This window comes from Sulfuricurvum sp. (assembly GCF_028710345.1).
Classification (GTDB): Bacteria; Campylobacterota; Campylobacteria; order Campylobacterales; family Sulfurimonadaceae; genus Sulfuricurvum.
Genome location: NZ_JAQTUH010000007.1, coordinates 1 through 57,671, shown reverse-complemented (window position 1 = coordinate 57,671; position 57,671 = coordinate 1). Strand labels below are relative to the sequence as shown.

Sequence of the window (57,671 nt, the reverse complement as noted above, 5' to 3'; positions counted from 1 at the left end):
TCTGCCGGACCATTATAAAACTGTTTAAGCTCTGGTTTAAATGATTTAAAATAGTCTTGAAATTTATCCGAACCTAAAACTCCAACGGCCCAGATAGTATCATCCGATGCTACTTCCAATACAACTGAAGCGAGCGGTTGCGTTGCTGCACCACCTAAAACTTTAGCACCGGCAGCAGCATCGTAAGCAGAGAGGTGAGACGAACAAACAATAACACCACTTTTTTCATATGCCATTGTTTTTTTAGCTAATGGCACATAAGCGATAAAACTATCAGCTGGGGTAGGATGTGTCAACTGATGTGCACAAATTGCACTGTATGCTACAACTGTACGCTCTTTACCTACTCCACTTTTCCAAATATACTTTTCCCCATTTTCAGAACTTAGATCAACATCTTTATTAGTAGAGTTTGGAAGATTAATCAACATACAAGGAGTTGAAGCATACGGGTAGTTAAAAATATAGGTTACCTCTTTTTCGAGTGTAGTAGCTTTGATAGGCTTTCCTGCTCCATCTACTAATTGAGCTTTCTCATACGCTTGATATAACGTACCATCAGCCGCATAAAGGGTCCCTTTAATCAATGAAGGATTGACTGCAATAACTGTTGCTCCAGCAATGACTTTTAAAAAATTTCTTCTATCCATGATAATTTCCGTGTGAATGATTTCGTGATGTGTAGTTTAGCAGGTTTTTTGTAAATTTTAACGTCATTCCCACTCGGGAGAGTAGGAACGAAAAAGGCTGAATGACGATGGACATACTTAGATTTAACTAAACAAATCTCTCATAGCACCTTTGTACCAATCGTGCGTTGCTTTTCCTAGACCAGTTGAGCGAAATTTGTCGTTAACTGTATCCCCTTTTGGAACAGACCCTTTACTTCCGATAACCGGACCGTCAACCATAAATTCATGATTAACCATGATAGCTTCTTCAGGATTGCCATTTACCATTGAGTAACATACGTTTGCACTTTTATACGGAAGAGCTGAGGCAACACTGTACGATTTACCATGAAGGACGTGAGCGATCTCTTTTGCACACTCTTTACCTGACCAAATAGCTGATTGACCACTTGGTGGAATTTTATGACCAACAACATCACCAACTGCATATACAGACGTATCTGTAGCTGTTTGAAATGAAACCGGTTTTTCAGCACTTGTTGCCATTTTAACTTTTTTGAATCCATCAGCAGTAGTAGCAACACCTGACATTTCAATGACCGGATTAGACATATTGTGTGGAATGAAATTGAAAATACCGTATTTTTGTGTTTTGGTTGTTTTAACACCTTCTGTATCATCTTTACTAGCAAAAACTGTTTGAACGTAAGTAATCTCTTTCTTAGCAAAATCAACATCTACAATTTTACAGTTATCCATGTGCTCAACAACACCGGCATAGAGATCTTTCCAAGTTTCTTTAAATGCTGCCCCTTTTGCTACTTCAGCAGTTTCATTCAAGATAATTACCTTACCTTTAATCCCCTCTTTTTTCATGTAGTTAGCAATCATACTTGCACGCTCAAACGGTGCAGGAGGACAACGGTATTTACCTGCCGGTACAGTAATAACTACATCACCATCTTCCATGTTTTTAACCATACGATCCAATGCGATATGCTCGCCACCCGGAACCAATGCAGCTGGAGTTAAACGTTTAGCTTTTGCAATTTTTGCCGCATCCCATGTTGGAAATTGTCCTTTGTAATTGTAATCAATACCTGGAGCCAAAACCAAGATGTCGTACACTACTGAACCTTTAGAGGTATACACGATTTTGTTTACGCGATCGATCCCTGTAACGACTGCCGTCAACATACCATAACCATTTGCCTCAACTGCTTGAGAATAGTCATGTGTTAATGTACCAAGGTTAACACCTTGGATTCCACCAAGATTACAGTTTGAGAATGGGCATGACATAAAACTATCATTTTTTTCAATAATCGCAACATCAAATTTAGGATCAATCTTTTTGAGTTCTTTGGCAACTGTCAAACCACCGAAACCACCACCAATAACAACTACTTGATGCTTACCGAGCATAACACTAGCAGGTGCTGCTGCTTTCGCGGGAAGTGGATCAAATGCTTTAGTACTACATCCGCTGACTGCGGCAGCTGCAGCACTAAGTCCTGCAAACTTAAATAAATCACGTCTTGAAATGTTCATGTTGGGTCTTCTCCTGTTTCTTTTAAAGTAAGAGCATACTAGTCTTGATAAGCTTAAAGATTTATAAGAATATATAAAATGAGTTTAAAAACACCAAATAAGAGTTTATTATAAAAAAGTATGTGATAAAAATGTTATTACCTTCCTGTAGCACCTATTTTAGCACTACTTTTACTATTATAATGGTATGATATGCAAACCATAATTCTAAAGGATATTACTCACATGAAAACTGAAGATTGTCAAAGTTTAGAAGAACTCCGTAGATATATTGACCAATTAGATGACCAAATTGTTGAGCTTATTGCTACACGAAATGCTTATGTTAAACAAGCGGCAAAGTTTAAACAATCTATCGACGAGATCAAAGGAGATGAGCGGATGGAAGCGGTGATGGATCGTGTCCGTAATCGTGCCATGGAATTTGGAGTATCCCCAAATTTATTAACAAAACTTTATAAAATTATGATTGATGAGATGGTGGAAGCAGAGATAGCAGAATTTAGGAATGCGAAGTCACTTTAAAACTTCGTCACTTCCCCTCGGCAAATCGCCATCACAACTTTCCCTTTCAACGTTTCATTTTTATACAATGAGTGGTGATGCTCTACTCGGGTAGTATTACGTGGATCAAAAAGGATTAAATCAGCACTATTTCCTACTGCGATTATCCCTTTATCTGCCCCAATCTGTTCTGATGGAGTACGTGATGCTACCTCTACTAATTTTGACATATTGATGATATCTGTTTCTATAAGATAGGTATAGAGTAATGGTAAATACTCTGCAATCGATGTTGTCCCCACATGGGCATCGTAAAAGGTGATATCTTTATAAATATCGGAGTTTGGTTGATGCAATGATGTGAGTGAGTGAATATCCCCTCGGCGTAGTGCATCGACCAGTTCTAACCGTTTGGCTTCATTGACGAGCGGAGGATTGATTTTGGCATCGGTATCGAATCCTATGCACGCCGTATCATTTTTAAACAGATGGTGGATAGAGACTTCACACATTACATCGATACCAAATTTACGCGCTTCGCTAATCAGCTCAACGGAACGAGGCTCGGTAATACTTTTAAAGACAATTTTAATCCCGAAATGACGCGCTATCTCAATCATGGAAGCGACGTGGACAATCTCGGAGAGGGGAGATATCCCCGGTAATCCCAGTTTGGTTGCGACAGAGCCATCCGCCATCACACCGCTCTCTACAAAACTTTTTTCCTCAGCTTTATAAAAAAGCGATTTATTCGCCATTTTCACATACTGGGCAATCCGAGTAATCAGGTTATAATCGGCTATTGTCGATGTATGGACAGCAACACACCCTTTTGTGAGCATAATCGCAATATTACTTAACGTACCCGATTCATTCAAAGCACTCACTGTGGATTCAATCAAAGCTCCGTTTTTAAGGTTGCGGTGTTGTTGAACGAATTCTAATGTAATTACATTATCAATACGCGGTGTTGTATCACTGGCGAGTACAACCGTACTTACCCCGCCACTGAGAGCGCGGCGTGAAAGTTTTTCGAGGTTAGTACGGCTAAGTTGTGAATCTTTAAGTCTGACATCGGTATCAACAAGCCCCGGAAGAAGATAACACCCCGAACCATCAATCATTACATCATCATGAAGCGATTGCCCTATTTCAACAATCACCCCATTCTCAATTCGAACATCACTTTTAATCTCTGAATGTGCATCACAAATGAGTGCATTCGTAATAACCATGGTTACTCCTGTGTTGTTATATTAGTATTAGCACTAAAACGAATGCATCCGTTTTAGTGGCAAGGACTAAAGTCCTTTGCAATCCCCTAAAGCTTCAAAACGTTGTTTTGAGAATATTAGAGGTATCTATACACCCTTTTTTGTAAAAGCGTGTAAGGTCAGTTATAATAACGCCATTGTAATCTATGAAGGTTTAAAAAGGGAACTTGTGCGTTTTTTTATTCTCGTTTTTAGTTATACACTTTGGTTATTTGCTGTACCCTCACCGTATGAGATGGGAAAAAAACTCTATTTTTCCAAAGGGTGTAACGGATGCCACGGTATTAATGCCGGTGGGACAAATCTCTACCCTCCCCTCGCCTATCGCCGCAAAGCTTTCTTAGAGTACAAACTAAAACGACTCCGTTCGAAACAAGGAGATACCCAATTGGCTCAAATGATGATCCCTTTTGCTATGGCATTAAACGATACACAAATCGATCAACTCACCACCTTTTTAAGTGAGTTTCATGAGCAAAGCAAAAAGAAATATGCTCCCGATGATTCTAATACCGGAGATGGCAGTTCATGAAACTCTTAATCTCCGCACTCGAACACTCCGCCAATGTCCATTTACGCTATCTTCTCAAAGAGTTAGGAGATGATGTTCAACTCAACGGTATTTTTGATGCCTCTTTAGGGGAAAGTATCATCGATTTGCGTTCAACCGCTATTATGGGGTTTGTCGATGCACTTACCAAACTCCCCTTTTTCTTCAGACTCAAAGATCAGATGGTGGAGTTAGCAGAAGATGCAGACAAAGTGTTGTTGATTGATTCTTCAGGATTTAATCTCCCCTTGGCCAAAGCCATCCGTAAACGTTATCCTGACAAAGAAATCATCTATTACATCCTCCCCCAAGCATGGGCATGGAAGAAAAAACGGATTCCTGTACTCGAAAAAACAATCACTCGGCTCTGCTCTATCCTCCCGTTTGAACCAAGCTACTATTCTCCTACTGCTCCTATTGAATACGTCGGACATCCATTACTCGATGAGATAACGGTACACAAAACATCTCTCGCACCAAGTGGAATCATCACCTTTATGCCCGGAAGCCGTCCGGGAGAGATACGAAAACTGATGGGAATTTTTAGAGAGGTGCGGGAGAAAATTGAATGTACCGCGATGCTTGTCATCCCTCCCCATTTTAGTGAAGAAAAAATCGAAGAGCTCTATGGAGACATCAGTGCATTTACCATCACGCACGATGCCCACGCCACCCTCTCGCAATCTGATTTTGCCTTTATCTGTAGCGGAACGGCAACTCTCGAAGCATCACTCATCCGTACCCCCTTCGCCCTCGTCTACATCGCTAAAAAACTCGATTACATGATCGGACGAGCACTAATTAAACTCGAATACGCTGGCTTGGGAAATCTCCTTTTTATGCACGAATACCACCGTCCTCTCCACCCTGAATTTATTCAAGATGCAGTAACGGCAGAAAATCTGTATAATTGCTATATTCAAATGGATAGAGAACAATTTTTTAACGATTCGGCACTGTTGCATACGCTTCTAAAATCAGGAAGTGCACAACGGGTCGCTCACTTACTCAAGGAAACACATGATTAGACTTTTTACTTGGTCAAAAACCACTATTAAACGCTATACCAACGACAAAATCATCCCATACGTTTTTACGTTGTCGGATGATCCGATGCTTTTTCGTGATCTGCTCAAAACCAATAAAATGTACCAAGACGGATTAAAACTCGAAGGCAATATTCCGGGATTTCGTTTTAGCGTCGGAAGAAGCTATGTTGTCTTTATCATCATTTGGCATCTAATCATGCTCCCTCCGGCGGCTATCTTTCACCATCCGTTAACCAAAATCGATTGTCACCTTTTAATCATTATGGCAGTGTTATTTACAGGGATGTTTTTTGCAATGTATGCAATTTTTAAAGAGTACCTCATCGATGCCGTTGCCCATAAAATCTTGCAACGGGGATGGGAAAACCATTTTCCCCATTTTGATTACGATTTACATGCTAAAGAGGTAGCCAAGATTTATGCAGAAGCTTTGGATAAAGAGATACCGCACAAAGAGATGCAGTTGTATATTTTAGAAAAATTGGTGGAAAAAAAGTAATTTTCAACTTTAAAAGGCATAGTTCACATCGAAATATGCCTTATTGTCCTGATTTTCAGCTTCCAAACTTTTCGTAATACTCACAGACGTTTTGACTGCTTTATTGATTTTATGTTTATGTACCAATTTGATTTTTTTATTTTCACCTACCGTTGGATCGCTATCTCGCATTAAAATGTACGATGCATTGATCGCAGTGTCACCCCCATTAGTATAGTTTATCCCTGTAGTATAGCTATAAGGATTACGGTAAATACTATTATCAGTTGAGGGGCTATCCAATAATGAATAACTCCCCTCCGCAAAAACATTGTAAAAAGTATTCATTGGATAGAGAGCTTTGAGGATACTTGTATATTGCGTAGGATCACTCTGAGCACTGGTTGTTTTAACGGGAATCGTAATGTTTTCCATGGCATTGAGGGCTAATGAATCCCCCAGTTTTTTCCGATAGAGTAGCGATAATTTTGTATTTCCGATAGGGGGAGTGTTATCGAATCTATTTTTTATGTAAGAGCCTTGCAACTTTGCAGAAAACTCTTCTAATGAGTATTGTGCACCCATGGAAAGTGTTTCAGTAGTCTCATTTTTTTTTAAACCGTAGCTCATACTCGCCTCACCGCCGAACAATTCCGGTAAACCTGCATCATGTGTGTAGTTGAGTGTTTTATTATCGCATTTGCTCTGATTATAAGCCCATGCAGGATAAGATTTATCGCAGGGTACATAATCCCCTCCCATCAATGCAGTAGCCGATACCATTACTAAAAAACTACACCAACGCATTTCTAAACACCTATCAATCAATTGCATGTCGAAATGTACCAAAAGTATAGTAAATACTCTTACTATTTGCAATATTTAGAGGTTTTGGGTAATCACACGAGCCAAATCGCTATCCATATTGAGCAAATGGTTACGCAACCAATCTCCCAAACGCTCTTTAACATACCCTTTGGCAAATATCAGTTTACCGCTTGAAGCTTTCTCTCTGAAATAGTTCATCTCATCCAATGCTTTTTGGTGTTCTTGTTTATGTTCTGCTTTGTTGGGATAAACGATGAGTTCCATATCTGCCTCTTCTTCGGCAAAATGGTTTTGTGTGTGGAGAATAACGGCATCAAAAGCTACTAGAAACTCACTATCAGGAGTATTTTTGAGGGTTTCATAGAGGGTATAAAACTCTTCGTGTCGCTGATCGATAGAGTCCACACCCACTTTTAGAGCATCCGGTAACTGTGACATAGAGAGCCTTTTTTTAACTCTGTATTCAATTACCGTTCTACTACCAAATTAAAGTTTATCAGCAGCTCGATGAGCCTCTTTTTTTACTTGTTTTTCTGACTTTTTCTCTACTTTTTCAACTTTTACCACATTTTTTTCAACTTGTGTTTTTTTACCAGGGCCTTCTGTAGGAGTGGGTTTAACAGCATCTGCTGCATAGAGTGTTACAAGTGAACATAGAACAGTAGTAAGAATAACTTTTTTCATTTTAGATCCTTAGTGTTTTTATATATTGCAATATATTAAAACACTATATCACTAATAATATTGTAAATTCTAAATAAAATCATTTATATTTTAAATATGGTTTATAAAGAGGTGTTTTTCGAAATTAAGTGTATTATTAGAAGTGTAATAGATTTTTCCTCACTGTTAAAGTGAGGATATTATAGCAAAAGAGGAGAATTTATTTTTTATATTTACCCAATATTCCCATAAAATTCGGGATATTCGCCGCACCGTCATAACGACCGATTTTTTTGCCGTTAGCGTCAAGGAAATGAAACGTCGGGGTTCCGATATATCCAAGGCCATCTGGAAGAAAATCTTTATGGATATCGATATGGACGGGAATATACGATTTAACGATAGCATCGGCTACTACTTTCTCTTCAAAGACAACACCATCCATATATTCACAAGCAGGACAATTCTCACGTGAGAGCATCACCATCACATTTTTATGCTCTTTTTTCGCTTGAGCCAATGCAGAATCATACGATGATGCCCATTGTATCTCTGCAAATGCACACGAAACTAATAGTGCTAATCCTAAAACTATTTTTCTCATTTGATCCCCTCGATGTGTTTTAAAAATTCACTCGCTTCTTTAAATCCAATAATGGTTGCTTCTTTATTTTGCACCCCTTTATCATCAAAAAACAAAATAGCAGGAGGTCCGAAAATGCCGTATTTTTCACTAATCGCTTTGGACACTTCATCGTTAGCCGTTACATCGACTTGGACTAAAACATACTTATCCATAGCTGTTTTTACCGCTTCGACGCTGAATGTTTTCTCTTCGTACTCTTTACAAGCAGTGCACCAAGCGGCAGAAAAATCAACTAAGATTTTTGTACCTTTGTTCTTACTCACAATGGCATCCAGTTCTTCTATTGAGGTGATTTTCTCAAATTTTTTATGTTGACTCGGAACAATCGTGGATGCTTGTACTTGTGTTACAAACGGATCCAAAGGGTGCAAAAGTTCTTTTGCTCCTGCCATTCCCCCTACTAATAGAGCAAAACCATATAACAAAATCATAATACCCAAAGCTTTTACATTGGCACGTGAACTCCATGATGGATGGATACCTAACGGTTCGAGTGCGTTCATATTGACCGCCACAAAAACCGCTAATCCACCCCATAACAATAACGTCGTATTTTCATCCAACACGCGACCCATCATCCAAATAGCAATCCCCAGCAACATGACACCAAACACCGCTTTGATGACATCCATCCACATCCCCGGTTTCGGCATAAATTTACCCGATGTCGTCCCAACTACCAATAATGGAACACCCATACCGATAGAGAGTGAAAAGAGTGCAATTCCTCCGAGCAATGCATCACCCGTTTGACCGATATAGATTAATGCACCCGCCAAAGGAGCTGCCACACACGGACCTACGATTAATGCCGACAAAAAGCCCATAATCGCAATTCCGATGACACCACTGCGTTGACCACTAAGCTTAGAGATACGTGATTGGATGAAGTTGGGAATTTGGAGTTCATACACATCAAACATTGATAATGATAGTAGTACAAAAATGAGAGCAAATGCGGTAATAATCCACGGTGTTTGAAACGCAACTTGAAGATTTGCTCCGAAAAGCCCCGCCAACACCCCTGCGATAGTATAGGCAACCGCCATCGACAACACATAGACGAGTGAGAGCAAAAATGCTTTTTTTGCCCCCATTCCTTTGCCTTGGGCTAGAATAACCGAAGAGATAATCGGTATCATCGGGAATACACACGGAGTGAGTGAAAGGAGAATACCAAACCCGAAAAAGCTCACAATAATTACCCAAAGACTCCCCCCCTTGATAACATCAGCGATTTTATCGGTTTCAGATTCAGCCTTAGGTGCTTGAACCTCTTTTTTTACCTCTTGAGAAAGAGCAGGAGCATTAATGTTGGTCACTGGTGTTAATTTATCGGCATTAATGGGTATTTCCAAAACAATTTGCTGTGGTTCGTAACACAACCCTGCAAGCGAGCACCCTTGAAACGAGAGTTTAACTCGAAGTTTTTTTTCTCCGCTTACCTCCCCTTTTTTCCCTAAATCGATTCTAATGAGCGGAGATTCTTCGTAGACACTTTCACCCTCATGATCGACGGTTTTCGTCGTATTGGAAACTTTTGTAAACTCAATACCATCTTTTGGATCGGCATCTTCGATTTTGAGTTTATCTTTATAGAGATAGATTTTATCCCCTAACTCAATCTTAATCGAAACGGTATCATCATCAACCACTGAAATTTTGGGTTTAAACGCCTCTTCAGGCTGTAAAAATCCAAATCCATAGAGTGATAACGAAAAAATAAGCAAAAATAAAAAACGCATTCTAAACCTTTGAACTGATAATAATCACTTATTTTACCGTATTAAAAGATAACTTTTCTTTTTTAGAAACATTGTTAATATTTTTCAGTTTCCCTATAGCCTCAAATGCTACACTATGCGATTCATAAATTTTGGAGTTTTTTATGTCCAACCGTCTCGCCTTTGAGGATTCACCCTATCTGCAACAACACCGTGATAATCCCATCGATTGGTATCCATGGGGTGATGAAGCGTTTGAAAAAGCTTTGTCTGAACATAAATCTATATTTATAAGTATCGGTTACAGCAGTTGCCATTGGTGTCATGTGATGGAGCATGAGGTGTTTGAAAATACTAAGATTGCCGAATTTGTCAATCAACACTTCGTTTGTATCAAAGTAGACCGAGAAGAGCGTCCCGACATCGACAAACATTTTCAAGAACTCCACAACCTCCTCAACCGACGCTCTGGGGGCTGGCCACTCTCTATTTTCGCTACCCCGCAAAATAAACCCTTTTATGCCGCCACCTATATACCGCCCTATAATCAAAATCAGATGATGGGATTTAGTGAACTCACCGCCATTATCGCCGAAAAAGTAGCCCAAAACGATGAAAAACTGTTTCAAAATGCCAATGAAATCATGAGCTTTATGAAACCGAACAATGCCCCAACCCAAGCCACCCAACTGAACGAAAAAATCATTCTCCAATTTAGTAAACAAGCTGAGCACAACTTTGATAGCGTCAATGGCGGATTTTCAAAATCACCCAAATTTCCCCACGCCTCTACCCTTAAAACTTTGTTGACACTGGAAGCATTAGAGACTAATCCACTGTATCACACAATCGTTACCCATACACTAAATTCGATGGGTCGCGGGGGGATGTATGACCTCATCGATGGGGGATTTTGCCGTTACAGTACCGACGAGTCTTGGCTCGTTCCCCATTTCGAGAAGATGAGTTACGATAATGCCCTACTGTGTGAGATTTATGCCCGTGCCTCATTAGCCTACAATGAACCCCTCTTTGCTCAATGTGCCCAAGAGATTGCCGATTTTATGATAAATTTCATGATGGAAAACAATCTCTTTTACAGTGCGAGTGATGCCGATACCGAGGGTCATGAGGGGAAATATTTTATATACACCTATAATGAGATACTCCAAGCTCTCACTTTAGCCCACGTAGAAGATATTACAGAGGCTTTGAGCGTGTTGGGAGTGACGCACGAGGGGAATTTCGAGGGGTATAGTATTATTACCCTACCGAGCTTAGAACGTCCGATATGGTTTGCTGATTTTGTCACACAGTGTCAAAAAATGCGTCAAACTAGAGTGTACCCCTTCATCGACCGTAAAATCAATACGGCATGGAATGCGATGATGATTAAATCGCTCTTTATTTTAGGCAAATCCAACCCACTTTATCATCAACACGCACTGGATTCACTCAATGCATTACTGGAAACGATGATGATTGATAATACCCTCTATCACACTACACTCATCCATAAAAGTCCTAAAATCGGTGCTTTTTTAGAAGATTATGCCTATCTTAGTAACACACTAATCGAAGCGTATGAGTGTACGTTCGATGAGATATACCTCATTCGAGCACAACAACTAGCCAACAAAGCATTAGAGCTTTTTTACCAAGAGGGGGCATGGTATTTCAGCCGTGGAGATTTCCCGACGATTGCCGAGATGGATGATGGCTCATACCCCAGTGCTATGGCATTTATGATTGATTCCCTCCTCAGTCTTGGGAGTTTAGTGGATGGTAAATATCGCCATTTTGCCTTTAAAAGTCTCGAATATGTCTCTCTGAAACTGATGAAAACCCCGATTTACTATCCCAAACTCACCGAACAGTGCATCCGCTATCTCAAAGGTGATCGGATTATCAAAGCGTCAAAAGCACTTCTAAGCGAGTGCGAAGGGTTTAACTATCCTTTCATACTGCTCAAAAGTGATGAGAGCGTTGAGGAGTATTTGATTTGTGGCGAGAATAGTTGTTTTGCCAATACTTCTGATGTTCATGAATTAGAAGGATTACTTCGTAATAGCCTATGAGTATCCATTTCATTTTCGATTTACTCTCGTACAGTGTTGCTTTTTTGATCTCATGGAAATGGATACGTCCCGCCACCCCTGCCATTGCGGATGAAACACTCCGCTACGGCTATTACACGGCATTGATCATCGGTTTTTTTATCGGTGCTTTTGGATTTGGTACACTCAATACCTACTATTCATTGCATCAAATCATTATCGGAAAATCGGTATTAGGTGCGATATTCGGCGGTGTAGTATCAGCAGAACTCTTTAAAAAATTTGCCCATATCCGTGGTTCTACGGGGGCATATTTTGTCCCCTCCCTCTCTATCGGTATTGCAATAGGTCGGATTGGGTGTTACCTCTCAGGGATTCAGGATTATACCTATGGTATCGAGACAACAACTATTTTCGCCCATGATTTTGGGGATGGAATAATGCGTCATCCCGTACAGCTCTACGAGAGTGTATCGATGGGGCTATTTTTTCTTTACACTGTTTGGGTTTACAAAAACAACAAAAAAACATTTGAACACACTATTTTTTATCAATTCATTGGGTATTATTCTCTACAACGTTTTGTTTGGGAATTTTTAAAGCCGTATGAAACTCTCATTTTTGGGCTTACACTGTTTCAAATACTTTGTCTGATTCTTATGGTTTATGCATTTATCTATCTTCAACATAAAAAAGGGAAATTATGAAAAAAATATTTTGGGCAGTTTTATCCAGTGCGGTGATGAGTTTTATGTTGACGGGATGTATGACCACGAAGCTATGGCAAGATGACAAAGGAATAACATCATCAAAGTATCAGGACACAATTACGGCGTTTATGATGACTGAGGATGGAAAAAATATTATTTTTGCTAGCTCTCAATATCACTATATTATGAAAAGTGATGCGGCATTGGTATTTTTACTTTCGCATAAAAGTGAAATACCCGTTCACTATCAATTTTCTAAAGATAGTTATTCTGTTTTCACGAATAATCAAATACAAGCCGTATTTAGTGCATCATTCAATAGTAATGATATAGCACCATCACTTCTTCAAGATTTCAATGATCACCGTTATGGACGTACCAATACAAAAACTAATCAAGTTGACATAGATTTTCATTTGAGTGGAAATCGATATCAAAGTGATCCGAAAATTAATGCCTTAATGACATCTTTACAGCAACCAATTGAATTTACTTTTACAGAATTTCATCCTCGTTCATCGGGTGAAAAAATAGCAAGTACGTTAGGTAAAATCGCTGTGACACCTATCACAGTGGCAGCTGATGGTGTATTAATTGTTTTTGGAGCCGCTGTTATAGTTGTACGAGTTGAAGCTGAAAGATATGGAAGATATGGAACATATCATTAAAATGTCACATTATTCTGAAATGTATAATATTAAGGATTAAGTATGAAAAAAATATTTTTGGCAGTATTCGTCATTGCGTTGGTTAGCTTTATGTCTATGGGGTGCATGACTACTCGGTTATGGCAAGATCCTATCACACATAAGCCCTATTCAGAAAAAATCGATGCGTTTTTACTCAATCCACAAAATGGTCAAACAGTATTTTTGGGAGAGAAATACCACTATATTTTTGATGCTAATGCTCAATTGGACTTTTTACTTAAACATCGAGAAGATATTTCTTTGACATTTAATCTTAAAAATGGTGCATTTTATCAAACGAATGAAGATAATGCTACTGCACATTTTAGTGTCTCAATTGACACAAAGAATATCAATCAAGAACTCTTAGAATGGCTAAAAATCAACCATATTTCTGTAAATTCCAATACATCGCTCTCTATGATAACTATCAATCTAAAAGGTAAACGTTACCTTGCTGATCCAAAAGTAAACCAACACGCTCAAAAATTCTCAAAATCAATAGAGATACAAATAAATGATGTCAAAAAAGAAAATCGCTCAGTTGTCATCAAGATACTGGCAACACCTTTGGCGGTTGCAGCTGATGGTGTAATGTTTGTTGCTGGAATGACGATTTTAATCCCTCTTGCTATTGCTGAAAGTATTCACTAAACTATGGCACACTATTCCCAAACCTATGATTTGTATCTAAATTCAACACAAAGTTTCTGCCATACTTGCGGAAACCTTACCAAACTCGTTGATACTCATATCGTCACCAAAGATAACGAAGTATTTTTACGCAAATTTTGTCCTAAATGCGGTGAATCGATGGTGAAGATTTCGAGTGATTATGAGTATTTTAAAACGTGTGATAGTTACCTCAAAGCACCCGATCTCCCCGAATCGTCCAATACTCAAGTATTACGCGGTTGCCCGTTTGACTGCGGTGTGTGTCCTCAACACCAAAATCATCCCTGCCTTGCCCTCTTTAACATCACCGATGAGTGCAATATGAAGTGCAATATCTGTTATTTCTCCTCCTATCCGGGGGCAGGGAATCATCGAAGCATGGAACAAATCGAGCAGATGCTTTCCACACTCCTCAAGGTAGAAAGCCAGCCCGATCTGATCCAAGTGACAGGAGGAGAGCCGACCACCCATCCAGAGATTATGGAAATATTACGGTATCTTAAAAAATCCCCCGTCCGTCATTTGATGCTCAATACAAACGGAATACGACTCTCTGAAGAAGAATCGTTTGTTAAAGAACTCAAATCCCTTGGGGGTGGGTTTGAAGTCTATTTACAGTTTGATTCGATGGATGAGAAAGCCCTACGTGACATTCGTGCCAGAGATATGCGTTCTATTCGACTCAAAGCATTGGAACTGTTAGAAAAATACAGTATCTCGACAACATTGGTTTGTGTTATCAAAAAAGGGGTAAATGATCATGAAATCCCTGATATTGTCGACTTTTCACGCCGTTATCGCTGTGTGCGGGGTGTCGTATTTCAACCCGTTCAAGAGGCGGGACGGATCGAAGCGGCGGATGATTTTCGCCTCACCCTCTCTGAGATACGCTCCCGTATTATCGACGACCCACGCAATCCATTTAGCAGTGAAGACATGATCCCTTTACCGTGTGATCCCCATAAAATAGGGGTTGGATATGCAGCAAAACAGATGAAGGACGGATATGCCGATCTCTTTCCCGTCACGGGAAAAATTCCTAAAGAGATCGTGACATCGCATACAGGAACAGTGGCATTTGAGCAAGATCGCGCTTTTGTCAAAACGATCATCGAGACGGTTAGCCTCGATACGGCGATGGGAGAAGGGATTCTCAAAGACAAAATCAAACAAAAACTTTTTTGTTGTTGGCCGTCATTTTTAGCACCCTCAGATATGGGATATGAAAATGTTTATCGTATTGTTATCATGGAGTTTTCAGACATCTATAATTTTGATTCGACTAATATTAAACGGGAATGTAACTTTATGATTGAACCAAATCGTGCTATCCCGTTTTCCACTTATAACATGGGGATCAAATTCACTCAATAAATTTAAACAAAAAAATACATTTTAAGTAACATTTTAATAATATCAACGCTATAATCAAAAAAAAGGGGAAAAAATGGGCGCAAAAACCTCTATGCTCAAAGATGAAGTAGTTGACACAGCCAACCTTGATGAAATAGTACATGAAGATCGTCGAAAAACAGACTTTGAAAATGCGGTTGAAAGAGAAAAACATTCCAAAAAAGAGGAACGTTTCCCCGTTTGGGTCAAAAAATCGGTTCTTGATTACGAAAAAGAACTCAAAGAACTCCAAATCGAACTTTTAAAACTCCAAAATCATGTCAAGGATAAAGGGCTAAAAGTACTTATGATTTTCGAAGGTCGTGATGCGGCTGGAAAAGGGGGGACAATCAAACGGATTACCGAACACCTCAATCCACGCGGTGCCCGTATCGTAGCACTCGAAAAACCCTCAGACGTTGAAAAAACACAATGGTATTTTCAACGCTATACCGAATACCTCCCCAGTGCGGGTGAAATGGTCCTCTTTGATCGAAGTTGGTACAATCGCGGTGGTGTTGAGCCGGTTATGGGATTTTGTACTCCGCATGAGCATCAAGAGTTTTTAGATCATGTCAGCGAATTTGAAAAAATGTTGGTAAATTCTGGTATCATCCTCTTTAAATTTTATTTCTCCGTCTCTAAAAAAGAGCAAGCACGACGCTTTAAAGCACGCAAGACCGATCCTCTAAAACAATTTAAACTCTCCCCTGTCGATGCCAAATCACAAGAGATGTGGGATCAATACACTACGGCAAAACTCACCATGCTCAAAGCTTCCCATACAGGAACATCACCATGGGTTATTATCCGTTCCGACAATAAGAAAAAAGCTCGAATCAACTGTATCAAACATATCTTATCCAGTATCCAGTACCCCTCTAAAAATCAACCCGATCTCAAAACATCGAAAAAAATATTAGCGTGGGGAGATGAAGAGATAAAACTTATCGAAAGCACTATTCAACCTCACATAAACGGTGATATCAAAAAAGGATAACCCCCCAGAGTGATTAAGTTAAACACTATTATTGCTGATTTTTGGGGTGGAACGGCCGCAATGCTCGTCGCCCTCCCCTCTGCTATTGCCTTTGGGGTTACTATTTATGCCACAATAGGTGGACATTATGGAGCGTATGGTGCGGTAGCGGGGATACTTGGGGTTGCGGCAATTGGAATTATTGCCTCCCTTTTTGGGGGAACGAATCGTCTGATTTCGGCTCCAAGTGCTCCAGCAGCAGCTGTTTTATCTGCCTTTGCCCTCACCTATATCTCTAAAGATTTCGGACCCGATACTGTTTTTGCCATGCTCATGGTTGTTGCACTCCTAGCCGGTATATTTCAAGTCCTTTTTGGTCTCATAGGTCTAGGCAAACTCATTAAATATATGCCTTTTCCCGTTGTCAGTGGTTATCTTAGCGGTGTTGGTCTTTATATCATTGCATCCCAAACACCCAAATTTTTAGGTCTCCCGCAAGGTACTCATATTCTCGAAGCATTAAAAAATCCAACAACATGGCAATGGGAGAGTATGACCGTCGGATTCGTCACCATACTCACGATGTTTTATGCCGATAAAATCGTTCGCATCATCCCCGCTGTTATTTTGGCACTTATTATAGGAGTTTTAACCTATGGTTTACTGGGAATTGCAGATCCTCTACTCTTTGTCCCTAACAATCCTCTAGTCATCGGTGAACTGGGAGGAAGTAATGGAATTAATTTCCTCCAAATGTTCATCGGACGTTTTAACTCACTTGCCACTTTTTCCCTTAATGACCTCTCTCTACTCCTTTTTCCAGCATTAACGCTCGCGGCACTCCTCTCTATTGATACTCTCAAAACCTGCGTCATAATAGATTCAATGACACACTCATTCCATAATTCAAACAGAGAGCTCATCGCTCAAGGTTCTGGGAATATAACCTCATCATTGATTGGGGGGATGAGTGGTTCAGGTACAATGGGGGCAACAATGGTTAACCTCTCTAGCGGTGCACAAACTTCTCTCTCAGGGGTGATAGAGGGGGTAATGGCAATCCTCGCCTTTTTGCTTCTTGGGACGTTTATAGCGTGGATTCCCGTCGCTGCATTAGCAGGAATACTCATCGTTATCGGTTTACGGATGATTGATCGCCATAGTATTAAACTTCTCAAAACTTCAAAAACTGCCCTCGATTTTTTCATCATAGTCGTTGTTGCCCTCACCGCACTTACAGTGAGCCTTATCGCTGCTGCCGGTGTGGGGTTGGTGCTAGCAATTGTGTTATACATTATCCAACAAATAGGTGTCTCGGTTATCTATCGCCAACAAGATGGAAGTGAAATGAAAAGCAAAATTATCCGCTCCAATGAAGATGAATTATATCTTACAGAGCGGAGCAATGAATACTCTCTCTATGAGCTTCACGGCAGTCTCTTTTTTGGTACGGCTAATCAACTATATACAATGCTTCAAGAGGATTTACGACACAAAAAATATATTATCTTGGATATGAAGCGAGTACAAACCGTCGATTTAACCGCAGCCCATATTCTTCTGCAAATCAAAGATATTTTACACGATGCAGGAGGATATCTTATCCTCTCACGTCTACCTCATAAACTCCCAAGCGGTGATGATATGGAGAGTTATTTCAACCATGTCGGACTCTTAAAACATCTCAGTCCTATCAAAGTTTTTGATGATTTAGATGATGCTCTAGAGTGGGTCGAAGAAAAACTCTTAGCCGAAGAAGATAATCGAAATACAAAAGAGAGTCTCCTTTCTCTTGGAGATTTCAACCTCTTTAAAGGTCGTAAAGCCGATACGTTGGCTGAACTTGAAATGCTCCTTGTTAACGAATCGTATAAAAAAGGGGAGACAATCTACACGATTGGAGAATCAACAGGAGAGATATTTTTAATTCGTCGAGGTTCGGTGCGGATAATGCTCCCTTTTAATGAGCAAAAACATATTCATCTTAATACTTTGACCCAAGGGAGCTTTTTTGGAGAATTTTCATTTTTAGAAGGCACTCCGCACTACACCGATACCATTGCAGCAAGTGATACCGAACTGTACATGATTTCAAGAGAAACGTATGATCTCTTCTCAACGCAACACAAAAAAGCGGCACTCCATTTTATGGAAAGCCTAGCAACAGTCCTCGCAGAAAGACTCAAAGTAACACGTAATGAACTTGCCGTAGAAAATGATGTTTAGAGAAATTTCAAAATTTCCATTTCGATATTCTCTTTTTCAATAACACTCGATTGAGTTATCGGTTTTGTAAACAACCCTTTAATCATTGATGGAATCGGTGTATTGGCTGTTTTTGAGATTGACTCAAGTGCATCGATATCGCGTGCATCCAATTCACCACTCAAAGCATTCGCAATCGTCGGAGAAAATTTTGTCCACTCTGCCGTCGAATAAACAATAGTTTTTAGTTTTTTCGTTGCACAACAGTCATACGCTTTAAAACACGTCGCAGTATGCGGATCCATCAAATAGCCACTATCAAATGCCTCTTTGATATACGCTTTGCCCTCTGCACCATTACAATAATCGGCGGAAAAGAGTGAATGTAACTTCATTGCTTCATCATCGCTGAGGGCATAAAAACGTTCCGCTTCCAAACCAGCCATCAACTCTTTAGTTCGCTCACTCCCAAAAAGATCGAATAAAATACGCTCAACATTACTAGAGATCAAAATATCCATCGCCGGAGAAGTCGTTGAGACTACTTTATCATTACGTAGATCATAACGACCGGTATTAATAAGGCGTGTAAGGACATTATTTTCATTCGATGCAATAATGATCTTCTCAACTGGAAGCCCCATTTTCATCGCGTAATACCCACCGAGCGCATTTCCAAAATTTCCGCTCGGGACATCGAGATACACTTTTTCACCCATTACAATCACGTTTTGACGAATGAGTTCGAGATAACTATGGATATGGTAAATGATTTGAAAAATAATCCGTCCGAAATTGACTGAATTTGCCGCAGAAAGGGAGATATTTTTCGATTTAAGTGTTGATTTAAACGTAGCCGAACCTAAAAGCTTTTTCAACGCACTTTGCGCATCATCAAAGTCACCGTGAATCCCGATCACTTTGAGGTTTTGCGCATCTTCCGTCACCATTTGAAGACGTTGAACATCCGACGTTCCCCCATCGGGATAGAGACACGCTACACGAACATTCGCTCTGTTTTTAAAGGTCTCCAACGCCGCAGGTCCCGTGTCTCCACTCGTTGCCGCTAAAATCAAATACTCTTCGCCCCGTTTTTGAGCGATGGATGAGAGAACCACACCGAAAGGCTGTAATGCCATATCTTTAAACGCGCGGGTCGGTCCATGATAAAGTTCGCTCACATACAAATCATCACGCACTTTGACGACTGGAACGGGGTTGGTCGGATCGTCAAATTTATCATAGAGTGAGAGGGCTTCATCGATTACGGAGCCGTCGATATCGATGGCAAGCGTTGTCAGTAAATCTTTCGCCAGCTCTTTATAACTGGAGTTCAAATGTTTAGAGAGGAACGCTTCACCAAGATTTGGTAATTCGCTCGGAACATACAATCCCCCAAACGATGCGATGGGGCTTAAAATCGCCTCTGAAAAGGTAACCTGCTGTGGATGGATTCCGTCATTTCCGCGTGTTTCTATAAATTTCATTGGTTCACTTTATACAATTTTTGTGATTATAACAAAGAGGCTCTCATGTAACCCTTAGAAGGAAGCAACAAAATATAAAATGAGATATTCAAAATGCATTTCAGGTAGTTTTTGTTTTTTTACACTAAAATACACCATCTTTTAAGACGGAATATATATGGCGACCATCTACGATCTCAAACCCGCTTTCCAAAATCTTCTTCGTCCTATAGTCCAAAATTTGGCACGCTTAGGGGCAACTCCGAATCAAATCACCTATGCGGCACTCGTTCTCTCTTTTATCGCGGGGGGTGCCGTTGCCCTCACCCACGGTGCACTCTGGACACTGCTATCTATCCCTGCGGTGATGTTTGTGAGAATGGCGCTCAACGCAATCGATGGGATGCTCGCCAAAGAGCACGATATGAAAAGCGATGCGGGGGCAATGCTGAATGAGATGAGCGATGTCCTCTCCGATGCGGCGCTTTATCTCCCTTTTGCCCTAATCGGCGGTGTCTCGGCACTTTGGGTTGTGCTATTTGTTATTATGGCTATCCTCACTGAGATGGCAGGAGTACTCGGAGCACTCATCGGGGGAGTGAGACGCTATGATGGCCCGATGGGGAAAAGCGATCGTGCTTTTGTGATCGGTTCCCTCTCGCTGGCTCTTGGGCTGGGAGTTTTGCCTGATGGGTGGTTTGATGCCATTATGATCGTCGCCACAGTGATGGGAGCGTGGACGGTACTTCGACGCTCTGTGCGGGGGTTAAAATCATGATAGAGACAATCACCACACTTTTTTCGGGTAAAAGCGGCATTGTTTTGCTGATTATTTTAGGGATATTGGCGTTTGCCACATTGATCGTATCGGTGCTGTTTCGTACCAAAACCTCCCAAGAGCTCAAAGATCGAGTCTACTCTTGGTGGATCATTATCGGTGCATTTATACTCGGGGCGATGCTCAACAACACCGTAGCAATGTTCTTTTTCGCCCTCATCAGCTATCTCGCCCTCAAAGAGTATTTCACCCTCATCCCCACCCGTCGAACCGATCGTCGGATCATCTTTTACGCCTACCTCTCCATCGTGTTTCAGTATTGGTTCGCGGGGGCGCAGTGGTATGGGATGTTTATCATTTGGATACCCGTCTATCTCTTTTTGCTCCTCCCGTTTCGTCAGGTACTCATCGGGGAGACGCAGGGATTTTTAGAGAACACGAGCCGCGTGCAGTGGGGGCTGATGATGTTCGTCTTTGGTCTCAGCCACCTCGCCTATATGATGACGCTTCCTGCTGTGGCGGGGCATGATGTCGGAGGCAAAGAGTTGGTGCTCTATCTCGTCGTCCTCACCGAACTCAATGATGTATTACAGTATCTCTGGGGCAAGGCTCTGGGCCGCCATAAAATCGTCCCGAAAGTTAGCCCCAACAAAACAGTCGAGGGATTTTTAGGGGCGTTCGTCACTCTCAGCGCCCTTGCGGTAGCGTTTTCGTTTCTCACCCCTTTTACGACGCTTCAAGCACTCGCGGCGGGGATGCTCATCAGCGGTGCGGGGTTCGTCGGCGATGTCGTCATCTCGATGGTCAAACGGGACATCGGGGTAAAAGATTCGGGGCATCTGCTGCCGGGGCATGGGGGGATACTTGATCGTGTCGATAGTCTCACCTATACTGCGCCGCTCTTTTTCCATTTCACCTACTATCTCTACTATTAGGATAATGAGATGCTAAAATGGCTCTTTTTCGCCCTCATCGTCCGTCCTACGGTACTGCTGATTTTCGGAGTGCATGTACGAGGGCGCGAACATCTAAGTATCGATAAACCCTGCATCATCGTCGCCAACCACAACAGCCATCTCGATACACTGGTGCTCATGAGCCTCTTTCCTTTGCGTAAAATTCACCGTATCCGCCCCGTCGCGGCGGCGGACTATTTTATGAAAAACCGCCTCATCGCGTGGCTCTCGACCCAGTTCATCGGGATTATCCCGCTGAGCCGAAAGGTAGAGAGATCGCACACCCATCCTCTCGAATCGGTGCGCCAAGCCCTCGAAGCGGGGGACAGTATCATCCTCTTTCCCGAAGGGAGTCGCGGAGAAGCGGAGCAGATGAGCAAATTCAAATCGGGGGTCGCCCATTTGGCAAAAATGGCTCCCCATATCAGTGTTGTCCCCATCTATCTCGGCGGTGCGGGAAAAGTGCTCCCCAAAGGGGAAGCGTTACTCGTCCCCTTTATCATCGATGTTCATATCAATGAGCCGATGATGATCGGCGAGGAAGATACCCAAGCGTTTACGGAGCGCTTGGAAGAGGTTATTAAAAAGGCAGGGGAGAGGGATATATGATATTTTTTAGAGTATTAGGAAGAACATTTTCAAGTTTAATATTGGCATGGAAGCGAGACAAAAATGCTATTTCACGAAGGAAGATTTAATGAAAAAAATATGGAATAAAGTTATCCTGAATAAAGTTTTGCTAATTTTGGCTTTCGTTACAATATTAGCAACTACAGCTTTTTTAACATTGACATATCCAACTTCATATACGCTGAAAAGTTGCTTCCTGCTGTTTGGAATAATTGCATTTATGGCACAAGAGAAGTCTTGGTTCTTGGTATCAAAAGTTAGTTTTTTGATATTTATTATGACTTTTCTTGTTATATCGATTATGCCAATAAGCTTCATAACATCATTTATTTTTTTCAATTTTATATTCGATGATGGCGAGAGTGAGCCATATATCCAAATTGTTTTAAGCAGTTTCGTAAGTATTGTTCTTGCGCTTGCTTCGCTAGTATCACTACCTAAGTATTTTATTCGAAATCCAATGATTGAACGCTTTGCATTGGGTATATTTATACTAATTTGTGTTGCTTCATTTGTGCTTGGCAAGTCTTTTTAAAAAATAGAGAATTGGATGAACTGACGTTGGAAAAGATGCTAATTTATATAATTACTAAGAATAAATTCAGCAAATCACCCGTAATATGTCAATATGTTTAAGTTTTTAGGAATGTAGTTATGAAAACCATCGATATCCATACCCACCTCCTCAGCAGTGATGTTGCGTTTGATCGTTTTTACGACAAATTGGCATTGCGTTTTTTCGCCAAAAAATTCGGGATGAATCCCAAAGCGCTCGTGAACAATCCCTACGGCGCATACACCCGCGCGTTGGTCGAATCGGTCAGAGGTTCACAACACGTTGAGAAAATCGTCCTCTTCGGTGTCGATGCACGGGTTGATGAGGAGGGAGCAATTCTTCACAAAGACATCACCGTGTGTGCAACCAACGAAGACGTGGCGGCACTCTACCGAGGGAACGAGGATGTCATCATCCCCTTTTTCTCTATCAACCCCAAACGCCCCGATGCGCTCGATCTCATCGACCGCTACGCCGATGCGGGATTTGCGGGGGCGAAGTTTTTGCAAAACTACTGGGGGGTCGATACCCGCGAAGCGCGTTATCGTCCTTATTTCGACAAACTCGCACAGCGCGGTCTGCCGCTGATCGTCCATGTGGGGAGTGAGAGCAGTGTTCACTCTTTTAAATCGTGCGAGAGTATCGAGATGTTGGATCAACCGCTCGAAGCGGGCGTTCAGGTGATCTGCGCCCACATGGCACTCACCTATGAGCCGCGCCAAATATTCAAAGCCCTCTCCAAAAATCCGAAACATTTTAACGACGAGTATTACATCCTCATCGATATGCTCAAGCGTTATCCGAATCTCTACGCCGACATCAGCGCCCTCCTCACCCCCGTGAGAGCGAAAGTCCTGCGCCATCTGAGCCTACAAAGCGACATCCATCACAAGCTCCTCTTCGGTACCGATTTCCCCGTACCCTTTAGCACGATGCTCAACAGCTACGATCTCCCCTATCGCAAACGCTTTGCCCTCTCGCGAGAAGCGAACCCGTTTGATCGCTATGCCAAAGCGATTTTAGAGTATTTCCCAGCAGAGAGTCCCATCTATACCAACTACACCAAATTACTAGGATCTGAAGTATGAAAACCAATTACACAGATGCCCTTCCAAGCGAGTGGAAACCGATGTCCGATATTTTTACCGCGTTGGGGGATGAGCACCGTCAACGGATGTTGATGCTTTTCGAACCCGATGAGCGGCTCACTGCCGGACAGATTTCAGATGCTTCGACGCTGGCACGTACTACGGTATCTCACCATTTGAAGATTTTACGTCAGGCAAATGTACTGCTCAGTGAAAAAAAAGGGAAAGAGGTGTGGTTTTGGATCAATAAACCTCTACTGGAGCAAACGTTTGGAAATGTACTATGTTATTTACAAGGAAATACTCAATGATTAAAGCAATTTTATATGTAATCGTCCGTCTTTTATTTCGGGTAAAAGTGGTCGGTGAGTTTCAGCGCGAAGAGAACCACACCGTAATCATCGCTAATCATCAGTCATTTTTGGATGGTTTGATTTTGGGGTTAGTACTTCCTATTAAACCGGTCTTTGTGGTTAATACTGAGATTGCCAAACGCCCGCTCGTTCGGATGTTTTTATCATTAAGTGAATATCTCGTCGTCGATCCCGCTAATCCGATGGCAATCAAACAAATCATCCGTCTCGTCGAAAGCGGTCGTCCTGTAGTTATCTTCCCTGAGGGGCGGATCACGACTACGGGAAGTTTGATGAAGATTTATGAGGGTTCGGCGTTTGTCACGGTTAAGACTGAAGCGACGATCCACCCCGTGATTATCGAGGGGGCGACGTTTAGTACCTTATCGCGTATGGGAAGCGATCATCCGACCCGCTGGTTTCCTCAAATCACCCTTACCTACTGCACCCCGACACGACTGAGTATCAGTGAAGGTGGAAGTGGACATGCGCGACGAACCAAGGCGGGTGAAGCGATGCGAACTCTGTTGCAAAAATCACTTTTCGAATCTCGCCGACCGAATGATCTCTACGGAGCATTTCTGGATGCCGTGAAGGTGTACGGTGCCTCACGAGAAATTATCGAAGACACTAAACAGATCGAATACACCTATCGTCAACTCCTCACCATGACGCTCGGTCTCGGACGGCTATTGATCCCTCATACCAAAAACGGGGAAGCGGTTGGGGTATTGATGCCGACAGCGGTTCCTACACTGGCTCTGATTTTAGGGCTTAGTGCGTTTGGGCGAACCCCTGCAATGCTCAACTTTACCGCAGGAAGTGATGGACTACAAAGCGCGTGTGAGGGGGCAATGATCCAAACCATCATCACCTCTAAAGCGTTTGTCGAACAAGCCAAACTTGACGCAAAACTGGGTGCCTTGAAAAACGTCCGACTCCTCTACCTCGAAGATCTCAAAGGGGAGATGGGGCTAATGGATAAGCTCTGGTTGATGGGATATGCGCGATTTTTCCCTAACGCTGTTCGGGTTAAATCCGATCCCGCGTCACCGTGTGTCATCCTCTTTACCTCAGGCTCTGAGGGAAAACCCAAAGGGGTTGTCCTCTCTCACGAGGCGATTTTGGCGAACATTTCTCAAATCCGTGCCATCGTCGATTTCTCGACTGAGGATAAGTTTCTCAATGCACTACCGATCTTTCACTCCTTCGGACTGACCGCAGGGACACTGTTGCCAATTTTAGGCGGGATACGCCTCTTTTTGTACCCATCGCCTCTACACTATCGGATTATCCCTGAGATCGCGTATGACCGATCATGTACAATATTATTCGCGACGGGCACATTTTTAAATCATTATGCGGCGCACGCTCATCCTTATGATTTTTACCGTTTGCGTTACGTCGCGGCGGGGGCAGAAAAACTCTCGGAGAGTGTACGCAATCTGTGGTTCGAAAAATTCGGGATACGGATTTTTGAAGGATACGGTGCGACCGAAACAGCTCCCGTTATCGCTGTCAATACTCCGATGGCATACCGAAGTGGAAGCGTAGGGCAGATACTCCCTGGGATCGAGGCGAAACTGATTCCCGTTCCGGGGATCGATGCGGGGGGAATTTTGCACGTCAAAGGTGCCAATGTGATGAGCGGCTATCTACGCTCTGAGCGTCCCGGATTTTTAGAAAAACCAACCTCTGAGGCGGGTGATGGGTGGTACGATACGGGAGACATCGTTACCATCGATGAGGAGGGGTTTGTCCGCATAGAAGGACGGGTAAAACGGTTTGCCAAAATCGCAGGAGAGATGATTTCGCTCGAATCGGTTGAAAAGCTCGCTATAACCACCTCTCCCACACACTTTCATGCAGTTTCATCACAACCTGATGAGAGCCGAGGAGAAGCGATCGTCCTCTTTACCACCGATAAAGAGATGAAGCGCGAGAATCTGCAACAGAGTGCCCGCGCGGGTGGGTACCCTGAAATTGCTGTCCCTAAAAAAATCGTTTATATCGATGCCATTCCCCTCCTCGGCACCGGAAAAACCGATTACGTCACCCTCAAATCGATGGCGGCAGAGGCATGAGTACACCGTTTTACCTCTTTCGCACGAGCCGTTTTGCCCCCCTTTTCGGCACCCAGTTTTTAGGGGCATTCAACGATAATCTCTATAAAAATACCCTCGCGGTACTCCTCACTTTTCAAGCCGCCGAGTGGACATCGATATCCTCAGCCCTCCTCGCTCCGCTCATCGGAGCAGTGTTTATCGCTCCGTTTTTTCTCTTTTCAGGATTATCTGGGGAGATTGCCGATCGGCTCGATAAAGCACGTCTTGCTCGGATCGTCAAAGTGTGGGAGATCATGATGATGATCGTCGCCGTGGCGGGATTTGCTACCCACACATTTGCGACACTTTTACTCGTCGTGTTTGGGATGGGGATGCACTCGACCCTCTTTGGTCCTATCAAATACTCCATTATTCCCCAACATATGAGAGAAAACGAGCTGATCGGGGCGAATGCCCTCATCGAGTCGGGGACGTTCGGGGCAATTTTACTCGGGACGATTGCTGGGGGTGCGCTCGCCGCGATTCCCAACGGTGGAGTGATCGCTTCATCAGGTGCGTTGATTGTCGCCGTGGTTGGCTATCTCTTTAGCCGCTATATCCCCTCCGCTCCACCTCCGAACCGTGCAGAACCGTTTGCCTTCGGCTTTTGGAAACATACGATGGATGCGATTGCTCTAGCGTATCGAGATCGTCTTGTCTTTTTAGCTATTTTGGCAATATCGTGGTTTTGGCTCTATGGGGCGTTGCTCCTCTCGCAGTTTCCCTCATTGGTGAAAGATCTTTTGATGGGGAGTGAGGAGACGGTAACACTGATCCTCGCCCTCTTTACTCTGGGGATCGGTGTCGGATCGGCATTGTGTGAGCGGTTGAGTCACCACCATGTGCGCTACGGTATTGTCGTTGCCGGAGGGATCGGGATGGCGGTTGCAGGGGTGGATTTTGCATGGGGGATCGGAACGTTTGTGCCCTCTGGTGCATTGTCGCAAAATTTCCATTTTTGGCGGATCGTCGCCGATGTGACACTGCTGGGAATTTTCGGCGGGTTGTACAGCGTTCCGCTGTATGCACTGGTGCAGGAGCGTAGCGCACCTGAGGCACGTTCACGTATCATCGCTGCTAATAACATCTTAAATGCACTGTTTATGGTTTTGGGAGCAGTAATGACAATGGCAATCCTCTCCGCAGGATATAACATCGCATGGCTTTTTGGGATTGTAGCACTGGGGACGGCAGTAGTAGGGTATATCATCTATAATGTGAGGAGAGAGAGATGAAAAAGATTTTAGTAGGATTTAGCTGTGCATGGCTAATGATAGTGTCTCCTGCTTCGAGTAGCGATACTACACAAGCGGATTTAGCACAACTGGTTAATTCTGCCCGTCATAATGACGCGGTAGCGGTCGAAAAACTCATACAACGTTCTGTATTACTGAGGGAAAAAGTTCCTCCATTTGTGGCAGAAGCAGACAAAGTAATCAAGGCTCGAAACGGTGCTGTAAGTTCATCGATTTCAGCGACGATAGCCGGTTCGATCCATGAGGCAGATTCAATCCGAACATCACTTTTCCCCTATGCATTACGCTATCGCCATATTCTTTACCGCACTGATGGCTCCATCGACGACCGTGACCGTATCGAATCAATCCTCATTTCGATGGCGGCAGCACTGACCCTCTATGATAATGCCAGTTTTATGGAAAAACACATAGGAGATAAAAAAGCAATCCGCGAAAAGCTCAATGAAGCTTATCCTGAATATGGCGTAGAAGAAAATTTTTACAAAGATTCTCTAATGCGTTCTAACGCCATTGCCTACCGTCCGACCATGCTCGATGCTATCCGATTTTTCGAGGATAACCGCAAATCTATCGCCTATTATGTTGCCAATGGTGATAAGTCTATACGTACACTTTATGAATACATCGACCGCTCACCGATGCGGGTAACACTCGGAGGCGATAATGCATTTAAAGAGATCGCCGATCAGGTCAGTGCACTCGTCTCTCGCACAGTAGAACTACCATTTTCTGCGGTCGATAAATTGAAGTTCAATTTCTCTAAAGGATTAGGAAATACGATGGGGATGGTGCGATGGCGAAGCGGTAAACTCCGTAATGATAAAGAATTTCTAAAAGAGTTCTCTACCAACCTGAAGCCGGGAGACATCCTCCTCGAAAAGACACCTTTTGCCCTCACCGATAAAACGATCCCAGGACATTTCGGTCACGCGGCGATTTACATCGGTACGTATGAGCAGCTTCGTGAACTGGGTGCACTCAATACCCCATTCGTCCGCAAACATCTCGATCAGATTCGTGAGGGGAAAGTAATCCTCGAAGCGTTACGTGAGGGAGTAGTGCTTAACAGTGTAGAGCACTTTATGAACATCGATGATGTAGCAGTTTTACGCCCGAACAGACTCGAAGCCGATGCGATGCGTACATCACTCGATTTGGCGATGAGCCATTTCGGAAAAAAATACGATTTTGATTTCAACGTCAACACTACGGAGACAATTGTCTGTTCCGAACTCGTCTACGCTGCCTATCCTCAGATCGATTTTATGACGAAAAAAGTGCTCACCAGTTTTACCATCTCACCCGATGATATCGCCATACTCGCTTCAGGAGATAGCAACGCTCCCTTAGAGTTGACATTTTTTGCCCATGATGGGAAAAAGGTGTATGTAAAAGGGGCAAAAGCTGATGGGGCAAAACTCTATCGTACCCTAGTGGGGATCGAAACAAAATATCGCTAAGGACTACAGCGTAATTTGTGTCCCAACGCCTTCAGAAGTGAAGAGTTCGAGCAAAATCGCGTGTTCGATCCGTCCGTCGATAATATGGGCTTTTTTTACCCCCATATCGACCGCTTCGAGACATGAGTCCACTTTGGGAACCATCCCGCCACTAATCGTTCCATCAGCTTTGAGCGCTTCAACTTCCGCTTCGCTGAGGGTTGAAAAAAGCTCTTTATCGTTATTTAATACACCCGGAGTGTCGGTCATAAAGATCACTTTACACGCTCCTATAGCTGCCGCGACTGCTGAAGCGGCAAGATCGGCGTTGATATTGTATCCTGGATGACCGACGATAGGATCAGAACCGATAGGGGCGATGACGGGGATAAACCCTTCGCGCAACAAATTATGGATTACATCCGCTTTCACACTCTCGACGCGCCCCGTAAGCCCGAATTTTGCTTCGTCTTTGGGTTTTGCACGCAAAAAATGGGCATCTTTACCGCTAATACCGATTGCTTTGGCACCGTAGGAGTTGAGCAATGAGGTGATCTCTTTATTAATCTCACCACTGAGAACCATCTCGACGATTCGCATCACTTCGGGGGTGCTGACCCGTTCACCATCGATAAACTCGGTCGGGATTTTGAGATCACTCAAAAGCTGAGAAATACGGCTTCCACCACCGTGTACGATTACCACTTTTACCCCGACGAGGTGAAGCAATACGATATCTTGGGCAAATTTGGCTTTAAGTTCATCGGAAGTTTGAGCCGAACCACCGTATTTGATGACCACGATTTCATCACGAAACTCTTTGATGAACGGCATCGCGTCCATCAGGGTTTTGACGGTATCAATCTTTTTTTGCATAAACATATTCCTTTACAGTCGTTATTAATGTCTCATCAAGCTCTAAGCTGAGTTCCAAAATAGAATAATTAAATTTAAACGATGACATTTTAACCAAGTCTTTACGAGTTACCAAGAGGCTTGTCGCATTATGTCGCTTTAGAATCTCTCCCAGTTCATGTTCGCTAAAAAAATGATGATCTTCAAAATAAACTTTCTCTACTACATCGGGCAGATAGGGATCAAGCCTCTCAGGTCGAGCAATCGCCGTAACCAAAACCATAGTCTCAGTCGGATTGGTAATACTCACATGACGTTTAAAAGACTCCTCTTCTCGCACAATCACAACATTTTTACGGCTCCATAATTTTTCACGATACGGACCACTTGGAAGACAAAAAGTATTAGGAGTTTTTACATGGATAATGAGGTTTAGCTTTTTAATCGAATGTTTGCCGTATCCATCATCGAGCAATACCATATCACATCCCATCGAGAGAGCTTCCGCAATTGCCCTCTCACGCTTTTCCGAGACAATGACCACAGCATGGGGGAGAGATTGCGCATAAAGCATCGCTTCATCCCCCGATTGAACTACATCACAAAGAATCGTCCGATCTTTAACAACAACCATCCCACGACTTTGACGACCGTAGCCCCGTAATACAATAGCCGGACGTTTAAAATGGCGAGAGAGTTCCATCACCAACGGTGTTTTACCACTTCCACCTACCGTGAGGTTCCCAACACTCACGACAGGAATTCCAAAATTTTTCGCTCTGCTACGCAAATAACGGATATAAGCGATTAGACAATAAAGTAACGTGAAAGGTAAGAGTAAAAAAGAGAGAATTTTTTGAATGCGAGTGGGGTGATAAAGATACTGTTCACCCCAAAGAATCGCTAAACGTTTCAAACGCGTGTCGATGCCACATCCAAAATTGCATCACAAATCTCTTCCACATCCTCATCACTGAGCGCACCATGACATGGGATAGAAAGGACTTGAGAATAATTGCGTAACGCAACCGGAAAATCATTAATACGAAGCGAATATTTTGCTTTATAATAACTGAGCAAATGAATAGGGATATAATGCAATCCCGTTTCAATCCCACGTTCCTTTAACTCACGGGCAAACGAATCACGGTTTTTATCGATTTTAATAATATAGAGCGAAAAAGCATGCTCTTGCTCTACCACCGGCAAAGAGATATGCGGTGCATCAGAGAGACGTTCATTAAAAATAGCCGCTATCTCTTGTTGACGCGCAATAATATCATCTTGTTTTTCGAGTTGCACCAAAATCGTTGCCGCATCCAAAGGGCTCATAGTATATTGACTTCCGATGTCGGTTACATCATATACGTATCCTAGCGAATCATCATCCACTTGCATTGCATGATGACGCAGTGATTTTGCCCTCTCTATAATGTCTTCATCATTACTCACCATCATCCCGCCATTGCAAACATTCGGACGCAAATGGGGACTAAAATCAAAACAGGTAATATCCGCACCGGTAGAACCGATTTTTTTACCTTTATAGGTAGCACCGAGCGCATCGGAAGCATCTTCAATTACTTTCACCTCATACATTTTGGCAATAGCATAAAGACGATCCAAATCGACACTTTGACCGGCTATATGCGAAACAATCACCGCTTTGAGCTTTTTACTTTTATTCTCACTCAAATAGGCTTCGAGCTTATCCAAATCGATACTAAACAAATCGAGATGGATATCGATAAAAATCGGTTCCGCATCGAAATGACGTACCACTTCGGGGACACTCGGATAAGCGTTAATCGAACAGAGTACTTTATCTCCCCGTTTTAAATCGATTGCCAACATCGCCAAATGAAGTGCCGATGTACCATGTGAGGTCGCAAGGGCAAACGTTGAGCCGATATAACTCTCAAATGCCGCTTCTAAATCTTCGATAATATTCGGAGCTTCGCCATCAAACACCTCATCGATTTTTTCGCGCTCATCTCCGCCAACGTCAACTCTAAAAAATGGGATACTCATACAATGCTCCTTATAAGGTTATATCTCTTGGATAATTAAAATCATGATTCAATGTGCGTGATGTCAATTTAGCAATAATCGGCATTCGACGCTTAAACTGGTTTCGATAAATTTTTTCGATAATTAATTCAACTAACTCTTTTTTTTCACCTTGGGCAATCAGCTCCTCTTTGGTGAGACGTGATTCGACGTAGAGCTTGAGTACACGGTCAAGTTCTGAATAGGGATACCCTATTTCGTTCTCATCACTCTGGCCCTCCCACAAATCAGCCGATGGAGGTTTGGAAATGATTGAATCGTTTACACCAAGATAACGGGCTAACTCAAATACTTCGGTTTTATACAAATCGCCGATGGGATTCAAAGCACTTGCTAAATCACCATGGAGAGTTCCATACCCGAGCATCAGTTCACTTTTGTTACTCGTCCCAAGAACCAAAGCGTTTTCTCGTGCCGAAATATCGAAAAGTGTAACCATTCGTAACCGAGCAGAAAGATTCCCGATTCGAAGCGGTGACATCGTCTCATTTTGGTACGCTCTGAGCATCGGCTCGATAGTATGCACCTCAGAACGAATCCCGAAACGCTCACACAACGCATCCGCATCATTCAGTGAACTTTGAGACGAATAGTGCGAAGGCATTTTGACACAGAGTAAATTATCACCAAACACCTGATGCGCCAAAACCGCCACCACAGCGGAATCGAGCCCACCGCTCAATCCTACGACTACCTTTTTAAAGCCAGTTTTGTGAACTTCATGATCTAAAAAACCACTCAAATAGCGACTAATTAATTCATACTTATTCACACAAACACCTTACTGGAATATTAACTATTTGTATTATAACTAATTTTTTGCATTAAGTTGTTAACAATCCACTAATGAAATTTGTTTCAAATCTTCACTACTAAATCCGGCTAATTTTCGAGCCTTACAGTTGATTCCGACCCGACGGGGAAAACTTCGTGGATAATACCTCTCAACGATTTCAAAATAGATATCACTATCACATCGTTGACGTTCACATGCTATTTTAAACCATCGATCCCCACGTTGCACATGATCAATCTCTTCGTCTAAAATCACCTCTAATGCAGAAATGATTTTTTCAACCATCGTATTTTTCTTCAACGGAATCAATTTGGCTAAAATCAACGGTGTAGCATCCAAACCGTTTGCTTCAAGATAACGAGGAACAACTGCCATACGTTCCAATAACGTTAACGTCCGCATCGACGCTTCAAAAAGGGCATCATGTACGGGACATGCTCCATAAAAGCTCCCTAACTCTTTTAATAATGCCTCAATCATCTCGAAATGGCGCACCTCATCTTCGGCCACTTTGAGCCAATCACGAGTAAATTCTTCTCCAACATCACGAAATCGATACGCCGCATCGAGTGCTAAATCGATAGCGCTGTATTCGATATGAGCCACCGCATGAAGAAGCAAAATTTGACCTTCAGGAGTGTCGAGTTTATTACGTTTCGGGACTGTTTTGGGATCAACGATAGTACAAAATCGACTGTACGAAGGATATTCGAATATTTTTGGCTCAGATGAATAATCCACTGTAAATCCATTATCAAGATATCGCAGATAAAATGGTTTAAACGCCGACAGTTTTTCGAACGGATTATCCACAGTTATGAGTTGTTCTAGGGTTGCATAAAGTTCCATAATCAGAATTATACACTCCCTTAATGATGTATTCTCTCCCCAATCATTTGGTTCAATATCTCAAATAATATTGCACTGTTACGTTCTACTTCAGCGAATGCCCCTATAATCTCTTGCTTACGCTCAACACAATTATGTTGTGCAATACACTCCAATGCTCTATGGACGTTATCGTGAACCGCTTTATGCGGAGCTTCAAGGCGAATATATGATTGTGTATGTCCAAACGCTTTTTTACCATCACCGTGTTCATACCATTTGCCCAAACGACAATCATGATGATTGGCAAATGTTCCTTGCAATTCACATTTGAAAATCGAGCTGTATCCGTTGAATTTAAACACAAGGTGATCAAGTTTTGCCAAAATACCGAATATTTCAAAAGCAATCGCTTCATTATGCCCTTTAATCACCGACGTATTCGTGATTAAATCGTCCAAAGAGTATTTAAACTCATCGAGTTTTTGACTTGACTGTGTCGCTTGTTCTTCTGTCGTCTCACTGCTCTCAATCATAGTTGCAGCATTTTGTTTAAGAACATTGATGGTCATCTCAACTTCTTGTGTCGCTTTTTGCGTCCGTTCTGCAAGTTTACGCACCTCATCGGCAACAACAGCAAATCCTCGTCCATGTTCTCCTGCACGTGCGGCTTCAATAGCGGCGTTCAATGCCAAAAGATTGGTTTGATCGGAAATATCTTTAATCAAAGCAATAACTTGACCGATTTCGTCAATACTTCGACTTAAACTTTCAGTATTAGTACGCATCTCATTAATCATTACCACAACATGGGTGATAGAATCCATGATTGCACCCGTACTCTCTTGTACCAACTCCATCACCGAAGTAGTTTTATCATTTAAACCCGTAATAGTTGTAACGCTATCTATCGTCTGAGTCATATGAGACTGCAAATCTTTCGACCCACTTAATGCACCATGCGTCATCTGATCGGCAAGTGCAATCATAAGACTCGACTGATCCAAACTTTCACTTGCCGACTTTTGTGCATTTTGAGCCGATAGTGCATGTTCTTCCGCTTTTTTAGCAACCTCTTCTACGTTATCAAGCAACCGGTTAAAATTGTTAGCAACATCCGAAATTTCATCTTCACCTTTGAGTATAACCCGTTTTGACAAATTAGCTTCACTTGATGCCATTTCACGTACCACTACATCAATCTCACCCAATCGACGTAATATTCTATTACTAAGCCATAACAATCCAATATTGATAATAAAAAAACTCAAAATTGCGATAATAATTTGTGTCGCTTTACCTGATTTTTCAATCTTTTCCCCATCTGATTCGTCATTTTTGACCTCTTCATTGAGTTTGACTACAAATTGATTAATAGCCTCTTCATGAGCATTAAAATAGGAGCGTAAAACTTTGCTTTGAACATCTTCAGCTTCTTCATAATTTCCAGCTTTAACAAGCGGTATCAATCGATTATCTAAAATATTAAAATATTCCAAAGCCTGTTTATAACTCTCTCCAGTAAGCTCTTTTTTTAGTTCATCATTGACATACTTATTACTCTCCCAATACGCATGACGATCTTTATAGTCTTGTTCAATTTTCGCCAATTGATCTATAATCTGATCCATCTTCGGAGCATTTTTTGGACGTATCAAATCCCGTACTACTAAACGAGCTTCCACAAGATAAAGGGGCGGAGGCATAACATCAGCAATAAGATCCTTGTCTGCAATAATCTCATTATAGCTTTCACCACCTATCTTAATTTTTTCTACCGTTATGTAAGTGATAACATTACTTAACACCAAGATAATCAGAATAGCAAAATTAACCATACGCAATTGATTTTTAATATTCATAAATTCTTCCTTAATTTAGCGGTTAAACTATATATTTTCACGTTCAATACCTATATTGTATTCTAGTATAAATAAAATTCTTAAATTCTTAAATTTACCCGATATGCTAACCTATGCTACAATTCTCATAAAAAGAGCACTGTATGGAAATTTTAAAACAACCGATGGGCGAGTATCAAACCAACTGTTATATTGTCAAAATCGATGGCAAAGAGATTATCATCGATCCGGGTGTCGGAGCAACACCGTGGGTAATGGCAAACGTCACGAACCCAATCGCTATTCTTAATACCCATGGTCATTTCGATCATGTATGGAGTAATAAAGAGCTCAAAGAAACACTTAAAATACCTCTCTATACCCCTAAAGGAGACGTTCCTCTTCTCACCTCCAGTAGTTTTATGCCGGGATTGCCCCCCTCAACTCCTGATGTTGAAGTCGAGGGGGATCAAACACTTGATATCGGAGGTATTAGTGTCAAATTTCACCATTTTCCAGGACATTGTCCGGGATGTTCGATGATTGAGATAGACGATGTGATGTTTAGCGGAGATTTTTTATTTCAAAACTCTATCGGACGGTATGATTTCCCCTACTCTAACGCGGAGGATATGAAAAAAAGTTTGGAAAAAATGAAAAAAATACCCTATGAAAGAACCCTCTATCCGGGGCATGGAGAGAGTACCACTCTCTCTAGGGAACAACGAAACGCCGATTACTGGCTACGAATGTTCTAACCCCTTACTCTTCGATATTTTTAAGCAAATCGAGACGCAAAACATGGCGCTCGGTGATAACAGTTTTAAAATCCCCTTCAAAAACTTTAATTTCGTGAACATACCCTTTAACACTAACGGTACGTTTACGCCCCTCTTTTTGATGCTCTTCTGCTTCAAAGGTAACATGATCTCCTACTCGTACGGGTGAGAGAAAAAGGCAATTGCACGAAGCTAAAACGACATTAGGTGCATTCACGGCAGCCATCGCTGCAAAATCGGCAGCACTAAAAATAAACCCCCCGTGAACCAATCCAACATCATCTGCACGCATCACCTCAATCGTCTCTAAAAGTACTTTTGCATACCCTGCCCTCAAAGCAATTACTTCACCGCTGAATGTATTACTAATTTTTTCATGGGTGTTTAGAGAATCTTGCTGGTTGGATACCACTTGCAAAACATCTTCTTCCTCGTTACGCTCTTTTGCCAAAATTACCCCTTTTTAAGTCGTACGTATCCTCGCACCGGTGCGGGATACCCTTCTACTGTTTTGCTATTATCGGCAGGATCGAGAAAATCTTCAAGACTTTGCGATTCAATCCAATCGGTTTTCCGTTGTTCGTCTGATGTCGTTACCACCGTTCCCAATACCTCAAACGATTTAAACCCCGCACGTAAGCACCAATTTTCCAACGCTTTAAGGGTCGGGACAAAATAGACATTGGTAATTTTCGAATAACTCTCGCTTGGACAGAGGGCATAAGGTTCATCTCCCTCAATAATAAAGGTATCGAGATAAATCTCACCCCCCTCTGCCAAACCTTTGGCTAAATCTTTGAGCATACCTACAGGGTCGCTTCGATGATACAACACCCCAAGGCAAAAAATAGTATCAAATTTCTCTTCATAAAACGGGAGATGTTCTACACCTAACAACTCATACACTATTTCGCTTTTGACAAAATGGTTGATAAAATCAAACTGCGATTTAAAAAGTGCCGAAGGGTCAAACCCAACCACTTTAGCAGGAGTATCTTCGAGAAAACGGAACATATAATAGCCGTTATTGCATCCGATGTCAGCTACTTTTTTACCCATTAAATTAAAATAGGGACGGAGAAAGTTGTATTTTAAATCACTGCGCCACTCGGTATCGATACACAACCCGAAGAGGTCAAACGGCCCTTTTCTCCATGGCATCATGAGTCGAGCTATTTTTTCTAACTCAACAATATCGACATTTTCATTGCTTGAAATAGTGACACAATCACCTGTAGTTGCTTCCGTAACAACATCAGGAAGATTTCCCAACGCTTCGCGTAAAGGGGCAATATTTTTCCACGTCATCCATTTTTGACGCTCTTGGCGAATCTCCACTAAGTTCACGGCTTTTATCCTCACTGTTAAAACCATAATTTTAACAATTCTTCGCTAAAATCCCCTCATGCGTATTGAAAAACAAGCAACCCTCATCTCCAGCTCCGTGGCACTCATCCTCGTTGCCTTCAAACTAACCGTTGGTATTATCAGCGGTTCTGTCGCCGTACTCGCCTCTGCTGTCGATTCATTACTCGATATGGTTGTCTCGGCATTTAACTATTTTGCTCTTCATAATTCAGACAAAGCACCTGATGAGCAATTTAACTTTGGTCGCCGTAAGCTCGAACCGCTAGCAGCGGTTATCGAGGGGACGATCATCTCACTTTCTGCCCTCTTTATCCTCTATGAAGCCATCTCAAAAATGGTACAACATGAGCCGATACAACATTTGGATATCTCTATTTGGGTGATGGTAGGTTCGATCATTATCACAGCAGGATTAGTAACTTTTTTATCTGTTGTTGCGAAAAAAACAGGAAACATGGTTATAAAAGCGGATGCACTCCATTACAAAACCGATCTTTTGAGTAATGGTGCCGTTTTAGTCTCTTTAGTCTTGATTACATTAACCGATTACACAATTATTGACCCTATCCTCGGAATAGGGATTAGTGCCTACATGATCTATTCGGCTTTTCCTCTAATCAAAGACGGTATTATGATGCTCCTTGATGCAGCACTTCCACCCGAAGATGTTGCAAAAATAACAGCAATTTTAGAAGATGAGAGCGGTCTTACCTCGTATCATGATCTCCTGACCCGTCATTCGGGTTCCCATATTTATATCAGCGTTCATGCCGTTTTTAGTATCAGCACATCGTTGTTCGATGCTCATCAAGTCGGAGATAAGATTGAACTGGCTTTCAAAAACTGTTTTCCTGAGAGCACGGTTCATCCTCTGATCCATCTCGACCCCTACGATGATTCAGAGATGGAACATTAAGCAAGTTTTACAAAGGTATTCTCTTGGAGGGCAAATAAGCGTCTCTCGAGTCTATCAATCCCTTCAACAAGTCTTTCCGATACCGCTTTGAGTTGATGATAATATTCTTCTGCAACCTCTTGATTAACTGCACTTATTTTTTTACGAGTACCAAACAATTTTGAAAAAAGCGAACGGTCATCATCGCTAAAATAGATTTTAAAAATTTTCATGTAAATATCGTGCAATTCGTAATGCAATTTTTCAATCTCTTTAAGACAATCCATATTTGGTATCATCCCAAGAGCCTGACCTTCACCATAAAACCACAAACCAAATTTACATTCTGTACACCCTACTGGGACTTGCTCTTTCTCAATCGGTAAACCTTCAATAAGGGCATGCGCACGCTGTACCCATGTTATGTGGGCTTTTTTTGCATTACGCAAATGGACTAAAGTCTCTTCTTTGTTCATACTATTTCTCTCTTCATGCTTTAAGATTATTCTTGATTAGTCTATAATGATACCATTTTCATATCACATCATTATTATATTTTTAAATAAATTGCATAAAATTATTATCTCGCATACTCGACGCTACGGCTTTCACGAATTACATTAACTTTAATCTCTCCGGGAAATTGCACTTTTTGGGCTATCTCATCCGCAATTTCCCGTGCCAATAAAGCACTCTCATCATCATTAATAGTTTGAGCATTAACGATTACACGTACTTCGCGTCCCGCATTGATAGCATACGCTTGTTTTACCCCATATTTTTGGGTTGCAATCTCTTCGATTTCACTAACACGACGGACAAAGTTTTCCAACACTTCACGTCGTGCTCCCGGACGTGCGGCAGAGAGAGCATCTGCAGCGCAGACACATGCACACTCGATACTTTTAATCTCTTCTTGGGCATGATGGGCAAAAATAGCATTGATGACAACAGGATCTTCACCCAATCGTCGACACACTTCTGCTCCCAAGTCGACATGATTACTTCCATTACCCTCTTGAGTCAGTGACTTACCGATATCGTGCAACAATCCGGCACGCTTAGCTAGGCGGATATCTCCCCCCATCTCAGCTGCCATCAACCCTGCTAAATGAGCAACTTCAAGAGTGTGTGCCAGTGCATTTTGTCCATAACTGGCGCGATAACGCAAACGTCCGACGAGTCTTAAGAGTTCAGGATGCATCATCCCTAATCCTAGATCAAAGACTATCTCTTCCCCTTCACGCAAAATTGCCTCTTCAAACTCATCACTCACTTTTTGATACACCTCTTCGATGCGTGAGGGTTGGATACGTCCGTCTTCTACTAACAATTGAATCGTTTTTGTCGCAATAGCACGTCGATAAAGATTAAAAGAGCTGACGATAATCGTGTTTGGGGTCTCATCGATAATAATATCAACCCCCGTAATCATCTCAATCGCTTTAATATTACGTCCCTCTTTACCAATAATGCGCCCTTTGAGTTCATCACTCTCCAAATGGATTACACTAATCAACCGCTCAGAGGCAAATTCTCCCGCAAAACGGGATGTTGCTATCGCTAAAATACGATCACTTTTACGTTTCAATTGTTCTTTACTCTGATCTTCTAATTCGCGGGTTAATCGACCTAATTCACTGCGAAAACGCTCTCTTACTTCATCCATTAACAATGCTTTTGCGTCATTGAGTGATAATCCTGAGCGCTCTTCCAGCAATCCACTAATTTGACCCATTTTAGCAAGGTACTCTTCTTTTAATTTCTCTAATGCTTGTTCATTACGGCTGAGATTGAGTTTTCCGTTTTCGAGGGTATTACGTGCATGATCGATCGATGCCGTCTCACTGGTTCGAAAAGATTCAAAATCACTTTTCATTTGGTGCAACGCCGATTCTTGAGCACTCAAATCCGATTTTGCACGATTATATGCCTCTTCGTATTTACGTACCGCCTCTTTTTCGATAGACTCGGATCTCTCAACCGCTCTGGATAAAAGAATATGTGCTTCCGATTCTATTGCATTCGCTTTTGCTTTTGCTGTCGTTTCATAATGATCGAATTGTGAAAAAGAAATTTTTCTAGCAATTAAAAATCCGACGACTACACCTACCATGGCGAAACTGCCACTGACGAGTAGTTCTTCTAACATTACTATCCTTTAAACTACGAATCCCCTCGGGAGTGATTAAAATATCACCGCGCACATCATAATCATCACACAATAATTTTGGTGTATAACAGTAGTGCGACTGTACAAAAATGGTTAACGGCTTCGCCTTAAGTGTGGGGAAAAAACGATCATACATACCCTTGCCGAATCCTATTCGAGCACCGGATCCATCCACACCCACGACGGGAACTATAGCTATATCAATTAATTTTATATTTAAACACGAATTCCGTGGCTCATAAATCCCAAAAGCTTTATGTTCCAACGGCAATCTCAATGGTACCATTTTGAAACTGATGTCATCCATAAACGGTAAATATATTGTTTTTTTCGCTCTAAGGGCAAAGATTGTACGACGGATATCGGCTTCAAATCCAAATGGCCAATAAAATAGGATACGTTTCCCCTTATGATGACGAAGTATATTCATAAGATGGTGATTAACACGAAAATCTCGATATTTTTTTGTATGGGGAGAGAGAGATTTGTGCCGTTTTAAACACTCACTTCTAAAATCGCTTTTGGTCACTTTTTACCTTTGCTTCGTTATAATCACCCTAATTTTATCGAATTAAAGGTTTTTTATATGCGTCTAGCTGTACTTCTTTTTGTCCCATTAGTAACCATATCTTTTTTTTTAACCGGATGCGGAGAAAAATCCAGTGAAGAGTCGATGGTATCTACCGCTAATTTTAATCTTCTCGATACTGAAGGCAAATCATATAACGTCGAAAAACGGGGAACAAATTTTACTCTCGATGCAGGAGAAGACAAAGTGGTTTTGTTTGATATCTTTGCTACTTGGTGTCCACCGTGTCGTGCTGAAGTGAAACATCTTGGAAATTTACAAAAAAAATACGGTGATAATCTTATCATTATGGGAATCACTATTGAAGATGATGTGAGCAACGATGAACTCGAAAAATTCAAACAAAAATACGGTGGAGAATATCGTATCTCAAACAAAGCACAAAACCAAGATCTCTCTCGTGCCATCGCCTCTACTATAGGTGTTGGACAACAGTTTCCGATTCCGTTGATGGTAATGTATAAAAACGGACAATACGTTACCCATTATGAAGGTGCAACACCCGAAGAGATGATTGATAGCGATATTGCTCAAGCGTTAGGAAAATAATTATGTTTAGTTTTATCAAAAAAGGTCTTCAAAAAACAGTCGAAGCAATCAATACCCTAATCCCTGAAAAAAAAGCGACGATTAGTAAAAGTGATTTAGAAAATATTCTCCTTGAATCCGATATCGAATACGATCTCGTTGAAATCATTTTACGTGAGCTTTATAATGAAAATATTACTCGCGACCAGCTCCGTTCCAAGCTCCTTGCGACATTGAGTTTTGCCCAAAACACCCTTCCACAAAATCCCGACAAACCGACGGTAAGCCTCATTATAGGGGTAAACGGTGCAGGAAAAACGACGACCATTGCAAAACTGGCACAACATCACCTCAATAACGGGGAGCGTGTGATCCTCGGTGCTGCCGATACATTTAGAGCAGCCGCTATCGAGCAGCTCACCCGTTGGGCAGATAAACTCGAAATCCCTATCGTCTCCTCTCGTCAAGGACACGATCCTAGCGCCGTTGCCTACGATACTATCGAATCGGCTAAAGCACGCGGGTTTGAGCAAGTTATTATCGATACCGCAGGACGATTGCACACCCAAACCAATCTCGGGAATGAACTTAAAAAAATCGTCCGTATCTGTGATAAAGCCCATAGTGGAGCACCTCATCATAAAATTTTGATTTTAGACGGGACGCAAGGATCATCGGCTATTTCTCAAGCCAAAGCATTTAACGAGATGGTGGGAGTTGATGGAATCATCATCACCAAACTCGACGGCACTGCCAAAGGGGGTTCTGTATTTTCTATCGCTTACGCACTACAACTCCCTATCCTCTATATCGGTGTTGGAGAACAGCCCGAACATCTAATTCCATTTAATAAATACGAATTTGTCGATGGAATTTTGGACGCTATTTTTGGGGAAGAAAAAAATTCATAATTTTTTATAATCACTACTGTAAAGGGAATCTTCCCTTTATATAAACATCCTTCAATAACATAAATTTTACTAATTTTTAAAACATATATATATATATACATATATATATATATATATCAAAAATTCACAATATTGCATCACTTTAAATTTAAAATAAATCAAATATAATGATTTTATGTAAAATGTTGGTATTATAAAAAGAATAATCTGCCATTATAGGAGAAAATGTGAAAATGAGATTTAAAAGTGTTATTTTCTTCACCATACTGTGCTCAACTTTAGTAAATGCTGAGACGATGAACGTTCAGATTAAAGCTGCCGCACTCAAAAGCACCCCCTCTTTTTTAGGAAAAACACTCCAATCGTTACATTATGGTGAATCGGTAACATCGATTCAAAAAAATGGGGAATGGGTTGAAGTAAAAGCTACGTCCAAAAAAGGGTGGCTCCATTCATCTGCATTGACCACTAAGGAAATAGTACTTTCAGACCTATCTGACAATGCTCCCCAAAATGTTTCTAGTAATGAAGTTATTATGGCTGGCAAAGGCTTTAACGCTCAAGTTGAATCACAATATCGAGATAAAAATCCAAAACTCCATTTTGATTTAGTCGATGCGATGGAAAAGTATCAAATTTCATCTGATACACAACAACAATTTGTCAAAAATGGCAAGTTGGCAGAGTAAAGGGAAAAAATGAAACTATTTATTATGCTATTTATTGCACTGTTTTTTGGTGGCTGTGTCCAAGATATGGATAAGATGTTAACACCGGCGGCATTGGATAATTATATGTCATTAACAGGTGTCTCACACGAAAAGCGAGAATCGATCTCAAAACTTAGTAATACGTTAGTTAAATCAATGGAAGATATCACTCCCGAACAAGAATATTACATCGGACGAACCGTTTCTGCAACAATTTTAAGTCGTTATAAGCCTTATTCCAATAGTAAAGCACAGAGTTATGTCAATCAAATCGGTTATCAATTATCATTCCATTCAGAGTTGCCACATACTTATGGAGGTTACCATTTTCAAATTTTAGATTCTGATGAAATTAACGCCTTTGCGGCACCGGGAGGTTTTATTTTCTTAACACGGGGTATTTTGCAATGCGCTGGAAGTGAAGATGCCGTTGCCGCAATTATCGCACATGAACTTGCTCACATCACAAACCGTCACGGACTGCAAACGATTAAAAGCAGTCGATGGAGTGAAATGGGTTCAGTACTCACTATCGAAGCATCAAAACATTACTCCAATAAAAATATTGCAAAACTCGTTACAACTTTTGAAGGGAGTATCAGTGATATCGTCAACACTATGATTGTCAATGGATATTCACGAGAATATGAGATGCAAGCTGATAAAACTGCACTCGCTATCCTTGAAAAATCTGGGTATAACCCCTCTTCTATGAGTGAAATGCTCCATTTAATGGAACAAAAAATAAAACCGGGACAAACGGGCTTTGCTTCAACTCATCCATCTCCATCAGATCGCCTAAAAGCGATTGAAGAAGCAAATCCCCTCAAAATTGAAATACCGATAATCCGAAATAACCGTTTTCAAACAAATTTAGCAAAAATTTAAAATGAAAAACCCAATTATTCACTCTACTGCTTTGGCGGTAGTTATTGTGCTTATTGTATTTTTTGCTCAATTTACCCATACTCTTGATGGTTTTGAGAATGGTTTGTGGGATCTTCGAGTTACCTATTTAAGCAAACCAACGAAACACGATCCATCGATTAAACTTATACTTATAGATCAAAGTTCGCTCGATTGGGCTGAGAATAACAATAATCTCTCATGGCCATGGCCTAGAGAAATGTACTCCGCTATCGTTGATCATTGTAAAAAAGGGGGAGCGAAAGCCATACTATTTGATATGCTTTTCTCTGAACCCTCTTTTTACGGTAAACAAGATGACCAACGTTTTGCCAGTTCATTAATAGATAACAATAGCGTAGGGGCAGTGATTCTGAGTTCAACCCAAGGAGAGAGTATTCAATGGCCAAAAGAACTTCTAAAACCAATCTACCAGCCAATCATGATCGATACAATATCTCATACCCATGCCTCCTTTCCAACCGAGCCAATTGGATCGGCTTTTAATACACTTGGCTCGGTTGTATCAATACCCGATAGTGATGGTATCACTCGAAAAACAACTTTAGTTCAATCATTTGACGGATTCAATGTCCCCTCTTTATCTCTTAGTGGATATTTAATCTCTCATCCCTCGTCAACCTACCACTATTTTGAAAAACAATTTTGCCTCAATCATCAATGTACCCCTTTGACCTCTGAATATAAAGCAATTATTAACTATCATGGTCCATCTCAAACTTATAAAACTTTTAATGCCGCATCCGTTATAGCATCCAAAATTTTAGAAGATGAGGGAAAAAAGGGGATGATACCCTCTACTACATTTAAAAATAGCTACGTCATTATCGGTGTTAGCGCACCCGGTCTTATGGATTTAAAAAGTACCCCTTTACAAAATGTCTATCCCGGAGCAGAAATTCATGCAACGATATTAGACAATCTACTGCACAACGATTTTGTATCCGAAGCACCCTCAAGTATCACCTATATTGCACTATTTGTTATCATCTTTGCTATCTTATTTGGTGTACGCTACCATGCTTCATTATTGATAGGATCACTCTATCCGATTATTGCACTAACTTTAGTAATTATCACTAGCATCATCACCTATTACTTTACTATTTGGTTCCACCTTGCTGTTTTTATTGTTGGAATTACCCTCGCTTGGCTTAGTGCATTTGGGATTAAATATTTTCATGAAGGTGCTCAAAAACGTTTTATTAAAAATGCTTTTTCCCGTTATATTAGCCCACAAGTAATCGATTCTTTAATTAAACATCCAGAAAATTTAAAACTGGGAGGAAGACGGGAAACATTATCCATTCTCTTTTCCGATATAGAAGGGTTCACGACCATATCAACCCATATGGAACCGGAAATATTAGCCCGTTTTTTGAATGAATATTTAGGTTTAATGAGTGATATTATCATGGATCTTGGAGGGACTATCGATAAATATGAGGGGGACGCAATCATTGCTTTTTGGAACGCACCGCTCCCACAAAACGATCACGCGATACTCGCGGTAGAAGCTGCTCTTCAGTGTCAAAAACGTTTACACGAGTATAATCCTCATTTTGTCGAACGCTATGGTTATGCCATCAAAACCCGATTCGGTATCCACACCGGTGAAGTAATTATCGGTAATTTAGGGACAGAAAAACGGTTTGATTATACCTTTATCGGTGATGCGGGAAATCTAGCTTCTCGATTAGAATCAGCCAATAAACAATTTTCTACCTACATTATGATTTCAGAAGATACCAAATTATTACTCAGTGACCGTTATGTTTGCAGAGAATTAGGTCTTATCGGCGTTGTAGGTCGTAGCCTTCCTGTTCGTGTATATGAACCGTGGTCATCATTATCCGATAGCAATTTTTTTCTCCCCTATCATGAAGCACTCACACTTTTATACACCGGAGATTTGAATAAAGCTGAAGAGCAATTTCAACATTTAGCATCCTTAGATTTCGTTAGTAAATCGTATCTCTCCATCATTCAAAAAATTCGTTCCGAAAAAATGTCTTTTAAAAATGGAGTTCTTTATCTGGATGAAAAATAGATATATATGTCACCTTGCCATTTTTTAACGTACTATTGTATTCTCTGCTACAATTATGCATCCAATTTTTACGAAATGAACTAATATATGGCAAAGAAAAAATCAACCTTATTTGAGTGTCAACACTGCGGATTTACCACCCCTAAATGGATGGGAAAATGTACCAACTGCGGTGGATGGGATAGCTTTATCGAGCTGAATGAACAACAACAAGAAATCGTCAAACTTACCACCTCTTCCTCCCCACTAGCTGGTGCAAAAGCCAAAGAGATTACTCAAATTGTCGAAGAGCACACTGAGCGATTTAGCAGTGATGATGCCGAACTCGATATGGTGCTCGGTGGTGGGGTAGTTCCCGGTTCATTAGTCCTCATCGGAGGAAGTCCTGGGGTTGGAAAATCGACCCTGTTACTCAAAATCGGTTCCAACCTCGCACGCCAAAACCGTAATGTCCTCTATGTATCGGGTGAAGAGAGCGAAGGGCAGATTAAACTCCGTGCCAATCGTCTAGGAGCCAATGTCGATAATCTCTTTCTCCTCGCCGAAATACGACTGGAACAGGTTCTCAGTGAGCTCCATGAACGCTCTTATGAGTGTATTATCATCGACTCTATCCAAACGCTCTATTCTGAAACCATTGCCTCAGCACCCGGATCGGTAACACAGGTACGCCAAATCACCTTTGATTTGATGCGGATTGCCAAAGAGCGTCGTATTGCTATCTTTATCATCGGGCACATCACCAAAGAGGGTTCCATTGCAGGACCTCGCGTGTTGGAGCATATGGTGGATGTTGTCCTCTATTTTGAGGGGGACAGCGGACATGAACTCCGAATACTCCGAGGATTTAAAAATCGTTTTGGTCCAACCAGTGAGATCGGAGTATTTGAGATGCGCCACGATGGTTTGGTATCGGCAAAAGATCTCTCCTCGCGCTTTTTTAACCGTACCAAATCCCAAAGCGGTTCTGCCCTCACCGTTATCATGGAGGGGACTCGCCCCATTGTTTTAGAGGTACAAGCACTGGTCAGCGATACCCATGCCCCTAATCCGAAACGTCAGGCAACAGGGTTCGAGAACAACCGTCTCAATATGCTTCTCGCATTATTGGAGCGAAAACTCGAAATTCCTCTCAATAGTTATGATGTTTTCATCAACATCACTGGAGGGATAAAAATCACCGAGACTTCTGCCGATTTAGCAATTTTAGCCGCTATCATCAGCAGTTTTCGCAACCGTGCCATCTCTAAAGAGACGGTATTTATCGGCGAAGTTTCCCTCGTGGGTGATATTCGTGAGGTGTATCAGCTCGATCAACGACTAAAAGAGGCAGCCTCTCAACAGATTACCAAAGCATTAATCCCGAAAAAGCCTCTCGAAAAAACTTCCATAAAATGTTACGAAATTGATGAAGTGAGTAAATTATTGGAGTGGTTTTAACCTAAATTTTCGTATAATAACCCATTACAAACGAAGGATATTTAATGCCAGTATGTTCTATTATTGCCGACCACAAATCAGAAGAGCTCTACACTAAACTTTCACTCGCCTATTCAACCGAGGAAGAGCACCAATTAATTGAAAAAGCGATTGAAGAATGTACACCGTTATGTTCGATTACCCCTAATATTTACGGTGGAGCCGTGACTGAAGGGAAAAGGATGATTACGATTGAATACCATGACGATTGTGACCGTGAAGGTGGAAAAGTGTATGAAGCGATTATTAAACAATTAGGGATTGAAGAGTGTCACTAAACGCCGCCGATCAAAGTGTCCAACGTCTCAAAGAGTTTGCGGAGGGGAATGAAACCTTTCAACAAACCTACTTTAAAAAAAATGAAGCGCATCTTTTAAGCCTTGTGAAAGAGGGACAAAATCCTCGTACATTATTTATCGGATGTTCGGATTCTCGTGTTATTCCCGATCTCATCATCCAATCCGATCCAGGTGATTTATTTGTCGTTCGAAATATCGGAAACTTTGTTGCCCCCTATAAACCGGATGAAGATTTTCACTCCACCGCAGCAGCTATAGAATACGCGGTCAGTGTACTTGAAGTCTCTGAAATTATTATATGCGGGCATTCCCATTGCGGTGCAATCGCAGCTCTTTATAAAAGTTCTTGTCAAACTTCGATGGTGCATACTGCCAAATGGCTTACACTAGGAGAAAAAGCTAAGACCATGGCGATGATAACACTTGGGAACGACGCACCCAAAGAGGAGTTACTTCGTGCAACGGAACAACTTTCCATCGTTACTCAAATCGAAAATCTCCTTACCTACCCATACGTCAAAAAATTGGCAGAAGAGGAGAAGCTATTTATCCACGGTTGGTACTACGATATAGAAACCGGTGCAATAGATTATTATGATCCTGAAACCTACCAGTTTCGTCCCCTCAGCGAGCTAGGGGATTAATTACCAATCTAGATACAAAAAGAGTGACGAAATAAAGTAGTTTGCAATAAAAATAGCAACTGCCGAATAGACAACTGCGTAAATCGTCGATTCTCCAACACCGCGTGCTCCACCCGTGGTGTGATATCCGATATAGCTTCCTATAGCACTAACAATCCATCCAAAAACGAATGCTTTAATGACACCCGCCATAATATCGTTAAACTCACCCAATCGCATCACGGTATCTTGATAGACGACCCCATTAATACCCAGTGCACCTGTAGAGATTAAATACGCTGATGAGATCGCAACAAAGTCAAACCAAATAACGAGTAACGGTAAAGAAATAACAGTAGCAATAATACGAGGAACCAAAAGATATTCTTTTGAATCGACCCCTAAAATATCGATTGCATCGATTTGTTCACTCACTTTCATCGTCCCAAGTTCTGCGGCCATAGCACTGATAGAGCGTGAAATAAGCATTAACGAGGCAAATACAGGTCCCAACTCTTTTGAGATAGAGAGAAAAATCGTGTAACCGATAAAACTTTCAATCCCAAACTGATGAAATCCGCTATAGAGCTGAATCGCTTCAACCATCCCTGTAAACAGTGCGGTTAACGTAACAACACCAACACACCCCAACCCAATAATATCTATTTGTGTTAATAATATTTTAGGACGTTTAAATACTCTAGGATAGAGACGTATTAATCTCATTTGAAAGAGTATAAAAAGTCCAAAACGCTCAATCCCCTCAAATAGATTTAAAAAAGGGCGACCAACAAATCCAAAAATTGATTCAATCATAAACCTATCCCTACTTTAATCTCACAAGTTTACTCAAATCAACCAAAATTTCAAAGGTTTCGAGGTACAATAAAGGAAATATTTTGTTTTAGATAGGAGCAACGGATGGCTAATAAAGAAAAAGAGCACGAAGAAGAGGCAGCCACAGAGGGTGGAGAGAAGAAAAAATCGGGAAAACTGCTCCTGATTATTATCATTGTTGTTTTATTTTTAATTATCGTCATAGGTGGTGTAATCGCTTTTATGATGATGGGAAATCATGAAGCAGAGGGAGAATCGGCTAAAACAACAAAGGAAGCTCCAGCGCATGAAGGTGAAGAGAAAAAAGCTACCGAGGGTGAAAGTAAATCCACGGGAAATAGCGGTGGGCTTGATACCCCATCTACGGAAGTTGGGATTATGTTTCCACTTGAGCTCTTTACTGTTAATCTCCTCTCTGAGAGTGGACGACGATACCTCAAAGTTGAGATGAATCTTGAGCTCGAAGGGGAAGAATTAGCCGTTGAATTAGAGAAGAAAAAACCGGTTTTACGGGATGTCATTATCCGTATCCTCTCCTCTAAATCACTCGAAGAGATTTCTACTGTCAAAGGGAAAGAGTCATTGAAAGAGCAAATCGTATCGGAACTCAATCAACGTACCAAAGACGGTAAAATCAAAAACGTCTATTTCGTCGATTTCGTTGTTCAATAACGGCGTATGATCGGCATCGACCTTATCAAAATTGATCGGATGAAACGTCTCATCGAGCGTTTCGGCGATCATGCCCTCTCAAAATTTTTATCCGATAATGAAATAGCACTTATAAAAAATCCACGCACCGCTGCTGGTTTTTGGGCTGCCAAAGAGGCATGTTCCAAAGCATTGGGATGCGGTATTGGACATGAATGCGGGTTTCACGATATAATTCTATCAAAGTCATCCAAAGGCGCCCCAATAATCACCTTAACACCAAAGGTACAAGACGCTTTTAAGATCACTCATACCTCCGTATCCATTACCCACGATGGCGATTATGCTATTGCTGTCGTTGCTTTAGAAACATCTTCTAAAATTTAACAACACGGAACATAACTTATAACCTAAAAGGAAAACTATGCGCGATACTACCCAATGTGAACTCTGCGGTTCAACAGAAAATTTAGAACTGCTCAATATCGGAGATGGAAGTAGCGATCAATCGCTCACACTGTGTGAAACCTGCCGTACTCAAATTGCCAATCCCGATAATCTCGATGCCAACCACTGGCGCGTTCTTAACGATACTATGTGGAGTGAAATCCCTGCTGTTCAGGTAATGTCGTACCGATTGCTTCACGCACTCGGTTCACAAGATTTACTCGATATGATGTACCTCGAAGAAGATGTCAAAACATGGGCTGATAAAGGATTGCTAAAATCCAATGACGATGGAGATAGTGCCGTTGTTCACCGTGATAGTAACGGGACAATTTTAGCTGAGGGTGACACAGTGACCCTTATCAAAGATTTAGACGTTAAAGGGGCAGGTTTTACCGCAAAACGTGGAACGATTGTTAAAAACATCCACCTCACCGATGATGCTAAATTCATCGAAGGTAAAATTAACGGTACTCAAATCGTCTTGGTTGCGGAGTATATGAAAAAGAGTAATTGAGTTCTCTAATTAAACTTCTTATGGACTGCCACGGTTTTTTCAAAACCTCGCAGTGACGGTGGTTTGTCATTGCGAGCAAAGCGAAGCAATCCAGTTTTTAAATACATACAAAACACCTCTTTAGACAATGTAGGTCACCCACCCCCAACAAAATCGAGTAGTTCGATAACGTCTCCCTCTTTGAGGGGAGTACTAGCCCATCCATCTTGCTTTACTATTTCCATATTTAGAGCAGATGCCATCACCCTCTCTTCTACCCCTAATGAACGTATCAAATCAAGCATCGATGAGTTCTCTGCTATCTCTCTAAGCTCTCCATTTACTTTTATCTTCATTCTCTCTCCTACATTGACATTTTTATCAGTTGTGCTATTTGTAAATTTTTCTTGGCAATCGCGAAATCATACGGTGTTGCACCGTCGTTGTTTTTTACATTGGGGTTTGCTCTAGCTTTGAGTAAAAAATCGACCACTTTTTCATTACCGCTAAATGCCGCTTGGTGCAGTGGGGTTATCCCATCATTATTGGCGAGATTGACATCAGCTCCTGCTAATACGACAAACGTACTTAACTCTAAATTTTTCTTTTTAATCGCCAAAATCAGTGGAGTATTACCGTTTAAATCTTGAAAATTTATATCCGCACCGTGTTTGAGTAGATATTTAGCCATTGTTGTATCATCGAGCTTGATTGCCACATGAAGCGCGCTCAAGCCTGCTTGATTTGCCTCATCAACTTTCACACCCGAGAATATAATTTTTTCGACTTTTTTAATATCTCCCTCATAAACAGCCTCATGTAAAGTACCGCCGTACAAAGAGCAAGCGACCATCAGTGCTATCAGATATCTCATCATTTATCCTTGGGTAAAGCGTATCATTTTAAATCGCTCCCCCATAAGCGATGGGGTGATGAGGATTTTTACTTTTTCGAGCTCTTGGGTATAGATTTCATCGGTGACGTTCTCTTTTAAGATAGCCAATAAATCCAAAATTCCCATCTCTATGAGTGCCACCAGTTGTGTTGCATACTGCACCATTACTAACCCTTGAGACTCAAATGCCTCTTTGACATGAGCAAAATTAACATCATAGGTGATATCGGTTTTTCCATACGCATGTTGGAGGTTTAGTTCCTCATCAAAAAGGGGATACACTTTATGATCTTGGTAAACGCGGATTGAAAAATCGCTCCGTGCCTCCATCTCACCGTAATCGAAACTCATAAACTCAAATTTTGAGACACTTTGAGCCATTGAGCGGGCGAACGATTCGTATCCTATCGCGATTTCCCCACGATCTTTTTTATATTTATGAGCATGTTCGATTACTTCAGCTGAATCTCTATCAAAAACAATCTTTCCATTGTTATCTATGCGAGCAATCTTCCCCTGATAGAGGAGTTCGCACGCGAACGCATCAAAAATCTCATTGGCGATAAAAAAGGCTGAAGAGGCACGAATCTCACTCACATCACAGTAATGCTCCAAACAGATAACATCTCCAAAAGAGTCCTCAAAATAGTTTTTTTGTTGCTGTTGCAGAGTCTCAAATCGCTCCACAATCCCAAAGCGAAGAGTAATTATAAGCTTTGGACGAAGGGTGTGTAAAAACTCGATAATATCGGCGAGCAAATAACCGTGATGAGCACCAATCTCACAAATCAGTGAATCAGGAGATAAAAACCCCTCATCGATACGCTCAATGATATGTTTTGCTATCGTCCCCCCAAAAAATTTGGAAGTACTCACCGCCGTATAAAAGTCCCCGCTCTTACCGATAGGGCGATAGGATGCGTAATATCCATCGGCTCCGTAGAGCCAATCGTTCATATAGTTGCTAAATAGCATTAAAAACCTCTCCTCGTCATCCTCGGGCTTGACCCGGGGATCCATCCCCAATATTAAAATAGCTGGATTCCCGCCTTCGCGGGAATGACGTAAATTATAAATCTTTCATAGCAACTTTGAGACGTTCAAATCCCTCATCAATGTCCGCTTTGGTAATCGTCAGTGGCGGGAGGAAGCGGAGGGTATTGCGCCCTGCTTTGAGGACAATAATACCCGCTTCACGTGCGCTATTGATAATTTTTCCGAGTGTCTCCGCATCGCATACACGCAAACCGCGCATCAATCCAAATCCGACATGTGCCAAAAAGATGGCTGGATGTTTTTGGGCAAACTGCTCCAGTGCATTCTCAAAATAGATCAACGTCTCATCGAGCGCACCACTGCTTTTTAACTCTTCGAGAATATCGAGCACCTCGTTTGCTGCAGCAGTGGAGAGATAGTTCCCCCCAAACGTCGAACCGTGATCTCCTGGGGCAAAAATATCGAGACGATTGGTCATTACAACACCGATAGGAACACCGCCGCCAAGCCCTTTTGCGAGGGTAATCACATCCGGCTCAATACCATACAAATTCGAAGCTAAAAACTCACCCGTGCGATAAATACCCGTTTGTACTTCATCCACCATGAGCAAAATATTACGTGATTTTAACAACGTTGCTAATGCTTGTACTTTGGCACGATCGAGTGGTTGAACACCCCCCTCCCCTTGCACCAGTTCAATCATTACCGCCACCGTATGCTCATCGAGAAGCGACTCTATCTCATCGATATTTTTCGCATAGACAAATCCATCAGGGAACGGTCCGAAATAGTTGTGCATCGACTCTTGCCCTGTTGCTTTGAGGGCTGTAATGGTACGTCCATGAAAGGAGTGTTCTAGGGTAATGATTTTATAACGTTTCGCTTCACCATCCACCTCTCCGTATTTGCGAGCAATTTTAATCGCCCCTTCGTTTGCTTCGGCACCGCTGTTACCAAAAAAACATTTCATCGTGTATCCGCTCAGCTCTACAATCTTTTTAGCTGCCAAGGCTTGCGGTTCGATATGATAAAGATTCGATACATGCGTGATTTTAGAAATTTGATCACAAATCGCTTTATTTAAACGCTCATTACCATGCCCCACACTGCACACCGCGATGCCAGCAGCAAAATCGATATACTCTTTCCCCTCACTGTCAATCAAATGGGCATTTTTACCCTCTACAAAAGAGACGGGTTGGCGACCATATGTCGGAAGTACATACTGTTCAAAATTAGTTGTCATATTTTTTCTACCTTTATTTTATATTCTTGATAAACTGCATTTTCACCCTCGTAACTCATAAGTGAGGGAGTTAAAACATTCACATCAGGTGTCCCTGAATAGATAAGGGCACAATCTCGCCTTAGACGCTCATCATGATGCACCCTCATCCTGCATTCACCTACTTTGGAAGAGACTCTAACATCTTCATCGCTTAGAAATCCACACTCTGGATGCAAGTATATCCCCTCCATCCGTTTAAATTGTGAATTTAACGATTTAGATGATTTAGAAGTGATAAGAAAATACCCCTCTTCACTGCTCAACCCTAAATCAATCTCGTCTATAAATTCGAACTCACCCGAGTCTGTTTTAAAACCATCATTATAGGGGATTTTTGGTCTATTTCTCTTCATCTCTACACCATCGACCATTTCCATTTGGCGGTGCAATAGTTCCAAACACTCCTCTTCACTCGGGATGAGGAGATTAAATTTATCACACAACCTCCTCGCAAGAGCATATTCACTAATCCCACATGTCGCTTCGCGCAATTTTCCCATTTTTTGCAGAGTAAAATCCCCATACGAGGCACGAACATCCTCTTTTTCGAGAAAGGTTTGCGCAGGAAGAATCAAATCACACGCACGAGATGTCTCATTCTCATAGAGTCCGAAATAGACTTTAAATGGACATTTGCTTAACTCTTCGCCCACTTTTACGGAGTTGGGCATTTGACCCAATGGGTTTCCCCCTTGGATAAAAACCGTAGAATAGTTTGAAAAATTAACCGTAGGCTTCGGTATTGTTTTCGCTATAGAACGAAAAGGGAGTTCCAACGATTCCAACGATGAGCCTAAAAAGCTTACACCGCACCCCTCTTTGCCAAATAATCCTAACAAAGCCCCAAAAGCGTCAATAGCACGTAATACGTCAGAGCCATTTTGATATTTTTGGACACCTACACCTACTAATATAACAGTTTTTTTCCCCTGAACCATCTCTAAAAGTGAGCCGATTTGCCCCAAAGTAACATCAATCGAGTCCAAAGTTGCCTTGATCCGAACCGTTTGGGTTAGCTCATAAAACTCTTCATACCCACTACCGTATTGCTCTAAAAACTCTTTGTCTTGAAACCCCTCAATAATACAAAATCGAGATAACAACAATGCCAAATGTAAATCACAATGCGGTTTGATTTGGATATACAAATCAGCATTTTTTACTAAAGCTGTTTGAACCGGATCAATGACAATGATTTTTTTACCCTTCAAAAACGGCAAAAGGTGCGAATGGGTTGCATGAAGATTTCTCCCCCACACAATCACTACATCTGCCTTAGCAACCATCTCAGGAGAGAGAGGGTAATTTACCCCACGACCAAGAAGTACTCCCGCTTCACCGGCTCCATCGCACAACGATCCACGCGTCCCGACAGCCCCCATCGATCCAAAAAAATGGTCCATGGAACGTTGCATCAATCCCATATTTCCACTCCCTCGATAAAAAAGAGTTTGTGTAGGTTCAATACGTGAAAGTCTCTCTTCTAAAATCTCTAACGCTTTTTCCATAGAGATCTCTTCACCCAAAAATCGAGGTTGTGTTATCCGTTTTGTATCGTCAAAATGGTTGAGGTTTGGGCACAAATACCCTTGAGTAACACTATGTGTTTTATCCCCCCTTAGAGCTCCGTTTTCATCGATGATAATCCGACACGCATCATAACAATCGAGTGGACAAACGGTACACATCTCCATTAAAGCCTCTTCTAAACGATATTTTCGTATTCTACCCATGGAAGGCTTACATTTTTAGTAAAAAAAAGCTATGATTAATACAAGAAAAACTCAAGAGGATCAAGATGTCTCTTTTAGAACACGTAGATGGCGCTACAAATCTGGCAAAAAACAATGAAGTACAACTATTAATATTTAAAGTAGATGCAGCTGAAACATCTCCTTACTACGCTATTAATGTCTTTAAAACACGAGAAGTAGTTGAAGCAAAACACCATCAGCTAACACTAATACCATCAGCTCATCCTTTATTAGAGGGGACGATTGTTTTGCGTGGATTACAAATCCCTATCCTCAATCTCCCACGATGGCTAGGTGCAGAACTTGATAAAGAGAAGAAAAAAGCCTCTAATATCTTGATTTGTGATTTCAACGGGATTATTATCGGTATTCGCATTATGTTTGCTTATCGTGTTATAAAGAAAAACTGGAATGAGCTGCATGCACCCGATAGCTATCGACTCGGTGATGATGGTCTTGTGATGAATGATACAAGACTTGATGATGGAAGTCTATGCTTGGTTCTTGACTATGAGAAGTTGCTTGCTGACGTCATACCTCAAGCAATGGTAAATATTGATATGTCTATGAGTAATCTCCAAAATATCGTGATCCCGGAAAAACTCAAAAAAGGGACTGTCCTTATCGCGGAAGATTCAAAAACCGCACAACACCATTTACGTCAAATTTTTGCCAATGCAAAACTCTCTTATCAAATTTTCAACAACGGTAAAGAGCTTATGGATTTTGTCAAAGCTCATCCAGATCCTTCTTCTATTCCAGCTATTATTACTGATATAGAGATGCCTGAAATGTCTGGATTTACAGTAGTTCGTCAGCTAAAAGCCAACCCATTGACAAAAGCGATTCCCGTTATTGTAAACAGTTCCATGACAGGAGATAATAATAAACGGGAAGCTGCGGGATTAGGAGCAGATGGTTTTATCGATAAAACTAAAAGTGAAAATATTATCCCATTGATTATCAGTAAAATGGAACTTGCACGACAACTTTTATTGGAGAGTTAAATGTAATTATCCTCATTCCGTGTATGACACGGAATCCATCCCTCGTCATTCCCGCGAGGCTTTTAGGGTCATGTATTCAATCTTCACTTTTTATTACACCGCAAATCAACCCTGCTGATAGATTTAGATGCTTCCTCGTTCCCAACGTCCACGTTGGGAATGCATACTGATATCTGAAACCTTTCCTCGTTCCCAACGTCCACGTTGGGAATGCATACTGATATCTGAAACCTTTTTTTGTTCACCACATTCGTTCAACATCGATAAGCCCCTCCTTACCTTCATAGTTTCGTGCACTGCTATAACGCCAATGTGCCGCTTCATCCACATAGCCCCGTTT

60 protein-coding genes (1 of these 60 running past the window's edge) are annotated in these 57,671 nt (G+C 41.6%); 34 read left to right on the top strand and 26 right to left on the bottom strand.

The window, feature by feature from the left end:
* Window positions 1-650, bottom strand: the 5' portion of a protein-coding gene (locus PHC76_RS10130) for a Rieske 2Fe-2S domain-containing protein (protein WP_299972250.1). The gene continues 76 nt to the left of window position 1, outside the view; only the first 650 of its 726 coding nucleotides appear in the window; the start codon lies at window positions 648-650; its stop codon lies beyond the left edge, outside the window.
* Window positions 651-773: 123 nt separating this feature from the next.
* The gene (locus PHC76_RS10125; protein WP_299972252.1) at window positions 774-2,183 is read right to left on the bottom strand and encodes an FAD/NAD(P)-binding oxidoreductase; all 1,410 of its coding nucleotides are present in this window, start codon (window positions 2,181-2,183) and stop codon (window positions 774-776) included.
* A 225-nt stretch (window positions 2,184-2,408) separates the two neighbouring features.
* Between PHC76_RS10125 and PHC76_RS10120 the strand changes: the two genes are divergently transcribed.
* Window positions 2,409-2,708: a chorismate mutase gene (locus PHC76_RS10120; RefSeq protein ID WP_299972254.1), complete on the top strand. Its 300-nt coding sequence runs from the start codon at window positions 2,409-2,411 to the stop codon at window positions 2,706-2,708.
* Here PHC76_RS10120 and PHC76_RS10115 read toward each other — a convergent pair.
* Window positions 2,705-3,922, bottom strand: coding sequence for an amidohydrolase family protein (locus PHC76_RS10115; protein ID WP_300210031.1), 1,218 nt, complete (start codon window positions 3,920-3,922; stop codon window positions 2,705-2,707). The two genes, PHC76_RS10120 and PHC76_RS10115, sit on opposite strands and share 4 nt — an antisense overlap.
* A gap of 208 nt (window positions 3,923-4,130) precedes the next feature.
* Between PHC76_RS10115 and PHC76_RS10110 the strand changes: the two genes are divergently transcribed.
* Genes PHC76_RS10110 through PHC76_RS10100 form a run of 3 tightly spaced genes read left to right on the top strand, consistent with a single transcriptional unit; the run spans window position 4,131 to window position 6,059 of the window.
* Window positions 4,131-4,493: a cytochrome c gene (locus tag PHC76_RS10110; protein ID WP_299972258.1), complete on the top strand. Its 363-nt coding sequence runs from the start codon at window positions 4,131-4,133 to the stop codon at window positions 4,491-4,493.
* Window positions 4,490-5,539, top strand: coding sequence for a lipid-A-disaccharide synthase (gene lpxB, locus PHC76_RS10105; protein WP_299972260.1), 1,050 nt, complete (start codon window positions 4,490-4,492; stop codon window positions 5,537-5,539). Before PHC76_RS10110 ends, lpxB begins: the two co-directional genes overlap by 4 nt.
* Window positions 5,532-6,059, top strand: coding sequence for a hypothetical protein (locus PHC76_RS10100; protein ID WP_299972261.1), 528 nt, complete (start codon window positions 5,532-5,534; stop codon window positions 6,057-6,059). The genes lpxB and PHC76_RS10100 overlap by 8 nt, the downstream gene beginning before the upstream one ends.
* A 9-nt stretch (window positions 6,060-6,068) precedes the next feature.
* Here PHC76_RS10100 and PHC76_RS10095 read toward each other — a convergent pair whose 3' ends face one another.
* The 5 genes from PHC76_RS10095 to dsbD all read right to left on the bottom strand — a co-directional run bounded on the left by PHC76_RS10095 (window position 6,069) and on the right by dsbD (window position 9,920).
* On the bottom strand, window positions 6,069-6,845 hold the full coding sequence (locus PHC76_RS10095) for a hypothetical protein (protein WP_299972262.1): 777 nt from the start codon (window positions 6,843-6,845) through the stop codon (window positions 6,069-6,071).
* A gap of 75 nt (window positions 6,846-6,920) precedes the next feature.
* Window positions 6,921-7,304, bottom strand: coding sequence for a hemerythrin family protein (locus PHC76_RS10090; RefSeq protein WP_299972264.1), 384 nt, complete (start codon window positions 7,302-7,304; stop codon window positions 6,921-6,923).
* A gap of 48 nt (window positions 7,305-7,352) precedes the next feature.
* On the bottom strand, window positions 7,353-7,550 hold the full coding sequence (locus PHC76_RS10085) for a hypothetical protein (protein ID WP_299972265.1): 198 nt from the start codon (window positions 7,548-7,550) through the stop codon (window positions 7,353-7,355).
* 199 nt (window positions 7,551-7,749) lie between these two features.
* On the bottom strand, window positions 7,750-8,133 hold the full coding sequence (locus PHC76_RS10080) for a thioredoxin family protein (RefSeq protein WP_299972268.1): 384 nt from the start codon (window positions 8,131-8,133) through the stop codon (window positions 7,750-7,752).
* Window positions 8,130-9,920, bottom strand: coding sequence for a protein-disulfide reductase DsbD (gene dsbD / locus PHC76_RS10075; RefSeq protein WP_299972270.1), 1,791 nt, complete (start codon window positions 9,918-9,920; stop codon window positions 8,130-8,132). The genes PHC76_RS10080 and dsbD overlap by 4 nt, the downstream gene beginning before the upstream one ends.
* A 143-nt stretch (window positions 9,921-10,063) precedes the next feature.
* Between dsbD and PHC76_RS10070 the strand changes: the two genes are divergently transcribed.
* The 7 genes from PHC76_RS10070 (at window position 10,064) to PHC76_RS10040 (ending at window position 18,627) form a co-directional block, all read left to right on the top strand.
* Complete coding sequence (locus PHC76_RS10070) at window positions 10,064-11,977, top strand: thioredoxin domain-containing protein (RefSeq protein WP_299972272.1); 1,914 nt, start codon at window positions 10,064-10,066, stop codon at window positions 11,975-11,977.
* Window positions 11,974-12,663, top strand: coding sequence for a prolipoprotein diacylglyceryl transferase family protein (locus PHC76_RS10065; protein WP_300210029.1), 690 nt, complete (start codon window positions 11,974-11,976; stop codon window positions 12,661-12,663). Before PHC76_RS10070 ends, PHC76_RS10065 begins: the two co-directional genes overlap by 4 nt.
* Entirely contained in the window at window positions 12,660-13,334 is a 675-nt protein-coding gene (locus tag PHC76_RS10060; RefSeq protein WP_300210026.1) for a hypothetical protein, read from the top strand. The genes PHC76_RS10065 and PHC76_RS10060 overlap by 4 nt, the downstream gene beginning before the upstream one ends.
* Window positions 13,335-13,376: 42 nt before the next feature.
* Window positions 13,377-14,009 carry a hypothetical protein gene (locus PHC76_RS10055; RefSeq protein WP_300210024.1) on the top strand — a complete coding sequence of 211 codons (633 nt, stop codon included), beginning with the start codon at window positions 13,377-13,379 and terminating at the stop codon, window positions 14,007-14,009.
* 3 nt (window positions 14,010-14,012) lie between these two features.
* Window positions 14,013-15,404, top strand: a complete 1,392-nt coding sequence (locus PHC76_RS10050) for a radical SAM protein (protein ID WP_300210022.1) — start codon at window positions 14,013-14,015, stop codon at window positions 15,402-15,404.
* A 73-nt stretch (window positions 15,405-15,477) separates the two neighbouring features.
* Window positions 15,478-16,422: a polyphosphate kinase 2 gene (ppk2, locus tag PHC76_RS10045; protein ID WP_299975231.1), complete on the top strand. Its 945-nt coding sequence runs from the start codon at window positions 15,478-15,480 to the stop codon at window positions 16,420-16,422.
* Window positions 16,423-16,431: 9 nt separating this feature from the next.
* Window positions 16,432-18,627 (top strand): SulP family inorganic anion transporter, encoded by a 2,196-nt coding sequence (locus PHC76_RS10040; protein WP_299975228.1) that lies wholly within the window; start codon window positions 16,432-16,434, stop codon window positions 18,625-18,627.
* Here the strand turns inward: PHC76_RS10040 and thrC are convergent.
* On the bottom strand, window positions 18,624-20,093 hold the full coding sequence (gene thrC / locus PHC76_RS10035) for a threonine synthase (RefSeq protein WP_300210020.1): 1,470 nt from the start codon (window positions 20,091-20,093) through the stop codon (window positions 18,624-18,626). The two genes, PHC76_RS10040 and thrC, sit on opposite strands and share 4 nt — an antisense overlap.
* A 157-nt stretch (window positions 20,094-20,250) precedes the next feature.
* Here thrC and PHC76_RS10030 point away from each other — a divergent pair, with 157 nt between their 5' ends.
* The 9 genes from PHC76_RS10030 to PHC76_RS09990 all read left to right on the top strand — a co-directional run bounded on the left by PHC76_RS10030 (window position 20,251) and on the right by PHC76_RS09990 (window position 29,257).
* Window positions 20,251-20,850, top strand: coding sequence for a CDP-alcohol phosphatidyltransferase family protein (locus tag PHC76_RS10030; RefSeq protein ID WP_299975223.1), 600 nt, complete (start codon window positions 20,251-20,253; stop codon window positions 20,848-20,850).
* Window positions 20,847-21,785 carry a phosphatidate cytidylyltransferase gene (locus tag PHC76_RS10025; RefSeq protein WP_300210017.1) on the top strand — a complete coding sequence of 313 codons (939 nt, stop codon included), beginning with the start codon at window positions 20,847-20,849 and terminating at the stop codon, window positions 21,783-21,785. Before PHC76_RS10030 ends, PHC76_RS10025 begins: the two co-directional genes overlap by 4 nt.
* A 9-nt stretch (window positions 21,786-21,794) precedes the next feature.
* The gene (locus PHC76_RS10020) at window positions 21,795-22,415 is read left to right on the top strand and encodes a lysophospholipid acyltransferase family protein (protein ID WP_299974198.1); all 621 of its coding nucleotides are present in this window, start codon (window positions 21,795-21,797) and stop codon (window positions 22,413-22,415) included.
* An 88-nt stretch (window positions 22,416-22,503) separates the two neighbouring features.
* Window positions 22,504-22,971 carry a hypothetical protein gene (locus tag PHC76_RS10015; protein WP_299974195.1) on the top strand — a complete coding sequence of 156 codons (468 nt, stop codon included), beginning with the start codon at window positions 22,504-22,506 and terminating at the stop codon, window positions 22,969-22,971.
* 119 nt (window positions 22,972-23,090) lie between these two features.
* Complete coding sequence (locus PHC76_RS10010; protein ID WP_299974192.1) at window positions 23,091-24,080, top strand: amidohydrolase family protein; 990 nt, start codon at window positions 23,091-23,093, stop codon at window positions 24,078-24,080.
* Window positions 24,077-24,391 carry a metalloregulator ArsR/SmtB family transcription factor gene (locus PHC76_RS10005; protein ID WP_299974189.1) on the top strand — a complete coding sequence of 105 codons (315 nt, stop codon included), beginning with the start codon at window positions 24,077-24,079 and terminating at the stop codon, window positions 24,389-24,391. Before PHC76_RS10010 ends, PHC76_RS10005 begins: the two co-directional genes overlap by 4 nt.
* Window positions 24,388-26,517: a bifunctional acyl-ACP--phospholipid O-acyltransferase/long-chain-fatty-acid--ACP ligase gene (aas, locus tag PHC76_RS10000; protein WP_299974186.1), complete on the top strand. Its 2,130-nt coding sequence runs from the start codon at window positions 24,388-24,390 to the stop codon at window positions 26,515-26,517. Before PHC76_RS10005 ends, aas begins: the two co-directional genes overlap by 4 nt.
* On the top strand, window positions 26,514-27,773 hold the full coding sequence (locus PHC76_RS09995) for an MFS transporter (RefSeq protein WP_300210014.1): 1,260 nt from the start codon (window positions 26,514-26,516) through the stop codon (window positions 27,771-27,773). Before aas ends, PHC76_RS09995 begins: the two co-directional genes overlap by 4 nt.
* Entirely contained in the window at window positions 27,770-29,257 is a 1,488-nt protein-coding gene (locus PHC76_RS09990; protein ID WP_299974181.1) for a YiiX/YebB-like N1pC/P60 family cysteine hydrolase, read from the top strand. The genes PHC76_RS09995 and PHC76_RS09990 overlap by 4 nt, the downstream gene beginning before the upstream one ends.
* A 3-nt stretch (window positions 29,258-29,260) precedes the next feature.
* On the opposite strand, the gene argB is transcribed toward PHC76_RS09990, so the two are convergent.
* Genes argB through PHC76_RS09960 form a run of 6 tightly spaced genes read right to left on the bottom strand, consistent with a single transcriptional unit; the run spans window position 29,261 to window position 35,647 of the window.
* Window positions 29,261-30,112, bottom strand: a complete 852-nt coding sequence (argB, locus tag PHC76_RS09985) for an acetylglutamate kinase (RefSeq protein ID WP_299974179.1) — start codon at window positions 30,110-30,112, stop codon at window positions 29,261-29,263.
* Window positions 30,096-31,007: a tetraacyldisaccharide 4'-kinase gene (locus PHC76_RS09980; protein WP_299974177.1), complete on the bottom strand. Its 912-nt coding sequence runs from the start codon at window positions 31,005-31,007 to the stop codon at window positions 30,096-30,098. The genes argB and PHC76_RS09980 overlap by 17 nt, the downstream gene beginning before the upstream one ends.
* Window positions 31,004-32,122 (bottom strand): DegT/DnrJ/EryC1/StrS aminotransferase family protein, encoded by a 1,119-nt coding sequence (locus tag PHC76_RS09975; RefSeq protein ID WP_299974175.1) that lies wholly within the window; start codon window positions 32,120-32,122, stop codon window positions 31,004-31,006. Before PHC76_RS09975 ends, PHC76_RS09980 begins: the two co-directional genes overlap by 4 nt.
* Before the next feature lie 10 nt (window positions 32,123-32,132).
* Window positions 32,133-32,933, bottom strand: coding sequence for an NAD+ synthase (locus tag PHC76_RS09970; protein ID WP_299974172.1), 801 nt, complete (start codon window positions 32,931-32,933; stop codon window positions 32,133-32,135).
* Window positions 32,934-32,993: 60 nt separating this feature from the next.
* The gene (locus tag PHC76_RS09965; protein ID WP_299974169.1) at window positions 32,994-33,806 is read right to left on the bottom strand and encodes a ferritin-like domain-containing protein; all 813 of its coding nucleotides are present in this window, start codon (window positions 33,804-33,806) and stop codon (window positions 32,994-32,996) included.
* 20 nt (window positions 33,807-33,826) lie between these two features.
* Complete coding sequence (locus PHC76_RS09960) at window positions 33,827-35,647, bottom strand: methyl-accepting chemotaxis protein (RefSeq protein WP_299974166.1); 1,821 nt, start codon at window positions 35,645-35,647, stop codon at window positions 33,827-33,829.
* A 143-nt stretch (window positions 35,648-35,790) separates the two neighbouring features.
* Between PHC76_RS09960 and PHC76_RS09955 the strand changes: the two genes are divergently transcribed.
* On the top strand, window positions 35,791-36,384 hold the full coding sequence (locus PHC76_RS09955; RefSeq protein ID WP_299974163.1) for an MBL fold metallo-hydrolase: 594 nt from the start codon (window positions 35,791-35,793) through the stop codon (window positions 36,382-36,384).
* A 4-nt stretch (window positions 36,385-36,388) separates the two neighbouring features.
* On the opposite strand, the gene PHC76_RS09950 is transcribed toward PHC76_RS09955, so the two are convergent.
* Window positions 36,389-36,856: a hotdog domain-containing protein gene (locus PHC76_RS09950; RefSeq protein ID WP_299974160.1), complete on the bottom strand. Its 468-nt coding sequence runs from the start codon at window positions 36,854-36,856 to the stop codon at window positions 36,389-36,391.
* Between the two features lie 2 nt (window positions 36,857-36,858).
* Window positions 36,859-37,752 (bottom strand): tRNA 5-methoxyuridine(34)/uridine 5-oxyacetic acid(34) synthase CmoB, encoded by an 894-nt coding sequence (gene cmoB, locus PHC76_RS09945; RefSeq protein ID WP_299974157.1) that lies wholly within the window; start codon window positions 37,750-37,752, stop codon window positions 36,859-36,861.
* Between the two features lie 58 nt (window positions 37,753-37,810).
* On the opposite strand from cmoB, the gene PHC76_RS09940 reads away from it, so the two are divergent.
* Complete coding sequence (locus PHC76_RS09940; protein WP_299974154.1) at window positions 37,811-38,689, top strand: cation diffusion facilitator family transporter; 879 nt, start codon at window positions 37,811-37,813, stop codon at window positions 38,687-38,689.
* Here the strand turns inward: PHC76_RS09940 and PHC76_RS09935 are convergent.
* The 3 genes from PHC76_RS09935 to PHC76_RS09925 all read right to left on the bottom strand — a co-directional run bounded on the left by PHC76_RS09935 (window position 38,686) and on the right by PHC76_RS09925 (window position 41,370).
* Window positions 38,686-39,144 carry a CZB domain-containing protein gene (locus PHC76_RS09935; RefSeq protein ID WP_299974151.1) on the bottom strand — a complete coding sequence of 153 codons (459 nt, stop codon included), beginning with the start codon at window positions 39,142-39,144 and terminating at the stop codon, window positions 38,686-38,688. The two genes, PHC76_RS09940 and PHC76_RS09935, sit on opposite strands and share 4 nt — an antisense overlap.
* Window positions 39,145-39,248: 104 nt before the next feature.
* Window positions 39,249-40,820: a ribonuclease Y gene (rny, locus tag PHC76_RS09930; protein WP_299974148.1), complete on the bottom strand. Its 1,572-nt coding sequence runs from the start codon at window positions 40,818-40,820 to the stop codon at window positions 39,249-39,251.
* Window positions 40,750-41,370 carry a 5-formyltetrahydrofolate cyclo-ligase gene (locus PHC76_RS09925; RefSeq protein WP_299974145.1) on the bottom strand — a complete coding sequence of 207 codons (621 nt, stop codon included), beginning with the start codon at window positions 41,368-41,370 and terminating at the stop codon, window positions 40,750-40,752. Before PHC76_RS09925 ends, rny begins: the two co-directional genes overlap by 71 nt.
* A gap of 57 nt (window positions 41,371-41,427) precedes the next feature.
* On the opposite strand from PHC76_RS09925, the gene PHC76_RS09920 reads away from it, so the two are divergent.
* From PHC76_RS09920 to PHC76_RS09885, 8 genes are all read left to right on the top strand, one after another.
* Entirely contained in the window at window positions 41,428-41,979 is a 552-nt protein-coding gene (locus tag PHC76_RS09920; RefSeq protein WP_299974142.1) for a TlpA disulfide reductase family protein, read from the top strand.
* Window positions 41,980-41,981: 2 nt separating this feature from the next.
* Window positions 41,982-42,869, top strand: a complete 888-nt coding sequence (gene ftsY / locus PHC76_RS09915) for a signal recognition particle-docking protein FtsY (RefSeq protein WP_300210011.1) — start codon at window positions 41,982-41,984, stop codon at window positions 42,867-42,869.
* Window positions 42,870-43,096: 227 nt separating this feature from the next.
* Entirely contained in the window at window positions 43,097-43,558 is a 462-nt protein-coding gene (locus tag PHC76_RS09910) for a hypothetical protein (RefSeq protein ID WP_299974722.1), read from the top strand.
* 9 nt (window positions 43,559-43,567) lie between these two features.
* Window positions 43,568-44,467, top strand: coding sequence for a M48 family metalloprotease (locus PHC76_RS09905; protein WP_299974719.1), 900 nt, complete (start codon window positions 43,568-43,570; stop codon window positions 44,465-44,467).
* Window position 44,468: 1 nt separating this feature from the next.
* Complete coding sequence (locus PHC76_RS09900; protein WP_299974716.1) at window positions 44,469-46,556, top strand: adenylate/guanylate cyclase domain-containing protein; 2,088 nt, start codon at window positions 44,469-44,471, stop codon at window positions 46,554-46,556.
* Window positions 46,557-46,643: 87 nt separating this feature from the next.
* Window positions 46,644-47,996, top strand: a complete 1,353-nt coding sequence (gene radA, locus PHC76_RS09895; protein WP_299974714.1) for a DNA repair protein RadA — start codon at window positions 46,644-46,646, stop codon at window positions 47,994-47,996.
* Window positions 47,997-48,040: 44 nt separating this feature from the next.
* Window positions 48,041-48,313, top strand: a complete 273-nt coding sequence (locus tag PHC76_RS09890; protein WP_299974711.1) for a hypothetical protein — start codon at window positions 48,041-48,043, stop codon at window positions 48,311-48,313.
* The gene (locus PHC76_RS09885; RefSeq protein WP_299974708.1) at window positions 48,304-48,978 is read left to right on the top strand and encodes a carbonic anhydrase; all 675 of its coding nucleotides are present in this window, start codon (window positions 48,304-48,306) and stop codon (window positions 48,976-48,978) included. The genes PHC76_RS09890 and PHC76_RS09885 overlap by 10 nt, the downstream gene beginning before the upstream one ends.
* Here the strand turns inward: PHC76_RS09885 and PHC76_RS09880 are convergent, their stop codons facing one another.
* On the bottom strand, window positions 48,979-49,773 hold the full coding sequence (locus PHC76_RS09880; RefSeq protein WP_299974705.1) for an ABC transporter permease: 795 nt from the start codon (window positions 49,771-49,773) through the stop codon (window positions 48,979-48,981).
* A gap of 105 nt (window positions 49,774-49,878) precedes the next feature.
* Here PHC76_RS09880 and fliL point away from each other — a divergent pair, with 105 nt between their 5' ends.
* Genes fliL through PHC76_RS09865 form a run of 3 tightly spaced genes read left to right on the top strand, consistent with a single transcriptional unit; the run spans window position 49,879 to window position 51,409 of the window.
* Window positions 49,879-50,466: a flagellar basal body-associated protein FliL gene (gene fliL / locus PHC76_RS09875; protein WP_299974702.1), complete on the top strand. Its 588-nt coding sequence runs from the start codon at window positions 49,879-49,881 to the stop codon at window positions 50,464-50,466.
* Window positions 50,467-50,472: 6 nt separating this feature from the next.
* Window positions 50,473-50,832: a holo-ACP synthase gene (gene acpS, locus PHC76_RS09870; RefSeq protein ID WP_299974699.1), complete on the top strand. Its 360-nt coding sequence runs from the start codon at window positions 50,473-50,475 to the stop codon at window positions 50,830-50,832.
* A gap of 37 nt (window positions 50,833-50,869) precedes the next feature.
* A complete protein-coding gene (locus PHC76_RS09865; RefSeq protein WP_299974696.1) occupies window positions 50,870-51,409 on the top strand; it encodes an alkylphosphonate utilization protein in 540 nt (179 codons plus the stop codon).
* Window positions 51,410-51,543: 134 nt separating this feature from the next.
* On the opposite strand, the gene thiS is transcribed toward PHC76_RS09865, so the two are convergent.
* The 5 genes from thiS to PHC76_RS09840 all read right to left on the bottom strand — a co-directional run bounded on the left by thiS (window position 51,544) and on the right by PHC76_RS09840 (window position 56,303).
* A complete protein-coding gene (gene thiS, locus PHC76_RS09860) occupies window positions 51,544-51,744 on the bottom strand; it encodes a sulfur carrier protein ThiS (RefSeq protein WP_299974693.1) in 201 nt (66 codons plus the stop codon).
* 8 nt (window positions 51,745-51,752) lie between these two features.
* Window positions 51,753-52,262, bottom strand: a complete 510-nt coding sequence (locus PHC76_RS09855; protein ID WP_299974690.1) for an ankyrin repeat domain-containing protein — start codon at window positions 52,260-52,262, stop codon at window positions 51,753-51,755.
* Between the two features lie 3 nt (window positions 52,263-52,265).
* Window positions 52,266-53,258 carry an SAM-dependent methyltransferase gene (locus PHC76_RS09850; RefSeq protein ID WP_299974687.1) on the bottom strand — a complete coding sequence of 331 codons (993 nt, stop codon included), beginning with the start codon at window positions 53,256-53,258 and terminating at the stop codon, window positions 52,266-52,268.
* Between the two features lie 94 nt (window positions 53,259-53,352).
* Window positions 53,353-54,528, bottom strand: coding sequence for an aspartate aminotransferase family protein (locus PHC76_RS09845; protein ID WP_299974684.1), 1,176 nt, complete (start codon window positions 54,526-54,528; stop codon window positions 53,353-53,355).
* Entirely contained in the window at window positions 54,525-56,303 is a 1,779-nt protein-coding gene (locus PHC76_RS09840; RefSeq protein ID WP_299974681.1) for a molybdopterin-dependent oxidoreductase, read from the bottom strand. Before PHC76_RS09840 ends, PHC76_RS09845 begins: the two co-directional genes overlap by 4 nt.
* Window positions 56,304-56,368: 65 nt before the next feature.
* Here PHC76_RS09840 and PHC76_RS09835 point away from each other — a divergent pair, with 65 nt between their 5' ends.
* The gene (locus PHC76_RS09835) at window positions 56,369-57,331 is read left to right on the top strand and encodes a chemotaxis protein (protein WP_299974678.1); all 963 of its coding nucleotides are present in this window, start codon (window positions 56,369-56,371) and stop codon (window positions 57,329-57,331) included.
* Window positions 57,332-57,671 lie beyond the last annotated feature (340 nt).

Coding starts and splice junctions, on each gene's coding strand:
- PHC76_RS10125 (WP_299972252.1), bottom strand. CDS start 2,183: ATGAACATTTCAAGACGTGATTTATTTAAGTTTGCAGGACTTAGTGCT.
- PHC76_RS10120 (WP_299972254.1), top strand. CDS start 2,409: ATGAAAACTGAAGATTGTCAAAGTTTAGAAGAACTCCGTAGATATATT.
- PHC76_RS10115 (WP_300210031.1), bottom strand. CDS start 3,922: ATGGTTATTACGAATGCACTCATTTGTGATGCACATTCAGAGATTAAA.
- lpxB (WP_299972260.1), top strand. CDS start 4,490: ATGAAACTCTTAATCTCCGCACTCGAACACTCCGCCAATGTCCATTTA.
- PHC76_RS10100 (WP_299972261.1), top strand. CDS start 5,532: ATGATTAGACTTTTTACTTGGTCAAAAACCACTATTAAACGCTATACC.
- PHC76_RS10095 (WP_299972262.1), bottom strand. CDS start 6,845: ATGCGTTGGTGTAGTTTTTTAGTAATGGTATCGGCTACTGCATTGATG.
- PHC76_RS10090 (WP_299972264.1), bottom strand. CDS start 7,304: ATGTCACAGTTACCGGATGCTCTAAAAGTGGGTGTGGACTCTATCGAT.
- PHC76_RS10085 (WP_299972265.1), bottom strand. CDS start 7,550: ATGAAAAAAGTTATTCTTACTACTGTTCTATGTTCACTTGTAACACTC.
- PHC76_RS10080 (WP_299972268.1), bottom strand. CDS start 8,133: ATGAGAAAAATAGTTTTAGGATTAGCACTATTAGTTTCGTGTGCATTT.
- dsbD (WP_299972270.1), bottom strand. CDS start 9,920: ATGCGTTTTTTATTTTTGCTTATTTTTTCGTTATCACTCTATGGATTT.
- PHC76_RS10070 (WP_299972272.1), top strand. CDS start 10,064: ATGTCCAACCGTCTCGCCTTTGAGGATTCACCCTATCTGCAACAACAC.
- PHC76_RS10065 (WP_300210029.1), top strand. CDS start 11,974: ATGAGTATCCATTTCATTTTCGATTTACTCTCGTACAGTGTTGCTTTT.
- PHC76_RS10060 (WP_300210026.1), top strand. CDS start 12,660: ATGAAAAAAATATTTTGGGCAGTTTTATCCAGTGCGGTGATGAGTTTT.
- PHC76_RS10055 (WP_300210024.1), top strand. CDS start 13,377: ATGAAAAAAATATTTTTGGCAGTATTCGTCATTGCGTTGGTTAGCTTT.
- PHC76_RS10050 (WP_300210022.1), top strand. CDS start 14,013: ATGGCACACTATTCCCAAACCTATGATTTGTATCTAAATTCAACACAA.
- ppk2 (WP_299975231.1), top strand. CDS start 15,478: ATGGGCGCAAAAACCTCTATGCTCAAAGATGAAGTAGTTGACACAGCC.
- thrC (WP_300210020.1), bottom strand. CDS start 20,093: ATGAAATTTATAGAAACACGCGGAAATGACGGAATCCATCCACAGCAG.
- PHC76_RS10030 (WP_299975223.1), top strand. CDS start 20,251: ATGGCGACCATCTACGATCTCAAACCCGCTTTCCAAAATCTTCTTCGT.
- PHC76_RS10025 (WP_300210017.1), top strand. CDS start 20,847: ATGATAGAGACAATCACCACACTTTTTTCGGGTAAAAGCGGCATTGTT.
- PHC76_RS10020 (WP_299974198.1), top strand. CDS start 21,795: ATGCTAAAATGGCTCTTTTTCGCCCTCATCGTCCGTCCTACGGTACTG.
- PHC76_RS10015 (WP_299974195.1), top strand. CDS start 22,504: ATGAAAAAAATATGGAATAAAGTTATCCTGAATAAAGTTTTGCTAATT.
- PHC76_RS10010 (WP_299974192.1), top strand. CDS start 23,091: ATGAAAACCATCGATATCCATACCCACCTCCTCAGCAGTGATGTTGCG.
- PHC76_RS10005 (WP_299974189.1), top strand. CDS start 24,077: ATGAAAACCAATTACACAGATGCCCTTCCAAGCGAGTGGAAACCGATG.
- aas (WP_299974186.1), top strand. CDS start 24,388: ATGATTAAAGCAATTTTATATGTAATCGTCCGTCTTTTATTTCGGGTA.
- PHC76_RS09995 (WP_300210014.1), top strand. CDS start 26,514: ATGAGTACACCGTTTTACCTCTTTCGCACGAGCCGTTTTGCCCCCCTT.
- PHC76_RS09990 (WP_299974181.1), top strand. CDS start 27,770: ATGAAAAAGATTTTAGTAGGATTTAGCTGTGCATGGCTAATGATAGTG.
- argB (WP_299974179.1), bottom strand. CDS start 30,112: ATGCAAAAAAAGATTGATACCGTCAAAACCCTGATGGACGCGATGCCG.
- PHC76_RS09975 (WP_299974175.1), bottom strand. CDS start 32,122: ATGAGTATCCCATTTTTTAGAGTTGACGTTGGCGGAGATGAGCGCGAA.
- PHC76_RS09965 (WP_299974169.1), bottom strand. CDS start 33,806: ATGGAACTTTATGCAACCCTAGAACAACTCATAACTGTGGATAATCCG.
- PHC76_RS09960 (WP_299974166.1), bottom strand. CDS start 35,647: ATGAATATTAAAAATCAATTGCGTATGGTTAATTTTGCTATTCTGATT.
- PHC76_RS09955 (WP_299974163.1), top strand. CDS start 35,791: ATGGAAATTTTAAAACAACCGATGGGCGAGTATCAAACCAACTGTTAT.
- PHC76_RS09940 (WP_299974154.1), top strand. CDS start 37,811: ATGCGTATTGAAAAACAAGCAACCCTCATCTCCAGCTCCGTGGCACTC.
- PHC76_RS09935 (WP_299974151.1), bottom strand. CDS start 39,144: ATGAACAAAGAAGAGACTTTAGTCCATTTGCGTAATGCAAAAAAAGCC.
- rny (WP_299974148.1), bottom strand. CDS start 40,820: ATGTTAGAAGAACTACTCGTCAGTGGCAGTTTCGCCATGGTAGGTGTA.
- PHC76_RS09920 (WP_299974142.1), top strand. CDS start 41,428: ATGCGTCTAGCTGTACTTCTTTTTGTCCCATTAGTAACCATATCTTTT.
- ftsY (WP_300210011.1), top strand. CDS start 41,982: ATGTTTAGTTTTATCAAAAAAGGTCTTCAAAAAACAGTCGAAGCAATC.
- PHC76_RS09905 (WP_299974719.1), top strand. CDS start 43,568: ATGAAACTATTTATTATGCTATTTATTGCACTGTTTTTTGGTGGCTGT.
- PHC76_RS09900 (WP_299974716.1), top strand. CDS start 44,469: ATGAAAAACCCAATTATTCACTCTACTGCTTTGGCGGTAGTTATTGTG.
- radA (WP_299974714.1), top strand. CDS start 46,644: ATGGCAAAGAAAAAATCAACCTTATTTGAGTGTCAACACTGCGGATTT.
- PHC76_RS09890 (WP_299974711.1), top strand. CDS start 48,041: ATGCCAGTATGTTCTATTATTGCCGACCACAAATCAGAAGAGCTCTAC.
- PHC76_RS09880 (WP_299974705.1), bottom strand. CDS start 49,773: ATGATTGAATCAATTTTTGGATTTGTTGGTCGCCCTTTTTTAAATCTA.
- fliL (WP_299974702.1), top strand. CDS start 49,879: ATGGCTAATAAAGAAAAAGAGCACGAAGAAGAGGCAGCCACAGAGGGT.
- acpS (WP_299974699.1), top strand. CDS start 50,473: ATGATCGGCATCGACCTTATCAAAATTGATCGGATGAAACGTCTCATC.
- PHC76_RS09865 (WP_299974696.1), top strand. CDS start 50,870: ATGCGCGATACTACCCAATGTGAACTCTGCGGTTCAACAGAAAATTTA.
- thiS (WP_299974693.1), bottom strand. CDS start 51,744: ATGAAGATAAAAGTAAATGGAGAGCTTAGAGAGATAGCAGAGAACTCA.
- PHC76_RS09855 (WP_299974690.1), bottom strand. CDS start 52,262: ATGAGATATCTGATAGCACTGATGGTCGCTTGCTCTTTGTACGGCGGT.
- PHC76_RS09850 (WP_299974687.1), bottom strand. CDS start 53,258: ATGCTATTTAGCAACTATATGAACGATTGGCTCTACGGAGCCGATGGA.
- PHC76_RS09845 (WP_299974684.1), bottom strand. CDS start 54,528: ATGACAACTAATTTTGAACAGTATGTACTTCCGACATATGGTCGCCAA.
- PHC76_RS09840 (WP_299974681.1), bottom strand. CDS start 56,303: ATGGGTAGAATACGAAAATATCGTTTAGAAGAGGCTTTAATGGAGATG.
- PHC76_RS09835 (WP_299974678.1), top strand. CDS start 56,369: ATGTCTCTTTTAGAACACGTAGATGGCGCTACAAATCTGGCAAAAAAC.